Genomic DNA, 47,213 nt, shown 5'->3' with positions numbered 1-47,213 from the left:
TCGCCGTGAACTGCTGCACAGTGCCTATGCACACAGGCTCCGCGTCCACCACCGGCGCAGCCGTCGGCCCGTACACCTCCACAGGATTGGTAGCTACACCAATAGGTCCGGACGAACACCCGAACGAGTCCGTCACCGTCAACGTCACCGTGTAGCTACCGTCCGCAGGATACGTGTACACGGGGCTCGCCGCCGTCGACGTGTCTCCGTTCCCGAAACTCCACATATACGTGTACGGCACCAGCCCCAACGACGCGTTCGCCGTGAACGTCTGCACAGTACCGATGCACACAGGCTCCACGTCCACCGTCGGCGCAGCCTCCGGCCCGTACACTTCCACAGGATTGGTAGCTACCCCAACCGGCCCGAACGAACACCCGAACGAATCCGTCACCGTCACCGTTACCGTGTAGCTCCCGTCCGCAGGATACGTGTACACGGGGTTCTCAGCCGTCGACGTGTCCCCGTTCCCGAAACTCCACAGGTAATTGTAGATCGGCTCGCCCACGAGCACGTCGTCCACCATCCAGCCCAAGAAGGCATTTAAAGCTAAATCTCCCGTGTCAACGCGAAACCGGATGTTCACCGTCGCCCCGGCGTACGCGCTGAGGTCAATGTTTCCCGAGTTCACCCACGAGTTGCTCTCGTCGCACAGCTCCCACAATACGGCCCACGAAAAGCCTCCGTCATCAGAAATCTCTACATATGTGCGATCGTATGTCGCACAAAAATCCTCGGTTTGGCGCCGATACCAGAAATTCAAAACGGCTCCCGCCGGCAAAGGCCCGATGGAGGGTGACACCAGCTCCCCGCAGACCGCAAGAAACCCGGTACTGGGAGACGTACAATTTGAAGCTACGTTATAGTCACAGGCCAAGCCCGTATCCTGACCGAAATACCAGCTTGTCGTGGCGGAGTTAGAAACCGGCGAGCAGGTCGCCGGGTCACTGATTTGAGCCCACAACCCCGAAACTGTCCAACCGTTTATGCCGCTCTCCATGTCGTCCGTAAAAATGGGAATGAACCCAAAGGGACTGCCTCTCGACGCGTTAGCCACGAACGTCTGCGCCGTCCCAAGGCACACAGGCTCCGCGTCCACCACCGGCGCAGCCTCCGGCCCGTACACCTCCACAGGATTGGTAGCTACCCCAACCAGCCCGGACGAACACCCAAGCGAATCCGTCACCGTCACCGTCACCACGTAGCTTCCGTCCGCCGGATACATGTACACGGGGTTCGCAGCCGTCGACGTGTCCCCGTTTCCGAAATTCCACAAATACGTGTACGGCGCCAGTCCCAGCGCCGCGTTCGCCGTGAACGTCTGCACAGTCCCCAGGCACACCGGCTCCGGGGCCACCACCGGTGCCGCCGTCGGGTTTTCGTACACCGTCACGCTGGCCGTAGTCTCCTGCACCTGCGACCCTAAGCTGCAGGAGTCGGTAACGCGCAGCCGCACCGTGTAGCTGCCGTCCGCCGGGTAGGTGTAGCCCACAATCTGGCCAACTGCGTCGAAGGTGCTATCGTCCGTGAAGTCCCACGAATAGGTATACGGTGCCACGCCGCCGGTCGCCGCCGCGGCGGTGAACACCTGGAAAGTGCCCTGGCATACCGGGTCGGGCGCAATACTGGATATCACCGCCGGATCCAGTGGACAACATCCGGGATTGCAGACGGGCGTGGGGGTTTGCACGGAGACGTTGTCAATGGCCCACCAGCCGGGGCTCGGCTGGGAAACGTAATGCCAGCGAACTTGCACGTCCGCCGCGCCGGCCGCCTGCGTCGTGATGTCAATTATTTCGAGGCCGATGACGTTCGCCGTGAACGTCGCCACGTTGACCCACGCGCCGCCCGTATTGGCGCTCCGGACGTCCACGTTTGCGATGGCGCAGTTCGCGCCGTTATCGAAGTTGTGCTCGAAGATAATGCCGACCTTGGTCACGCCGGAGGCGTCAATGAGCGGCGTGATAAGCTCCTCGTCCATGTCGACCCAGAAACAGCTCTCATCGGCAATCATATAGGGGTCGAAGAAGAACCCACGACCGCAAGGATCGTTATTCACCCACGTGCAGTTGGGAGCGCAGAATGAATTGTCCCCGTTGTCCACGACGGTCCACGTTCCCGGAAGACCAAGGTTAAAGTTCTCCGAGAAAATCGGCACGGACGGCCCGTCCGAGCCCACCTGTGCGGGACCTGTAATGGTGTTCGAGAAGGGATTGAGCGCAACGTCCGTGTAGGTAAGGTCAAGCGTGAAATCAATCACCGTGCCGCACACGACGGCCCCGTCCACGATGAACTCGAACGGCGTAAGCGACGTGCCCGTCAAACCCACGGGGATGTCCGGGAAGGAAGCGGTCGGAACGGTTATCGTCACTCCCGGCGTCAAGGTCGAGAGCGTGCCGCTCACATTGAAGGCTCCCTCGCTCCCTGTGTTCAGAACCGTCAGGCTGACGGTCACGGTTTCCCCTGGATCAACGACGCCGTCGGAGTTCCCGCAGTCGGTAATCACTTCCGAGTCGTACTGGAGGTACGGCCCACACGCCGCGGGCGCGCACGCCGGGGGAACGGTACCTATCACCACGTCGTCGAGGTACCACCCCTCTAAGGGGTAATTACAATTGCACCAGGCGCTCGCTCCCACACGAAAGCGGATGCGGATGACGTTTCCTGCAAACGGGGTCAGGTCGAACGCTTGGGGTTCGAACACGCAGGCGCTGTCGTGCGCGTAAGCAGCAAAGCCATCCAGCGGGTTGCCGCAGAAGACCAGGGTATACGGATAACCTCCCAACGGGAAAATCTGGTTCCACGGGCCTCCCCCGACGCTCACCTCTACGAGTGCACCGTCGTACTCGTCTCCTATCACACCGCATTCTCCGAAATCGTACCAGTGGTTGAACGAGAGGACCGCGCCTCCCACTTTCGTTAAATCAATATCCGGCGTCTCGAGCGCGGAGGTGTGCCACGGGCCGTCCAGTGTGCCGCTCCACCAGCTCGTCGAGTTGCTCGAGGAGCGCATGGTGCTCTGCTCCCACCCGTCGGTTACGGGCGGGATGGCAAACGGGTCGCTGCTTATTAGATAGTGCGTCCAGCCGTTGTCGCCGCCCTCCATGTCGTCGGCAAAAACCAGCGCCCCGTTCCCCACCTGCACCACAAACGATACGGAATTGGAGTACGGCGTGAACCCGTCGTCGTAGGTCAGGTCAAGCGTAAAATTGATGAACGTTCCGCAGGGCACGCTCGGGTCCACGACGAACTGGAACGGTGCGAGCGAGGCAGAGCTGCCTGTCGGAATGTTCGGAACCCATGCCACGTTCATCGGGATTGTTACGCCGGGCGTCGTCGTCGAAAGCGTCCCGTTTACATTGAAAGCGTCGTTGTTGCCGAAGTTAAACACCGTGACATCGAGGTCAATCGTCTCACCCGGATCCACGACGCCGTTGAAGTTCCCGCAATCCATGAGTATTTGGTGGCCCTCGTATAGCAGGTGGGGCCCGCACGCGATGGGATTGCATACCGCGGGAGGCGTTCCTGCCACGAAAACGTTGTCCACGCCCCAGTATCCGGCATTGAGCGCGTTGTAGTAGTGCCAGCGGATCTGGACATCCGGCGCTCCGGCCGCCTGCGCCGTGATGTCTATAAATTCGGACACAGGACCGCCGGTGCTGTTCGTATACTGCGCCACGTTCACCCACACCCATCCCGTCTTCGCGCTCATGACGTCCACCTCCACCATCTCTCCCATAAAGGCATATAACAAGTCGTGGTCGAAGCGGAGCGTGACCGTCCCCATGCCAACTGCGTTAATGAGCGGCGTGATAAGCTCCTCATCCATAGTATACCCGCCCAACGGGCAGTTGTTATCGCAAATCATGTAAAGGGGAGGGAACGACCCCCGCCCGCATGGGTCGAAGTTGTCCCAAGTGTCGATAGAGCTCCCACCGTTTATCACCGTCCATCCGAGGGGGAGGGGGTTAAAGTCCGTTGAAAGGAGCGGCACGGACGGCGCAACAAAGCCGACCTGCACCTGGAACGTAGAGGTGGCAGTATAGGGAGTGGCGAAGCAATCGTCGAACGCAAGGTCGAGCGTGAAGTCAATCGTCGTGCCGCAGGGCACGCCCGGGGCCACGACGAACTGGAACGGCGGGGGAAACGACGTTCCGAATCCGCCCATGGCGATGTTTCCGAAGAACGCCGTGTTCACGGGAATCGTTATCCCCGGCGTGCCCGTCGAGAGCGTTCCGTTTATATTGCAGGTATCAAAGGTGCCGACGTTTTCCAGGGTAACTTCCAGGTCAATCGTCTCTCCCGGGTCCACGATGCCATCGAAGTTCCCGCAGTCGAAAAGGACATTGTGGCTGTCGTATTCCAAAGTGGGAACGTGGACCAGAACGTCGTCAATGTGCCAACCCTCGTCTCCTACTGGCGCGCAGTTGCCGCAGTCCCAGCCCACGTGGAAGCGGATGCGAATGACGCTTCCCGCAAAGGCGCTCAGGTCGTAGGTCTCCTGCACCCAAACGCCTCCAGTGGTGTGCGAATAGGCGTCGAGTCCAAGCAGGGGATTCTGCGAACCTACCCCACAAGGATCATCATTAATGTTGTAGGGATATCCACCGCTGGGGAAAATCTGGGTCCACGGCCCCAACGGCATGACGAACACTTCCACGATACCGCCGTCGGGCTCAAACGTTGGGTCAGGGGGGGGGGCACACTCATCAAACTCGTACCAATGCCAGAACTCAAGCTGCGGGGGGCCGGCAACCAACGTCAAGTCAATATCAGGTGATTCAAGTGCTGTATCGCCCCACGATGGTGCCCAGTCTCCGCTCCACCAGCTCGTGGCACCGCTGTAGGAGCGCGCCACTGACTGCTGCCAGTCGTTTGTTACGGGAGGTCCCGGATCGCCGGTTATGAGATAGTTCGTCCAGCCGCCGGGACCGCCCTCCATGTCGTCGAAGAAGATGACCTGCGCGAACGCGCTGCCCGAAAGACACCAAAGCAGCGCGCTCCCGAAAACAAGAGTCGACCATTTGTATCGTGTGTATCGTGGCATTGAATTTTTCATGATTTTCCCCTCATTGACGTTGTAAAAATGAGCCCCTTGCGCAAGTTGTGCGCCCTTCACCCGAAAACAGTCTCCTCTGGCGGCATCCCGTTGTCAAAGCATGCCGCCACCCTGCAGAGAGACTCAGATATCCTGCTCCATTAAACGCAGTCCGGCCGTCCTTTTGCAGACGCATTATAAGGAAAAACAAGCAATTGCCGTGCCAGGTTCGCCGTCACCCCAGAATAGCTCATAACTGCGCGAAAAACAAGGATTTCTTTGCTTCCAACACCTTGTTTTTCCGGCCAAATTTCACCTAGAAAGGCCCGCCAGCCAAATCTGTTACCTTATGAAACAGAAAAGCGCGTTGCAAGACAAGGAATTCACCCACGGTAATCCCCCTATATCCCCCTTCCTCGCTCCGCCGAAGCGTCCATCTTCCGGAAGAAGCCGCTTGTCGTTGCGGAACGCTTCGGCAGAGCATCATAGTGCGGAGGATAGGCTTCGCGAAGGCGAGTAGGAAAGGGGGAGATGCGGCCTTTTCAACAGAGTAAGAAAGGCCCTGAAACGACTCTCTTCTTTATCGCCGCTACGCTCCCCTTCCAGGCTACGCGCGCATGCGCTTCGCCGCGGCGACCATGTTCTTGAGCGTAGGCGTCGTCTCCTCGAAGCCGCGGGTCTTCAGGCCGCAGTCCGGATTGACCCAGAGATGCCCGGGGTCGAGCACCTTGGCCGAGGCGCGCAGGTTTTCTTCCATTTCCTCGACGCCCGGCACGCGGGGGGAGTGGATGTCGTAGACGCCCGGGCCGACGCCCTTGTCGTAGCGGAATTTTTTGAACACGTCCAGGAGCTCCTGGTCCGAGCGCGAGTTTTCTATGTAGAGGACGTCGGCGTCGAGCGCGGAGATGCTCTCCATGATGTCCCCGAACTCGCAGTAGCACATGTGGGTGTGGATCTGGGTCTCGTCGCGGACGCCCGAGGAAGAAATGAGAAACGAGCGCACGGCCCAGTCGAGGTACTCCGGCCGCTCCTCCTTCCGGAGCGGCATGCCCTCGCGCAGGGTCGGCTCGTCAATCTGCACGATGCGGATGCCTTCAGACTCGAGGTCGAGGACCTCGTCCCGAAGGGCCACGGCGATCTGCGCGCAGGTCTCGGAGCGGGGCTGGTCGTCGCGCACGAACGACCAGGTCAGGATGGTCACCGGCCCCGTGAGCATGCCCTTGAGAGGTTTCTTCGTCAGCGACTGCGCGTAGCCGATCCACTCCGTGGTCATGGGGCGGGGCCGCGCGACGTCGCCGAAGATGACGGGCGGCTTCACGCAGCGCGAGCCGTACGACTGCACCCAGCCGTACTGCGTGAACGCGAACCCGTCGAGGAGCTCTCCGAAATATTCCACCATGTCGTTGCGCTCGAACTCTCCGTGGACGAGCACGTCGAGGCCGATTTCCTCCTGAAGCTCCACGACGTCGCGGGTCTTCTCCTTGAGGAAGGCCTTGTAGTCCGTTTCGCTCATCTCCTTTTTGCGGAAGCGCAGGCGGGCCTTGCGCACCTCCTGCGTCTGGGGGAATGAGCCGATGGTCGTGGTCGGAAACGAAGGCAGCGGAAGCCGCTCGCGCTGAATTTTGAAGCGCTCCCCCGCCGGCGTCGAGCGCCCGGGGCTGGAGGCGAGGATTTTCTCGACGCGCTCGCGCACCTGCGGGTTCCGCGTGCGCTTCGAGGTGCGGCGGCTTTCGAGCGCTTTCCGATTCGCATCAAAGAAAGCCTCGTCGCGCCGGCCGTCGAGCGCTCGCGCGAGCGCGACCGCCTCACGAACCTTCTGCTTCGCAAACGCGAGCCAGGAGCGGAGCTCCGCGTCGAGCGCCGACTCCTGGTCGGCATCGACGGGCACGTGGAGAAGCGAGCACGAGGGCGCAACGGCCAGGCGCTCGCCCGCCACCCCGTGCTTGCGCGCGTCCTGAAGAAGGCCGAGTGACGCTTCGAGGTCGTTGAGCCAGACATTCCGGCCGTCCACGACGCCCGCCACGAACGTCTTCTCGCGGGGGAATCCCTTCTCGCGCAGGAAATCCAGGTTGCGCCTGCCGCGCACCAGGTCGAACGCCACGCCGTCCACCGGCAGCACCGCAAGCGCATCGTAGGCGTCGCCCACGTGGCCGAAATAGGTGGCGACGAGAATTTTCACGCCGCCCTTGGCTTCGGCCAAGGCCTGATAGGTGCGCTTCAGCGCCTCGAGTTCCTCGCTCGAGCGGTCCTGGACAAGGCAGGGCTCGTCGAACTGCACCCATTCGGCGCCGGCGGCGCTCAGGCGCCCAAGCGCCTCCTTGTAGACGTCGAGCACCTTGGGAAGGACATCCCGCAGCGGACTCACCCCCTCGTCCTTGGCCTTTCCGAGAAGGACAAAGCTCAAGGGCCCCACGAGCACGGGCCTTGCGCGCCCGCCCACGACGGCCTTGGCCTCCTCGAACTCCTCGAACGGCTTTTCCGAAGAAAGACGAAATTCCTGGTTCTGGTAGAACTCCGGCACGATGTAGTGGTAGTTCGTGTCAAACCACTTGGTCATCTCCATGGCCGTCACGTCGAGGCCCTCGCGCTGCGCGCCGCGCGCCATGGCGAAATACGTATCGAGGTCCACCGTGCCGCCTTTCCAGCCGTAGCGGGGCGGCACGGCCCCGAGAAGCGCCACGGCGTCGAGCACGTGGTCGTAGAACGAGAAATCGTTGCAGGGGATGGAGTCGAGGCCGGCGTCTTTTTGAAAAATCCAGTTCGCGCGGCGAATTTCCCGCGCCGCCTCCCGAAGCCCCTTTTCCGAAACCGCGCCCTTCCAATAGCCTTCCGTGGCTTTTTTGAGCTCGCGGCGCCGGCCGATTCGCGGAAATCCTAAATTAAACACAAACGTCACAATCGTTTACCTCGCTTTTTTTGTTTTCCTTGTTTTCGCGCGCCCGCGCTTGGGCAGTGCAGCGATGGGTCTTCCCCGCTTGTTGACGGCCACCATGGTAAAACGGCCGCGGGCGCAGAGCTTTCGCGTCCCGCGGAAAGCGTCCTCGACGAAGAGCTCGACGAGAACCTTCAAAGACGAGCGTCCTATTTCCAGGACGTTGGCCACCACCTCCACAATGCTCCCCACGCGCACCGGCACCTTGAAACTCATCCGCTCCGAGGCGGCCGTGACCACGCTTTTGCGGCAGCACCGGGTGGCGGCCACGAACGCCGCATGGTCCATCCACGCAAGCGCCGTGCCTCCAAAGAGCGTTCCATAGTGGTTCGTATCCTCCGGGAACACCACATGCACCATGCGCGCCTCGCACTTTTGCCCGAACGGAAAAGAATCCTTAGCGCGGCGTTTCGGTGCGGAGCGGGACATGAATCCGAACGGTTACGGCCGGGCCTTCTGCTCGATGAGCGCCCGGATTTTCTTCCTGTTCTCTTCGGAGAGCTCGCTAAAGGTGATGCCGTAGGCGTTCGCGCGGCGGAAGCCTTTCTTCTGGTAGCGCACCAGCAAGCCGCGCACCGCGATGGGCTCGCGCGAGGAGGTGACGTAGAACTGAAGGTCAACCTCCGTGCCGAGGTCGAACTTCTTGTCCGTCTCCACAAGCATGCCCGTCTCGCTGATGTTGACGCTCGAGCTGAAGACGAAGTCGCGCTGCTCGCTCCCGGCCTGCGACATCTTCACGAGAATCCGGTAGGGCGTCCTCGGGGCGATGTTGACGAGTCGGTCGACTTTGAGCTTGAGGAGCCCCGAGTTGATGGGTTTCGTTATAAAATCGTTGCACCCCGCTTTGAAGCACTTCTCCTTCTGCTCATCCGAGCCCTTCATCGTGACAATGATGATGGACACATGGGTGGTTTCGGGGTCCTCGCGGATGCGCTTCGTGACCTCGTCGCCGTTTACGTCAGGGAGAAAGAAATCCAGGAGGACCAGCAAAGGCTTGTGGCGCTTGACAAGATCCAGCGCCTGCTGGCCGGAGGTCGCCCTGAAGAGGTCAAATTGCTCCCGGCCCAAGATCGCCTCCTCCATCTGAAGGATGAGCTTTGAATCATCAACGAGCAGGATGGCTTTCTTTTTTTGGGGAGGGGCGGCCTTCTCCGGCATAAGGGTTCCTTGGTGCCTTGCTTGTGGGAAAACCTATTCCTTGGCGCGGATGGGAATGTAGCCGCGGAACCCGCGCCCCGTCACGTACAGCAGGACCAAATCACCCGTTTCGACATCCTTCAGGGCTTCCGTAAATTCCCGCATGTCGGAAATTTCTTCCCGGTTCACTTCGACGATGACCATACCCGAACGCAGTCCCTTTTCGGCGGCCTCGCTCATCGAATCGACGTGCACCACGACCACGCCGCGCGCGTCGTCCGAAAGGCCGAATTGCTCCCGCGTCTCGCGGGTGACCTCCTCGACGTGAAAGCCGAGAAGCTCGCTTGCGCCGCGCGGCGCCTCCGCCTCTTCTTCCACGGGCTCCTCTTTCCACAGCTCGGCGCCCCGGTCCGCAAGCGTGGCCTTCAGGGTGCGCGTGCGCCCGTCGCGGATGATTTTCAAGGCCACTTTTTGGCCCGGCCTCTTCTGAGAAATCTCGCGCACGAGGTGATAGGAATCCTTAATGGGCGTGCCGTCCACCTCGACGATGACGTCGCCGCGGCGCAGCCCCGCCTCGTCTCCGGGAAGCCCCGGCTCGACCGACTGCACGAACGCGCCCTCGGAGGACTCGAGGCCGAACGCCTCTTGAAGCTCGGGGGTAATGCTCATGATCTGGGTCCCCAGATAGCCGCGCGACGCACGCCCCACCTCCATGAGATCGTTCAGGATTTCCTTGACGAGGTTGACGGGAACGGCAAAACCGATGTTCTCGCCGTAGGGGCTCATGAGGGTATTGATGCCCACGACCTCTCCGCGCAGGTTCACCAAGGGGCCGCCGCTGTTGCCGCGGTTGATGGCGGCGTCGGTCTGGATGAAATCATCGAAGCTTCCGCTCCCCAGATTGCGTCCGAGGGCGCTCACGACGCCCACGGTGACCGTATGCTGGAGGCGCAAGGGGTTGCCGATGGCCATCACCCACTCGCCGACGTGAAGCTGACTGGAATCGCCCAGGACCGCCGTGACGAGGGACTTGTCCTCGGGGTCGAACTTGAGGAGCGCGATGTCTATTTCGCGGTCGCTTCCCGTGACCTCCGCCTCGAATTCGCTGTCGTCGGAAAGCATGACCATAACCTCCGTGGCGTCGGCGACCACATGGTAATTCGTAAGGACGTAGCCTTCGGGACTGATGATAAAGCCGGAGCCAGAGTTCACGCTGCGGTGCTGCCGAGGCATCTCCTTCTCGTTGCGGCGCGGCCTGCGGCCGAAAAACCAGTCGAACAGGTCGAAAAACTCTTGCGGGTGCTGGCGGTACATCTCGACGACTTCCGTCGAGGAGACGCTCACCACCGCCGGCTTCACCTGCTCCACGATCGGCGTGAAGTCCGGCCCCGACAGCGGCGGCAGGGGCGGCTGGTCGGCCGGGGCTTCAACGTACAGGGGGTGCTGCCGTTCCCCGCTCTGCCGGGGCAAGTCCTCCTTCGCCTTTTCCTTGCCTCCAAGCGAGGGAAGCTGTGCCACCAGGACGCCGAACAACAGCGACAGGCTCGCAAGCAAGACGATTACGAGAAGGCTGAGTCCTTTCTTCATGGCGAACCTTGTCTATCGAGCCTTGGCCGGCGCCAGGCGAGCCTTGGTAATAGGGAACACATCTTCGTGCAGGCCTCCGTTTCCGGACGCCTTTGGGGTTAACGATTCTGTCTCTTGCGAAGTTTCGGCGCCGCGCCAGAAACGCCGTCGCAGGAGCCAGTTGTTCTCGGACCATTCCTTCACCGAGTCCGCCGTGTCCTGAAGCGACTGGTAGCATTGGAAAAGCTTGGCGTCCATGTTGTCGGCGAAGTGGAGAATCATGGCTTCTCTCGTCTTCGGCACGACGGGCGCGCCCCAGTCGAGCTCGCCCTGGTGGCAGAGCACCATGTGCGAGAGACTCAGGCTGAGCGGCTCCGGGAATCCTTCGATCAAGCGCATCCGCTCGCGCACCATCTCGAACCCGATGGCCACGTGCCCGAGGAGCTCGCCCTCGGTGGAGTAGCTGAAGCCGTCGAGCTCGCTCACCTTCCCGACGTCATGGAAGATCGCGCCCGCGAAAAGAATGTCGCGGTCCACGTCCGGATAGTGCGAGGCGAGAAACTCGCAAATTTTAAGAAGCGAAACCACGTGTTCCAGCAAGCCGCCCACGTAGGGATGGTGAATGGCGCGGCTCGCGGAGCTGTACTTGAAGCGGCGAACGAACGCCTCGTCCTCGCGGAAGAAGGACTCGAGCAGGCGCTTGAGATGAGGATCCTCGACACGATCCACGAAACCCAGGAGCTCTTCATACATCGCGTCGACGTCGTGCGGCGTGCGCGGCATAAGCTCCGCCGCGTCTATCCCGTCCTCGGGGCGGGAAAGGCGGAAGCGCAGGACGCGCAATTGTAGACGCCCGTCGTAGCTCTCCGCCACGGCCTCCACCTTGAGAACCGTGCCCTCCTCCACCGCAACGCCCTCGTGGGACGCAAGCACCTCGCTCCACACCTTGGCGTGGCACTGCCCCGTGGCGTCCTGCAGTGTAAGATCCCAGTACGGCGCGCCGGATGAGGCCGTCCGCACGGCCTTCTTCTTAACCAAAAAGAAGCCTCGAAAACTCTCGCCTTCCTGAATTTCGGCCAGTTGAACGCGGGACATAACGCTACGCGTAGTGTAGGAAACTCCGCACGGCCTGTCAAGGCGCGGCATGTTAAGGTTAAGGTTCAGAAAGCCGTCGAGAAGGCGGCGTAAGCCGGCATCCAGCCTTCGATCCTTGACGCTCCGGCCCCTGGAAGCTGGCTACTGAAAAAGCGGCAAATTGGGCAAGCCCATCGCCGCCGTGCGCCGGAGCTCTATTCCAGAGAGCCTCTCGCCTGCCCTCCCGGTTTCCTCTATTTCCCCTGCGCCTTCTTGAGCGCGGCGCGGAAAGCGTCCTCGAATGTGCACTCGCCCGCGCGCTCGCGCGCGGCGCGGCAGGCGGCCTCGGCGTCCGAGGCGCGATAGCCCATGTTGACGAGCGCCGATGCCACGTCGCGCCAGACGGCGCCCGCGCCCGCCACCTCCCCCGCGCCGGCGGCCTCGGGAAGAAGGTCGTCGAGCTTGTCACGGAGTTCGAGAAGAATGCGGCTTGCGAGTTTCTTTCCGACGCGGGGCACGCGCTCAAGGAGGCTTCCGTCGCCCGATGCGAGGGCGGCGATCAGGTCCTCGGCGCGGTGCGCGGAGAGCGCCGCGAGCGCGAGCGAGGGGCCGACGCCCGAAACGCGCAGCAGGCGCTCGAAGACGCGCCGCTCGAACGCCGACGCGAACCCGAAAAGCGCCACGTCGCCGTCCGTCGCGTGGGAATAGACATGGAGCGCCACCTCGCCGCCGCCCGCCTCTCCGGGTCCGTCGGCGCGTCCCTTGAGCGAGGCGTAGAGGCCGGTCGTAATGCGCACACGGTAGCCAACGCCGTGCACATCAAGCACCGCCGTCTGGCCCGACGCCGCGCTCGTTCCGCTCTCGAGCGAGACGACCCGACCCTTCAAATAGGCGATCATGAAACAAGCCCCCGTGCGCGCGCGGCACGGTGCGCGGCGTGGCAGAGCGCGACGGCCGCGGCGTCCGAGGCGTCGGCGGACATCCGCGCGGAGGGAGCGTCATGAAGATTCAGGAGGGCCAGCACCATGCGCTGCACCTGCTCTTTCGGGGCGCGGCCGTAGCCCGCGACGGTTTTCTTTATGGACAAAGGGGAATATTCGAACACGCTCACGCCGCGCTCGCCCACGGCGGCGAGCGCCGCCCCGCGCGCCTGGCCCAAAAGAAGCGCCGCGCGCGCGTCCTTTGCGTGAAACACCGCTTCGACCGCGACTTCCGCGGGCCGATGTTTCCGGAGCAACGCCTGGATCTTTTCGAAAATGGCGCGCAGGCGAAGCGCGTGGCTCCGGCCCGGCGGGACGCGAACCGCACCACACTCGACAAGGCGCGGCTCGGCGGGGGCCGCATTAATTTCGAGAAAGGCGTACCCGGTGGCGCGGCTCCCCGGGTCGATGCCCATCAGTACGGTTTTGCCCGCCGTTTTCCCCGTTCGAGAAGAATGCCCCGTCCCCCGTTTTGTCGCCGCGACCCCGTCCTTCGGGAGGCGGCTACGCCGCCGTGGAGTCTTCTTCGACGGAGGCTTCATCGCCAAAGTCAGCATTCGTCCAGACGCTCTGAACGTCGTCATGGTCTTCGAGCGCCTCGATAAGCGTCTGCACCTTGCGCCCCTCGTTCGACGCGGGAGAAAGCGCGACGGTGTTCGTGGGCACGAAGACGAGGCGCGCGTATTCAACGGGGATCTTGGAGCGCTCGAGCGTCTCACGGAGGGGCAGGAAGTCCTCAAGCGCGGTGTAAATCTCGAAATGGTCGCCGCGGTCCTCGAAGTCCTCGGCGCCGCCCTCGACGATGGCCTCGAGAATCTTCTCCTCCGGCGCCGCGCGCTTGAGGACGACGAGGTAGCCCTTCTTCTTGAACATCCACGCCACGCACCCGGCGCTGCCCATGCTGCCGCCGCGATTTTCGAAAAGATTCCGAAGCTCCGCCACGGTGCGCGTGCGGTTGTCCGTGAGGGCTTCGATGTAGAGGGCGATGTTTCCAGGAGCGTAGGCCTCATACACCACCTCTTCGTATCGCGTGCCGCCATCCTCGCCGAGGCCGCGGCGAATCGCGGCCTCGATGCTGTCTTTGGGCATCTCCGCGGCTCGCGCCGCCTCAACGGCCGCCCGCAGGCGGGCATTGAATTGCGGATCCCCAGAGCCGCCCACGCGTACGGCGACGCTGACCTCCCGCGCCAATTTTTGGAAAATCTTGGCGCGCTTCTGGTCCTGCGCGCCCTTGTGGCGCTTGATCTTCGACCATTTCGAATGACCCGACATAGAATGCCTCTCGTCCAGAGTATCACAGAACTCTCGGGGCGCGCAACGCACCGAACCGCGTCATATAGAATCCTGCCGAAGGAAGCATCGTCTCGTCACGCACGTACGCCACCGCCCCGCCCTGGCGGAGGCGAAAGCGGAACGGGGACGTCCTCCCTCCGCAAGGCTCCCGTCCGCCGCACCAGGCGCCGCCTACGATTCCGGTGCCGCCTTCCCGACAGCGGGGGGCGGGCCGAAAAAATGTATTTTTTTATTGCGCTTTTTACTATTAGGTCATATAATACCAATCATGATGCATACGAAATCGCTTACCTGTCTACTGTGGGCCGGGCTGTTTGCCGTGTTGAGCGTGGCGTGCGGCCGTCCCGCCGAGGCCCCGCAAGCACAGCAGCCGTCCCCGGCGACCCAGGCGGAGTCTGGGCCCTCCGCCCTTGAGGACGTCCTCGGATCCGGCGTTCTCAGGGTGGGTGTCGAGGCGGAAGACTACACCCCCTATCACTTCCACAAGGAAGACGGCACTCTGGACGGCTTCGAAGTCGCCCTGGTGCAGAAATTGGCCGAGGCGTGGGGAGTCTCCGTGGAGTTCGTTCACACCCCGTGGGACAAAATCATCACGGAGCTCCTCAACGGAAAGTACCACGTGATCGTCTCGACGCTGTCGAACACCCCCGACCGCGCGAAGCTGGTGGACTTTTCCGATCCCTACCACACCGAAAAAGTGTCTCTTCTGCTGAGCAGGAGCGTCGCCGACAAGATCGAGAGCTACAAGGATCTCGACAGCAGCGAGTACGTCGTAACGTTCCGAATCAACACCCTGTACGCCACGACGGCGACGCAGTATTTTCCCAAAGCCCAAAAAAAGCCGTTCCAGCAAGAGGATGACGCCGTCCAGGAGGTGGTCGCGGGGAAAGCCGCGGCGTACGTGGGAGATACCCTGTTCGTCAAGGCGCTGACCGAGGAGTATCCGGACACCACGGCGGCCCTCGACACTCCCCTGACGGCGAGCCAAATCTGCATGGCCGCACGCAAGGGCAGCCCGGACTTTCTCGAGCGCCTGAACGCCTTCCTCAACACCATAAAGAACGACAACCCAGAGGGCACGGGGAAGTCGACCTACGACCTGCTCCTCGAACAGTACGGGCTGTAGAAAACGGCCCCGCCACCGGATCGCCGGATGCCTTCCCCTGCCGCGCCGGCGGGCTTGGACGCAGGAGAGGAGCTTCTCTCCACGACAGAATGAGGTTTTTCCGCGTCGCGCGCCTCCACCAAACGCTTTGCGTTTGGCCCGAACGGCGTGTATGATTTCACGATGGGGGCACGGGTGGAAAACACTGCGCTGCCGGAGGAAAGAAGATCAGGGAGCGGGATTCGTGAGCCCTTAGCTCAGTCGGCAGAGCACCTGCCTTTTAAGCAGGGGGTCGCTGGTTCGATTCCAGCAGGGCTCACTTTTTCATGACCGCCGCGCGCGCCCATTATCCGCCGGTGGTTCGCAGCGCCTCGGCTGCGCCCACAATCTCGACGATCTCGCTCGTGATGGCGGCCTGGCGCATCTTGTTCCGCACGAGCGTCAGGTTATGAATAATGTCGGTGGCGTTGCGCGTGGCGTTCTCCATGGCCGCCATGCGCGCCGCGTGCTCCGCGGCCTCGGAATCGGCGAGCGCGTTCTGAACCTGCACGGTGACGGCCCGCGGCACGATTTCCGAAAAAAGCACCTCGGCCGAAGGCTCGAAAATGGGCGGCTGCGTGGGCAGGGCGCGCAGGGCCGGGGGCGAGGCCGGAAGGAGGCGCTCCCGCGCCACCCTTTGCACGGCCATCGACACGAAGCGGTTGAACAAAAGGTGCACCTCGTCCACCTCCCCGTCCGTGTATTCCCGCATCAAGCGCCGGGCCAGCTCCCGCGCGATGCGCGGAATGTTTCTTCCAACGGCGTCCTCCAGGTGCTCGTCGATTCCCTTGAAGCGTTTTTTTAAAAACTCCCAGCCCTTTTTGCCGACCAGGTCGAGGCGCGCCCCCTGCCCCTCGGACGCGCGCTCTTTGAGAAAATCCTGCGCGGCGCGGACGGCGTTGTGGTTGAAAGAGCCGCAGAGGCCGCGGTCGCTCGTCACGAGCACGAGCTTGACGCGCCGAACGGAATCGCGCACGGCGAAGAGGGGATGCTCCGCCGGCGCGTACGCCGCCAGGTTTTCCGCCATCGCGCGGATGCGCTCGCCGTAGACGCGCGCCCGGGTGATGCGCTCCTCGGCGCGCCGGAGCTTCGAGGCCGCAACGAGCTTCATCGCGCGCGTGATTTTGCGCGTCTTGTCGATGCTCTCGATGCGCTTCGTCAGGGCTCGAACGGCTTGGGCCATGGCTAGTTATTCGGTCACTCGGTTTCTCAGTTACTCGGTTCGCCTGTGAAAACTGATCTCCAGAACCCTACGCCGCCTCCTCGCCGAGCTCCGCCTTGAAGGCGTCTAGCGCTTCCTGCACGGCGGCGCGGAGCGCCTTTTCCAGCTCATCGTCAATCTGTTTCTTGGTGCGCAGGGCCTCGAGCAATTCCCGGTGCGCCGTCTCGAGGTGCGTGTAGAGCGCTTTTTCGAACGCGCGCACCTTCTCGACAGGAATGCCGTCCAGGAAGCCTCGCGTGCCGGCGAAGATGGCCGCCACCTGCCTCTCGACGGGGAGCGGCTCGTACTGGTCCTGCTTGAGGATCTCGACCATGCGGGCGCCGCGGTTGAGCTGCCGCTGCGTCGTCTCGTCGAGGTCGCTTCCGAACTGGGCGAACGCTTCGAGCTCGCGGTACTGCGCCAGGTCGAGGCGCAACATGCCGGCGACTTTCTTCATGGCCTTGATCTGGGCCGCCCCGCCCACGCGCGAGACCGATATGCCCACGTCCACGGCGGGGCGCACGCCGCGGTAGAAGAGGTCGCTCTTGAGGTAAATCTGCCCGTCCGTGATGGAGATGACGTTCGTCGGAATGTAGGCCGAGACGTCGCCCAGCTTGGTCTCGATCACGGGAAGCGCCGTAAGCGACCCGCCGCCTTTCGCTTCGTTCAGCTTGGCGGCGCGCTCGAGGAGCCGCGAATGGAGGTAGAAGACGTCGCCGGGGTAGGCTTCGCGGCCGGGAGGCCGGCGCAGGAGGAGCGAAATTTCGCGGTAGGCGACGGCGTGTTTTGAAAGATCATCATAAAAACAGACGGCGTGGCGCCCGTTATCTCGAAAATACTCGCCCATCGCGCACCCCGCATAGGGCCCCAGGTACTGCAGGGGCGCCGGCTCGGAGGCCGCCGCCGCCACGACGATGGTGTGCTCCATCGCGCCCCCTTCCTCGAGAATGCGCACGACGCGCGCAATCGTGGACTGCTTCTGGCCGATGGCAACGTAGACGCAGATGGCGTCGCCGCCCTTCTGATTCAGGATGGTGTCGAGTATGATGGCCGTCTTGCCCGTCTGTTTGTCCCCGATGATGAGCTCCCGCTGCCCGCGCCCGATGGGAATCATTGCGTCGATGGCCTTGAGGCCCGTCTGCAGGGGTTCATGAACGGATTTCCGATCCACGATGCCGGGCGCGATGCGCTCAATGGGGTTGCGCTGCGCCGCCTCGACGGGACCTTTCCCGTCCAGCGGACCGCCGAGGGGGTCCACGACTCGCCCCACGAGTGACTCGCCCACGGGAACGCTCATGATCTGCCCCGTGCGCTTCACCGTATCGCCTTCCTTGAGAAAGCTCGTGTCGCCCATGACGACGATGCCGACGCTGTCCTCCTCGAGGTTGAGGGCCAGGCCGCGTATGTCACGCGGAAACGCGACGATCTCGCCGGCCATGACGTGGTCGAGGCCGTAGACGCGTCCTATGCCGTCGCCCACGGAAACAATGGTGCCCACCTCGCTCACGTCCACATCCCACTGGGACTGGGCAATCTCGTTACGCAGATATTTGCTGATTTCCTCAATGTTCAACGCCATGTTTAAAAACTCCTTTTCCATGGTCGGCTATCAATGCCGACGACCGACCTTGCTCCGCCGTAGCACGGCTGCGCGAAGGCGAGCGGCCGGTCTTCGATAAGAGGCTTCATGCCGTCATCCGCTCCGCGAGGCGCGCAATCTGCGTGCGCAGGCTCGCGTCGTACACGCGGCTGCCGATCCGCACGACCGCGCCCGCCAGAAGGTCTTCGTCCACCCGGACCTCAAGCTCCGCCCGCCCGCCCGTGACCCGGGAGAGCGCCTGCGCGAGGCGGTCCGTCTGCTCGCCGCTGAGGGGCGTGCTCGCCGAAACGCGGGCGCGGACGACGCCGTGCCGCCGGTCGAGCTCCTCTCCGTAGAGACGAACGATCTCTTCGAGATGCTCGAAGCGGCCGTGCCGGGCCACCAGCGCAAGAACGTTGCGGGTCCACGGTGAAAATTTTGCCTTTTCCGAAACGGCGTTCACCACCCGCTCCCGAAGCTCCGCCTTGGCGCGCACGTCGAGAAGGTAGGCGCGGAGCATTTTCTCGGCGCGAAAAAGCGCCGCAAATTCCTCCAGCTCGCTTCGGACGAGTTCCTGATCCTTCGATTCCGTGACGGCGTCCGCGAGGGCGCGCGCGTAGCGGCGGGCGACGGTCAGATCGCTCACGGCGCTTTTTCCTCGAAGCTCCGGAGCGCGCGCTCGAACGCCATGCCCTGCACCCTATCGTCGAGCCGGGCGCGGGCCTCGCGCGCCGCCGTCTCGGCGATGCGCTCCGCCGCGTAGCGCCGCAACTCCCGCTTAGCGGCCTCGACGCGAAGCTCCAATTCCCGCCGCGACCGGGCCAGGACGAGCCCGGCCTGGCGGTCCGCCTCGCTTCGGAGACGCTGCGCGTCGGCTTCGGCGTCCCGGCGCGCCTGCTCCGCGATGCGCTCCGTCTCCCCCTCAAGGCTCGAAAGGCGCTCCTGCACGGCCTTGAGGCGCTCTTCGGCCTCGCGCTGCTTGACCTCGGCATCGGCCAGGCGTTTTTGAACGCTTCGGCGCTGCTCGCGAAAACGCCCGGCGACATCGGCGCGGACGGCCGCCCACGTCAAAATTCCAACGAACACGACGAAATTAAAAATCCGACCGCTCCAATGCACCCATGCGGACTCGACGCCGATCCCGTAGGCGGCCAGATTCAGGAGAACCAGTGCCGCCACGGCCACGAGAACGACGAGGAGCACTTTCATGCTCAGGCGCTCCCTCCCTCGGCTTCGAGCAGCCGCGCGACCAGCCTCTTCGCCAGAACCTGGCTTTCGGGCTCCAGGGCGGCCCGGCCGCGCTCCACCTCGCTTTCGAGCTGGACGAGGTTTTCGCGCAACTCCTGCTCGGCCCGGGCGCGCGCGTCGGCCAAGAGGGCGTCGCACTCCTTCTGAGCCCGCGCGCGCGCTTCCTCCCGCACCCGCGCGGCTTCGGCACGGGCCTTGCGGATCGCCTCTTCAACCGCTCGCGCCGCCCCCTCGTGGCGGGCGAGAGCTGTTTTTTCCGACTCGGCGGCGGAGTCGAGAATCCGCGCCCGCTCCTCGATAATCTTGCCGAGCGGGTCGAAGAGGTTTTTCTTGAGGACAACGTATAGAATCGCAACGAGAACGATGACGGCGGGAATCTCAACGCGCCACTGGCTAACCGTGTCCCAATTCTCAAGAACCAGGCGCTGAAGGGCTTCCATGGCAGAAAACCGTAACACAGGGGCCGCAAAATTGTCAAGAAGTTCCCGCGGCCATCCGTAACGTAGTGGGAAACTCGCTTGCACGAGCAAGTTCATTCTTGTGCGCCCGTGGCGTATTGGGAAAAAGGTATTCTTTTCAAGATGTTAGGATGATTCGCGTCTCTCCTCCCTGCCCTGCCCTTGCTTTCTTTTAAACGACATAAAACTACAACCGTCTCCTCAAGAGCGACAGCGCGGCTTTCGAACCATAGCGCCCGTCCTCCGTAGCCCTCCTTAGCTCGAAGAGCACCGGAGGACGGGGCGTAGCGAGGTACTCAAAAAATCCTTTATTCATAAGCACATAGCGGCTTTGTTCGAGTCTCAAAAAAACCCTTTATCCACGCGACTTAGTGGCTTTGTTCCTAGGGCCAATTAAAAAACCCTTTGTTGACGCCACTTAGTGGCTTCGTTTCGTAGAATCGCCCTTTTTTCCGGGATTCACCCTATGCGCAGGATGCTGTGGAGCGGCGGGGGATCGTCGCTTTCCCGTTGCTGCCGTCGCTGCTCCAGGAGGGCGTAGCACCGCATCCACTCCCGCTCCAGCGCCGCTTCGTAGCGCAGAATTCTCTGGAGGGTTTCCTCGTCGGGCAGAAGGCGCCGCTCCGCGCGGCCCTCGGCCATCCCGGGCTTCCGGGCCTCGGAGAATCCCTCTTTCGCCACGCACAGCTCCCTGAAGGAGATTTCCCAGTCCACCTTGCTCCGCTCGAAGCGCCGCAGGCGGCGGTAGCGCCAGAGCGCGAGGGCCATTTTCTCGACGAGCATGGCGTCCAGGGCGTCGCGCGGGGCGAGCGCCTCGTTGAGGCGGTCGAGGAGGGCGCGGAATTCGTCGGCGCTTTCGTCCGCGAGGGCGCTGCGGAGGACGCCGTCGCGCGCGAGGAAGCCCTGCGTTAAAACGGGGCGCGCAAGGACGCCGTGGCGGATGGCGTTCGCCGAAGCGGTCGCCTTGCCGCGCTCGGAGCGGGGGCCGGTCGAGCGCCTAGCGTTCCGGCGGTTCGCGCTACGAATGGCTTTCGTGGGCGTGCGGCGCACCAGGCGGGGCGCCGAAGGCTCGTCTGGCGCTGGCCAAGGCTCGGCGGGCTCCGCCCGCCCGGGCGTCCCGTTTGAGGGAATCTTTTCATCCATGGCAATGAAACTCCTTTTTCACTCTACGTTCTTCGAAATGACCATATGACCGAATGACCATATGACCGAATAGGACGATGTAATTTCTTATATCTGGTCATTTGGAGATTCGGAAATTTGGTCATCGCTTCATACGTTATGCCTCCCCAGCGATTCTTCAAGGATTTTGCCGGATTTGCCGCTTTTGCCGGATTTGCCGTTTTTGCCGCTTTTGCCGGATCTGCCGGACTTGCCGCTTTTGCCGGATCTGCCGGACTTGCCGCTTTTGCCGGATCTGCCGGACTTGTCCGAGAGGGCCGTTAGCCTTTGGCCGTTGGCGAGCGGAATTCAATTCTTCTAATTTCCAGCCCGCGAGGACAAAGCCTCTGCGCCCTGCTCCGCCAAAGCGCTCCGCGGCGGCGAGCGGCGTCCCGTCGCTAACTGCGAACTGCCGACTGCTAACTGCTTGCCCCGACGGGTCGGGAGGGCGAAATGGAGACGTTTCATAATGCCATGGACTTAAAGGATTTTTCCTCAATTCAAAACTGGGGACTCGCCAGTGGCGCAGGCGGTTGCGATTTGACTCCGGGTATGCTATACAATGAGCTTGTCAAGCACACAAAGAGAGGTATGTGCCGATGTCGACATCGGAACTGATACTCTACGAAGAAGAGTTCCAAAAGATTAAGTCCATCATCGCCAAGCTGAAGGCCGATGCGAACGCCAAGCTCGTGTTCGTCGTGGACCGCAACGGCCAGCAGATTGCACAGGTCGGCGACATCACGGACATCGATACGACGTCCCTTGCCTCGCTCACGGCCGGCAACGTGGCGGCGACCGACGGCCTCGCGCGGCTGATGGGCCAGGAGGAATTCAACATCCTCTTTCATGAGGGACGGCACGACAACGTGCACATTTCCATCGTGGGCCGGCGTGTCATCCTCGTCGTGATTTTCGACGAGCGTTCCTCCCTCGGCCTGGTGCGGCTGCGCGTGAAACGCTCCACCGTGGAGCTGGAACAGGTGTTCGACACCATCATGCAGAAGGTGGAGCAGGAGCGCACTACGCTCACCCAGGCCGAGTCGCCCTTCGCGGAAATCACCGACGACGATATCGACAGCCTCTTTGGGGATTGACCGCCTTCCCAGTCTTTCATGACCTTTGTCAACTACGCGGCGCGCGAGATCAATTGTAAAATTGTCTATTACGGCCCCGGCCTCGGGGGCAAGACCACCAACATCCAGTACATTTACGAAAAAACCAACCCCGACGCCAAGGGGAAGCTCATCACACTCGCGACCGAGACCGAGCGCACGCTCTTCTTCGACTTTCTCCCCCTAGAGCTCGGAAAGATTCGCGGCTTCTCTACGCGCTTCCACCTCTACACCGTGCCGGGACAGGTCTTCTACGAGGCGAGCCGCAAGCTCATCCTCAAGGGAGCCGACGGCGTGGTGTTCGTGGCGGACTCGCAGACGGAGCGCATGGACGCCAACGTGGAGAGCCTGCGCGACCTGGTCAAACACCTGCGGGAATACGGCTACGACCTCAAGACCATGCCCTACGTCCTGCAGTTCAACAAGCGCGACCTGCCGAACATTTCCTCCGAGGAGGAAATGCTCCAGAAGCTCCACTACAAGGGCGAGCCCTACTTCTCCGCCTCGGCCGTAAAGGGCCCCGGCGTGTTCGAAACCCTGAAGGCCGTGGTCAAGCAGGTGCTTCTGAAGCTCAAGGGCGGTTAGCCAGTAGCCAGTTTCCAGTCACCAGGGACCAGAAAGAACTATTCCTTGATTCGCCGGCTACACGCCGCGCAAGCGCTTGGCGCCCTGCTCCGCTAAAGCGTCCATCCTCCGAAGCCGTGCGGAGGACGGGCTTTCGGCGGACATCGAGATTGGAGGGGATGACGGTCTTTTCCTTTGCATCACGCCCGGTGCGCCGCGCGGTCTCCACCTATTATACTCCGACCGCGACGCCCTCTCCACGCGCGAGCCGCGAGGGCCCCGATCCTTGTCGCTCCGCAGAGGCCAGCCATTCCTGCCGTCTTTACCTCAAAAAGCGGAACGCGGATGACCCCAGCGGCATGGGCTCTCTTGCGATTGTCTCCTTGCGGCCCGCATGCTACACTGCGCGCGTGAAACTCTTCCTATCCGCCGTCGGGCTTTTGCTCATCCTGGAAGGGGCTCCGTATTTTGCCGCGCCGGACCGCATGAAGGCCCTCATGGGGCAGGTATCCGAAGCGTCGCCGAACGTGCTTCGCATGATAGGGCTGCTCGCCATGGCGGCGGGCGCGGCGGTTCTCTACCTTGCGCGCCGCATTCTCGCGGCCTGAAGCGGCTCCGTCGCGGCGGCAAAACATGCGGAAAAGAATCCTCTGGCTCACCCTCTTCGGCGTCACGATGGGCTATTTCGAGGCGGCCGTCGTCGTCTATCTGCGCGCCCTATATTATCCGGACGGTTTTCAATTTCCGCTCGTCCTGATTTCCGGCACCGTGGCGCTCGTGGAGCTCGGGCGCGAGTTCGTTTCGCTCCTCATGCTTTTATCGGTGGCGTGGATTGCGGGAAGAAGCGCATGGGAACGTTTCGCGCACTTCTGCTTCCTCTTCGGCGTGTGGGACATCTTCTACTACGTCTTCCTCAAGGCGACGCTCGACTGGCCCCCGTCGCTCGGCACGTGGGACGTGCTCTTTCTCCTCCCCACGGTTTGGACGGGCCCCGTTTGGGCGCCGATCGTCGTGTCCCTCTCGCTCATCGGCGGCGCCCTGTTCATGGACTGGCTCGTCGAAAAACGCTACGCCTTTTCATTTCCGAAATGGCTGTGGGCGGTCGAGATCGCGGCGGGGCTTCTCGTCATTCTGTCCTTCACGAAGGACGCACCCGAGGTGATCCGGGGCGGCGTTCCGGAAAATTTCGCCGCCGGCCTCTTCTGGGCGGGCGAGGGCCTCGGAATTTTCGGATTCCTCTACGGCGCCCGCACGATCGTCCGCCGCCACCGGGCTCGGTTCGCCGAGTCTTGGAGATAGGAAAACGGCAAAGGCGGGGACGAGAGCAAAAAAGCCCGGATAAATTTACACACTCCCACCTTGGGTGGACAAGCTCGCTTGCGCTATCGACGGGATCGCACTTCCCGGAGGCGTCGCCCGGCTCCGGGCGCGTGCCGGCTCAGTTAGTCGTTTCGTCTTCTCGCGAAGGACGCAAAAGGTTGATGTGGCTCTCGAGGGCGCGCGTCTCGTTGCGCACGAAATCGAGCAGGCGCCCGGTCTTCTCTTCCAGGCCGTCCATTTCGAGGTATGACTGCTTCGAGGCCAGGTCGCCGACAAAGTGATAGACGATGAAGTTGGCGAGGCTGTCCAGATCGTGGAGCGCGTTCAGGTAGTGGATGACGCGGTCTGCGTCGCGAAAGCCCAGGAAAACCCAGCGCGCAAAGGCCTTCTTGAGCTCGCGCAAGCGCCTCGCGTAGGGCGCCTGCGGCATCCCGACCATAGGCAGCGGCTCGCACCGCGCCACGCGATAGGGCACCTCCTGAACGTATTCGATTAGGCGCACCCGCGTCCGGCCCGAAACGAGAATGTCCTTGCGCCCGCCTTCGTATTCGCGGAGAATCTGCACGCTTCCCGCGCAGGCCACCTCGCAGGGTTCAAGCACCCCTTCCTCCACGCGCGCCCACGCGACGGCCAAGTGCTTCCCCCGCGCCTGGACCGCCTCGACCATCTTCTTGTAGCGCGGCTCGAAGACGTGCAGGGGAAGCATCACGCCCGGAAGCAATAGGGCGCTCGGCAGCGGAAATACGGGAATTTCCTTGCGCATCAGGGTGTCAAGATAGCATGGATGAGTGGCGTTTGCCAGCCGCTAACGTTTGACGCGGCGCTTGCTGCGCGGACGTGTCGGCTCCGTCATCTTCCTTAACTCGAGCGCCTTGTCGAGCTCGCGGTCGGAGAGGAGCCCCCTTTCCTTCACAATCTCGCGGACGGTGCGTCCCGTGCGGCCCGATTCGAGGCCGATCTGCGCGGCGAGGTCGTATCCAAGGTGCGGCACGAGCGCCGTCACAAGCGCGCCCGAGCGCTCCGCGAGCGCGCGGCAGCGGGCGGGCCTTACCTTGATGCCGTCCACGCAGCGCTCGGCGAAGATTTTGGAAACATTTCCCGAGATGCGTATGGACTCGAGAAGGTTGTGGGCCATGACGGGGATCATTACGTTCAGCTCGAAGTTGCCCGTCGCGCCGCCCACCGTAACCGCCGTGTCCGCCCCCACGACCTGAGCCGCGACCTGGGTCACGGCCTCGCACATGACGGGATTCACCTTGCCGGGCATGATGGAGGAGCCCGGCTGCAGGTCGGGAAGCGTAATCTCGCCCAGGCCGCCGTGCGGGCCGCTCGCCATCCAGCGTATGTCGTTCGCCACCTTCATGAGCGCGCAGGCGAGCACCTTGAGCGCCCCGCTCAGCTCCACCGCCCCGTCGCGCGCCGCCTGCGCCTCGAAGTGGTTGCGCGCCTCGTGGAGCTTCAACTTGGTCGCCTTCGAGAGCCGCGCGCAGACGCCCTTGGCAAACGCGGGATGGGTGTTCACGCCGGTGCCTACGGCCGTGCCCCCGATGGGAAGCCCCCGCAGGCGGTCGCTCGCCTTGCGCACGCCCTCTTCCGCGAGCTCAATCTGAGCCGCGTAGCCCGAAAACTCCTGCCCCAGCCGAACGGGCACCGCGTCCTGAAGGTGCGTGCGCCCGAGCTTGACGACGGAATCAAATTTCTTCGCCTTGCGCTCGAGAGATTTTCTTAAGATCTTCAAAGAGGGGTAGAGGAATTTTTCCAGGTCCACGAGTGCCGCGAGGTGGAGCGCCGTGGGGATCACGTCGTTCGAGCTTTGTCCCTTGTTGACGTGGTCGTTCGGGTGGACGGGTTTCTTCGAGCCGCGCTTTCCGCCAAGGCGCTCAATGGCGCGGTTGGCTATGACCTCGTTGGCGTTCATGTTCGTCGAGGTGCCCGAGCCCGTTTGGAACACGTCCACCACGAACTCGTCGTCGAAGCGCCCCTCGGCCACTTCCCGCGCCGATGCGATGATGGCGGCCGCGCGCCTCCGGTCAAGAAGGCCGAGCGAGAGGTTCGTTTCGGCGGCGGCTTTCTTGATAAGGCCGAGCGCGCGGACGAAACCTCCGCTGAGCCGCCAGCCGCTGATTGGAAAATTCTCCGCGGCGCGCTGGGTCTGCGCTCCGTGGTAGGCATGCGCCGGAACCTTGACCGGCCCCAGCGCGTCCTTTTCGATGCGGGTCTTTGGGGAGGAAATTTTACGCCGTTTCATGTGGGAGTTCTCCTGGGAGTGATTCGGCAGATGTTTTACTCAGATAGGCCGTATTATAGCACGGGCGCGCCGCGGCGGGAAATTTTCATGCTTACTTCCGAATCCGGCCTTCGGACACGGCGGATTTTCAGAAAAAGCGCCATAAAAGAAAGGCCTCAGAGGAGGAGGCCTTTACTATGCAGGTGCGGAAACATCTCTTCGATCTAGAAGCGCCCCCTTCGTCTGAGGCAGGCTTTCCTTCCGCGGCGGCATTTATCGCACACGGACGCGGCGTCGATGAACGCTTCGTAGGCGCAGTCGTAGTCCTTTCCGTTGACGACGTAGATGGTCTCGACGTCGTTTCTCTTGGCTTTTGCGATCACAATCTCGCAGGGGCCGCAGACGATGTTTCCGTCGTCGTCAAAGTAGATTTTAAGGAACGGATTGGCCTCGTCCGGATAAGTCTTGTCCCAGGTCGCGGACGCCGCTTCGTACATGCAGGTATAGGTCTCATCGCCCGCGACGTAGACGACTTCGTCGCCTTTCTTCTGGACCCGTGCGTAGATGTCGCCAGTCTCGTTGTATACAAGATTGCCCGCCTCGTCCTTATTGAAGCTTTTCTTGATGTGTTTGGCGGTGTTCGAAACGTAGCAACCTTTCCCTCTAGCCTTCATGCCCATCATGGGGCAGCCGCGCACATTTCCTGAAGCCGCCTGCACGGCTATCCTTCCGCAGGCCTCCGCCGACGGCGCGAACACCACGGCGACGAGCACCAAAACGCCACAAAGAGCCGGGATTTTTTTCATGCTCAAACCTCCGTCAAGTTTCTTAGTGTTTCGTAATTACGCATCCCGTTCCTCTCGGCGGAAAGAACGAGTATAACGTGCCATGGTACTTAAACGTCTGGCATGCGGAATATATCCCACCCAAAGCAAGTTTCGCTAAAACCCCGCTCCAATTTTATTCTGAACGGATTCGACCTTCGGACACGGCGGATTTTCAGAAAAAGCGCCGTAAAAGAAAGGCCTCCGCGAGGGAGGCCTTTCACCGTGGAGGTGCGGAATTAGCGTTTCTTCAATCTATGAGCTCGCGCCTTCGTCGGAGGCGGTTTCCTTTTTGTGGTAGAGTTTCTTGCACTTGGGCGCTATGGCGAAGAGCGCTTCGTAGGCGCAGTCGTAGTCATTTCCGTCGGCGACGTAGACGGTCTCGGTCTCGTTTCTCTTGGCTTTTACGATCACCGTCTCGCAGGAGGGGCCGCAGACGATGTTCCCGTCGTCGTCAAAGCAAATTTTGTGGAACGGATTGGCCTCGTCCGGATAGGTCTTGTCCCAGGTCGCGGAAGCCGCATCGTACTTGCAGGAATAGGTTTTTTCGCTATCGCCTGCGGCGTAGACGACTTCGTCTCCGTCCTTCACGGTCCGTGCGTAGGTCGCGCCGGTCTCCGTGCAGGTGAGGCTTCCATCGTCGGCCTTATCGAAGCATTTCTTGATATATTTGGCGGTCTTCGCGACGCAGCAGCCTTTCTTCCTCGCCGACTTCTTGGCCGCCAAGGGGCAGCTGGCTGCCCTTTCGGAAGCCTTCTGTGCGGAAGCCGCCTGCACGGCTTTCCTTCCACAGGCCTCAGCCGACGGCGCGAACACCACGGCGACGAGTGCCAAAACACTACACAGAGCCAGGATTTTTTTCATGTCTCAAACCTCCGTCAGGTTTCTTAGTGTTTCGTATTTACGCATACCGTTCCTTCCCGCGGGAAGGAAGAACGGGGATAGCGTGCCATGATACGTAAACGTCTGTCAAGCGGAATGTATCCCCCAAAAAGGTAAAATTCGTTAAAACCCCGCCCCGATGTTGAACTCGAACGTCCGCGTGCGCTGCCAGGGCTCCGGGTTGAGGGCGCGGCTCCAGATGAGGCGGACCGGGAACGGAAACGTCGGCATGAAGAAACGCACCTCGAGCCCCGCTGAGGACTGCAGGGAGAGGTCGAAGTCTTTCTTGAGCGTTTCGATGTTTCCGTCGATGAGGGTTCGGATGGGCCGGAGCGTATACGCGTCGCCCGCGTCGGCAAACAGTGCAAGCTGGAACGTGCCTCCCACCGGGATGACGTACTCGGCGTTCGCCTGAAGGTAGGTGTCGCCTCCGTAGATGAGCCCCTGGAAGGCCGGGCCCACGGAGCGGACTTCGTAGCCGCGAATCGAGCTGGCTCCGCCCAGGAAGAAGCGCTCGTTGGTGGGGATGCGGTGATTGGTAAAGGGGCGGGTGAAACCAAACTCGATGTTCGCGGCAAAGTACGTGCGTCGGAACGCCGGGAAATAGTGGGTGTACTGCGTGACAAATTTGTAGTAGGAAACGTCGCTTCCAAACCGCCAGTGAGAAACGGGAAATGACATCGTGAACCGTGTTCCCTTGCTCGGAGCGTAGAAATGGTTGCGCGAGTCGTAGATGAACGAGGGTGACACCTGCACAATCCGCGTTTTGTCCAAGTCGGAAAGGAGCGGGACTATGGACCCTTCGCGGATCTTGAGGGTCGTTTCTTGGTAGGAGTAACGGATATAGGCCCGCGAAAAGTACGTGACGGGCACGCCGAACACCAAGCTGCCGCCCGTGGAGCGCTGGTCAAACTGGATGTACCGCTGATCGAGGCGAAAGAGGGAGATGCCACCCGTGTAGGGGCGGTCGAAAAGCCAGGGCTCCGTGAAGGAAATGGAATAGCTGTCCGTGCGACCGCCCATGCGGACCATGAACTCAAGCACCTCGCCGCGCCCCAGGAAATTGCGCGTCGAGTAGGAACTTTGAACGAAGCCCCCCTCGAGGCCGCTGTAGCCCCCGCCGAACTCGAACATGTTACGCTTATCCTCCTCGCCCGCCACGAGCGTGTTCACCTGGCCCTCGGTGTCCTCCACGCGCGTGATGGCGGGCGGCTCGGTAATCTTAAAAAAGCCCAACTGGCTGACCTTGCGCATGCTCCGGTCGAAGGAGCGCATGTTGAACAGATCGCCCTCACTCAGCAGAAACTCGCGGCGAAGCACCCTGTCGTGGGTGCTTATATTGCCACGGAATTCCAAACGGCGGAGATAGTACGGCTTTCCTTCCTCGATATCGAACACCAAGTCCACGATCCGGGTTTCATCGTTCGTTTTCGGGATGACGCCGGACTGCGAAAAGATGTAGCCCTTCTCGCCGTACCTGCTGTCCACCTCTTTGCGCGCGCTTTGAACCTCCTTGTGGCGGTAAAGAGCGCCCCTCTTGAGGTTCACGAGCGGCCGCAACTCCCCGGTCGAGAACACGGTGTTGCCCTTGAAAGAAATCTCGCCGACCCGGTAGCGCAAGCCCTCCTTGACAACGATGGTCACGAAGGCGCGCTGCTTGGGCTTTTTCCCCTCCGGGGCGAGGTTGCGCACGTCGACCACGGGCTCGTCGAGCGTCATGGTGACGTAGCCGCGGTCCTTGTAGAAGTCAACGATGCCTTGGAGGTTCTCGTAAAATTTGGCTTCCGAGAAAATGTGGCGCCGCCGGAGAGAGTTGTACAGCCCCGCCTCCTTGAACTTTTTCATCTGGCGCTTGAGCCTCCGATTGGAGTACGCCTTGTTGCCCTTAAACGCGATGCGTTTGACCTTGACGCGCGCCCCCTGGTCCATGTGGAACGTCAGCGTAACCTCGGCGTCTCCGACGTCGTCGATTTCGGACGTGACCTCCGCGTATTTGTAGCCGCGGGACTCGAGGAGTGCCGTCAGGATGACCTCGGCCCTGCGCACCGCTGCCCGGTCAAGCGGCTCGCCTTCCTTGAACTCGACGCCGTTCTGCTTGAGGCCTTCCTTGATTCGGGTTTCGCTGAGCCGCTTGGCGCCTTTGTAGGTCACGCTGCGCAGAACGGGTTTTTCCTGCACGGCGATGACCAGCTCGACGCCGTCCTCGACTTCATGCACCTCCATCGAGAGGCTACGGAAGAGGCCGCTTTGCCAAAGGCGCCGGTATTCTTTGCGCGCCTGCTCTTCGTCGAAGCGCTCGCCCTCCCTGAGGTCGGTGTAGAAGAGCACCGATTCGGGCGTCATGGTGATGGTGCCCGTGACGGTGATTTTCCGGATGACCGCGCCTTCCTGAGCTAGGAGAACCGACGGGAAGGCGAACAGAAGAAGGGCGGCGAGGAGGATGTTAAACGCCAAACGCCGAATGCTTAACGCCTTGAGCGATTTAGGCGACTTGAGCGGTTTCGGCGATTCAGGCGGGGGCATCGGGAAGCTCTTCCGCATGGAGCGTGCCTCGGTGCAGGCGCATGCATCGCCCGCAGCGGCGCGCGAGGGCGGCGTTGTGCGTCACCAAAACGAGGCTGGCCGCATGCTCCGAGGCCAGTGTCAACAATTGCGAAAACACCTCATGGGCGGTTTCTTCGTCAAGGTTCCCGGTGGGCTCGTCCGCGAGAAGGAGAGTGGGGCGTGCGACGAGCGCCCGCGCGATGGCCGCGCGCTGCGCCTCGCCAGCCGAAAGCTCCGCCGGGTGATGGTGCAGGCGCTGCTCCAAGGAAAGTTCCTCGAGCCGCGCCCGCGCCGCCTCCGCCGCTGCGGAAAAATCCTCGCCTTGAATGAGAAGCGGCATCGCGGCGTTCTCAAGCGCCGTAAATTCGGGAAGGAGATGGTGGTGCTGAAAGACGAACCCCACGTGCTTCGCCCGAAACGCCGTCCGCTCCTCCGGGGACATGCGGGCCACGTCGCGTCCACCCTCCGCAGTGCTACGGAGAACGGGTCCACCCTCCGCGGGGCCACCGGGGGCCGGCTCATGGAAGAGAATCTCTCCCTCGTCGGGCGTGTCGAGAGCGCCCAACTGGTAAAGGAGCGTGCTTTTGCCCACACCGGAGACGCCGACCACGGCGAGGCTCTCGCCTTCCCGAAGATCGAAGGACAGGCCGCGCAACACCTCGATTCGCCCTTTCGCTTCCGCCTGATGAGAGTCGGCCCGCTCGACGGCGGCGTAGCTTTTTGAAAGGCCGCGCACCGAAAGACGAAGCCTGCTTGAATCGCCCTCCGTGGAGGACAAGAGGGTCTCATTCATGCTTTAAGGCTTCGGTGACTTCGAGGCGGGCGGCCTGATGCGCGGGATACACGGTCGCAAGAAGCGAGACGCCAAGCGCCGCGAGCGCCACGACGACCACGTCGAGCGCCTTCACATGAAACGGTACGTAGGGAATGAAGTAGACTTCGGGAGAAAGGGGAATGAGTTTGTACGCATGTAGAACGTAGCAGAGGCCGACGCCGAGCGCCACGCCCAGGGCCGTCCCCAACGCCCCGACGGAGAAGCCCTGCGACGTGAAGATGCGCGAAATGCTCTGCGGTCGTGCCCCCATGGCCTTGAGGATGCCAATATCACGGTGTTTCTCCATGACCATCAAAACGAGAGTAGTAATGATATTAAATGACGCCACCACGACAATCAACCCGATGGCGAAGAACATCAAGAGTTTTTCTACTTTAAACGCCGAGAACAGCGGGCGGTTCATTTCCTTCCAGTTCGTGAGGGTGTGGAAGGGCTCGAGCGCCCCCGCGAGGCGCTCCTGCACCTCCTCGACCCGCTCGGGCCGCACCACGCGCGCCTCGATCATCTGCGCGGCGTCGCCCTGCCCCCACAGCGCCTGCCCCGTTTCAAAATGGACGTACGCCCACGAGGTGTCGTAGATGTAGAAGCCCGAGCGGAACGTTCCCACGACCTCGAAGCTGTGCGTGCGCGGCACGACGCCCATCGGGGAGAGCGTCACGTTGGGAGAGACTAGGCGCACGCGGTCGCCCGCGACGACGCCCAGCGAGAGGGCAAGCTCGTGGCCGAGCACGATGCCGGGGGAGGATCCCCCGCCTTCCAGGGCCTTCAAAGAAAAACCCTCTTCCATCGATTCCGAAAGACTCGTCACGCGCGCCTCGCGCTCCGGGAGGACGGCCTTGAGGATCACGGCCTCGCCCTTCGAGCTGGCGGCGGAGAGAAGAAGGCCCTTGTCGAGGATCACGGGCGAGGCGGCGACCACGCCCTCCGCCGCTTCCAGGGAGGCGAGTGTTTCGCGGTAGTCTTCCAAGACGCCGCCGCTCGCGAAGGGCTGGACGACGAGGTGGGCGCTCGTGGAAAGAATCCTCTGCTGGATGTCTTCGCGGAAGCCGGTCATGAGGGCGAGGGCGATGATGAGGGCGGCCACGCCGACCATGAACCCGAGCGTCGATACGAGCGAGATGACGGAGACGAGCGCCTGCTTGCGGCGTGCCCGCAGGTAGCGCAGGGCGATGAAGGTTTCGTAGCGCATGGGCAGCCGTTCGCCGTTCGTCAGTTACTCGGTTTCCCGGTTCGCCGTCTGCGCTGCGCGCTGGTCATGGCTTCTCCTGGGGCCGAAGGAGCGGGAAGAGAATCACCTCGCGGATGTTCGGGGCGCCCGTGGCCAGCATGGTGAGGCGGTCGATCCCCACGCCCAGGCCCCCAGTGGGGGGCATGCCGTGCGAGAGCGCGAGAAGGTAATCCTCGTCCACCTTGCACTCGGGATTGGCCGCTTGAATTTCCTCGAAGCGCGCGCGCTGCTCGTCGGGATCGTTCTGCTCGCTGTAGCCGTTTGCGAGCTCAATGCCGCCCGCGAAAAGCTCGAAGCGCCCCGCCCAGGGAGAGTTTTCCTCCTCGGCCTTCGCAAGCGGCGAGAGCGCGCGCGGCAGGTGCGTGACGAACGTGGGCTGCACGAGGCCGGGTTCCACGAGGTGCTCGAATAACTCGCTCACGATGTCCCACGGCGTCTCCGCCGTGGCGAGATTTACCTGATGCTCGGCGGCGACGGCTCGCAGGCGTTCCTCGTTTTCCAGATCCCCCGGCGAGAATCCCTTGATGTGCTCGCAGAGCGCCTCGTCGTAGCGCATGCGCTTCCAGGGGCGGGCGAGGGAAATTCTCTTTTCCCGGAACTCCACGTCGAGGCTTCCCGTCGCGCGCTCGACGCAGTGCGCGAGCATTTCCTCGGTGAGCAACATGACCTCCTCGAAGCTGGCGTAAGCCTCGTAGGTCTCCACCATCGTGAACTCGGGGTTGTGGACGTTCGAGATGCCCTCGTTCCGAAAGTCCGTGCAAATCTCATAGACTTTTTCCATGCCTCCCACGACGAGGCGCTTCAGGTAGAGCTCGTCGGCGATGCGGAGGTAGAGGGGCATGTCGAGCGCATGGTGGTGCGTCTTGAAGGGCGTGGCGAGCGCCCCGCCGTAGAGGGGCTGAAGCACGGGTGTCTCGACTTCGAGAAACCCCTTGGCGTCGAGAAACCCGCGCATGGCGGTCACGAGGCGCGTGCGGGTCTCGAAAATTTTTCGCACCTCCGGGTTCGCGATGAGGTCGAGGTAGCGCCGGCGGTAGCGCAGCTCGACGTCGGCGAGGCCGTGCCACTTTTCGGGAAGCGGCCGCAGGGCCTTGGATAGAAACGTCAACTCCTCCACGCGCACGGTGAGCTCGCCCGCGCGCGTTCGAAAAAGCGGCCCCCGCGCGCCCGCGAAATCGCCCAGGTCGCAGTTTGAAAAAATCTCGAAACCGCGCTCACCCGCAACGTCCTTTTTGACGTAGATTTGAAGACGCTCCCGCCCGTCGCTCAGGTCGGCGAATCCGGCCTTGCCGTGCCGCCGGAGCGCCACGATGCGGCCCGCCACGGCGACCTCGACGCGCTTGTCTTCGAGCGCGTCCGCGCCCAGCTCCCGATAGCCCTCCACGGCCCGCGACACGGTGTGCGTGGCCAGGTAGCGCGCCGGATAGGGATGAACGCCGAGGGCGCGCAGGCGCTCGAGGTGGCGGCGGCGGTCTTCCGCGGGCTTGGATGAGTCGGCCATGCGTGCCATCCTACCCCAACGCCTCGGAAGCGGTCAATTGAGGAAAGTCGTTACAGCGGAATCGTTGAAGATTAGCACCAATTGTGATATTTTCATTAAGGAGGAAAAAGAGGAAGAGAACGAATTCATGTCCGAACCCTACGTGGTGCAGTGCTGGACGTGCCTTGGGGAGTTCGACGCCGCCGACTCCGTGTGGTGCAGCTGTGACCCGCGCAACCCTACGCGCCTGTGCCAGTTCTGCCTTCAGTGCTTCTGCCGCGCCTCCGACGACTACAAAGCCGAGTTCTGGAAAGGCGCGACCGATGTCCTCAAAAAAGAACTCCGCCTTCTCGCCGAGGCCAAGGGGAAGCTGGGCGAATCGCTCATCCGCTCGAACCTCCTCACGACCGACCAGTTGCTGAAAGCGCTCGAATACCAGAAGATGCGCGGCTGCAAGCTGGGCGAGGCACTCGTCGAGCTCGGCTTCGTCGCGCAGAAGGACATCGACTATTTCGTCGAGCGCCAGGAGCGCGTCTCCACGGCCTCGCTCGACAACTACACTTTCGATCCGGCGCAATTTAAAAAATTGTCGCCGCCGTTTTGCTACGAAAAGCTTATCCTCCCGCTCGACGAGGAAAGCCTTACGGACGAGGCCGTCCTCACGGTCGCCATGGCCGACCCGAAGGACGTGGGTCTCATCGATCTCATCCAGACGAAGACCGACGCCAAGATCATTCCTCTTCAGGCGCCGCCCGAAAAGATACGCTCCCTGCTCGAAGCGTGCTTCAGCCGGCAGGAGCTCAAGCCCAGGGAGGAGGCCGTGGCCGACGTCAAGAAGCTCGTCCAGAACCTGCTCCTCGGCGGCGTCAAGAGCAGGGCGTCCAACCTCTACCTCGAGCCCAAGGAGGATTCCATTCAGGTCAGTTACCGCATCGACGGAATTCTTTTTCGCCACAAGCCCCTCGCGGCGGGCCTGCGGAAAGACCTCGCGGCGGAATTCCGCCGCATGGTGGGGCTTGCGCCCGAGGGCAGCGGCGAGACCGAAAACGGCCGGGCCATCATCAAGCACGGCGCCAAGGAGTACGACGTCAACGTCCGGTGCTACCCTTCGCCCTCCGGCGAGAACTTGAGCGTCAAGTTCGTAGACCGGGAGAGATTCTTCAAGAACCTCGACGAGCTGGGCTTCGCGCCGGACGACCTCCGCCGCATGCGCAAGGCGCTCGCGGGCACCCGGCGGACGATGCTCATCACGGGCCCCGTCATGAGCGGCAGGACCACCACGGCGTACTCCGTGGTCAAGTACCTGAGCGCCAGCGGGCGCAGGGTCGCCACTATCGAGTCCCACGCGCTCACGCCGATCAAAGGCGTCGAGCAGGTGCATGTTACGGACGAAAAGTTCGCGAAGGCGCTGCAGTCGCTTCTTAAAGCCGATCCGCAGGCCATCGTGCTTTCCGACCTGCCCGACAACAAGACGGCGTCGCTTGCGTTCAAGGCGGGGACAAAGGTGCTCGTGGCGGCGGTTCTGGAGACCTCGAGCACAGCCGAGGCGCTGGACGAAATTCTGCGGTTGGGCGTTTCGCTCCGCGATATTTCGAGCTCGCTTTCGCTCATCCTGAACCAGCGCCTCGTGCGTCGCATCTGCCCGGCATGCCGAAAGCCGACCCGGGTGCTTCCCGCGAGACTCCAGCGCGCCGGATTCGCACCGGAAGAGATGGAAAAGATTAAAACGTTCGCCGGCGAGGGCTGCGAGAAATGCCATAACACGGGCTACGCGGGGCGCGTCCCCGTTTCCGAGGCGCTCGAGTGGAACGACGAGCTGACGCAGTTCGTCGAGCAGGGCGCAAGCGGCGTGGAGCTCGCGCGCGTGGCCGTCGGGAAGGGCATGACGCCCCTTCGGCGGCGCTGCCTCGAGCTCGTCCACGAGGGCACCACAACGGTGGAGGAATTCGAGAAAGGAAAATTCTAATCAGGCCGCTTCTTGTGACGAGACGGCGAAGCAGGGGGCCGGGAGCGCAGGCAAAGCGCTGGATACGCTTTTCCCAATGCGGAAAGCTTCTATAAAATCCGAACTGGCTTGACATGAGCGGGCCGTGCGGCTAAATTCGTATTGCTTGCGGCGTGCCTCGTGCCCGGCACGGGCACTCCCACAGCCGCAGGGGGGTTGCGGTTATCACGGAAAACTCGGAAAAAAACAGAAAGGAAAATAAGCTATGCCGTCACGAAGCATTCTTGACCGGCTCAAGGCCGGTGAAATTCTACTCCTGGACGGGGCCACGGGCACCGAGCTGCACAGGCGCGGAGTCACCATAAGCAAGGGCGCGGTCAGCAAACAACGGACCACGGCGCGCTCGCCCATCCAGCCTGCCATCGCCGGAAGCCTCGGCGTGTGGTCGGCCGCAGCGAACCTCGAGGCCCCGGACGTCGTCAAGCAAATCCACGAGGATTACCTCAAGCTCGGATCCGACATCATCATCAGCAACAACTTCTACACGAGCAAGTCCATGATGGCGACGATAGGCAAGCAGGACCAATGGGAGGAGTACACGCGGCGGGGCGGGGAGCTGGCCGTCGAGGTGCGGAACGCCCTCAACCCCGAGGCGTACGTGGCCGGGGGCTTCGCCCCGACCGAATACGACGGCGACCACCGCGAGGAGCTCGAAGACACGGCCCGCATCCTCGCCGCGACCGGCGTGGACTTCCTGATCGCCGAATACTTCGGAGGGGATACCACACACGATACTCCCATCAAGGACTGCGTGACGGCGGTGGACGCCCTCGCGAAGGAGAACCTGCCGGTGTTTCTCGGGGTGTGCTGTCTGAACGAGGACGGGTCGATGTATCGCGGCGAGTCCCTCACCGAGCTCGTCGCGGCGCTCAAGGGACACCCGGTGGACGGCATTTTCCTGATGTGCAGCCGTCCCGACGCGATCTCGGCCGGCCTGCCCGAGCTCCGCAAGGCCTTCGGCGGATTCGTCGGCGCATACGCGGAAATCGGGTACGAGGAGAACCCCAAGTTCGGCAGCTCGCCCGAGGAAGAATTTTTCACGATAGACACGAAGTTCTGCCCTCCGGAAAAGTACGCCGAATACGCCCGGGAATGGAAGAAGATAGGCGCGCAGATAATCGGCGCGTGCTGCGCGTCCACGCCCGAGCACATCAAGGCCATCGCGCCCATCGTAAAGGGAAAATAGCCATGCCTTCACGAAACATTCTCGACCGGCTCAAGGCCGGTGAAGTTCTGCTCATGGACGGGGGAACGGGCACCGAGCTGCACAGGCGCGGAGTTACCATAAGCAAAGGCGCGTACGCCGGACAAATCGGCGTGTGGTCGGCCGCCGCGAACCTCGAGGCCCCGGACGTCGTTCGAGCCATCCACGAGGATTACCTCAAGCTCGGGGCCGAGATCATCATCAGCAACAACTTCTATACGAGTAAGTCCATGATGGCGATGATAGGCAAGGAGGACCGATGGGAGGAGTACACGCGGCGGGGCGGTGAGCTGGCCGTCGAGGTGCGGAACGCCCTCAACCCCGAGGCGTACGTTGCGGGCGGCTTTGCCCCGAGCGAATGCGACTGCGACCTTCGCGAGGAGCTCGAAGACACGTCCCGCATCCTCGCCGGGGCCGGCGTGGACTTCCTGATCGCCGAATACTTCGGAGGGGATATCGTTCACGAGAGTCCTATAGCGGACTGCGTGACGGCGGTGGACGCCTGCGCCAAGGCGGGCCTGCCGTTGTTCCTCGGGGTGTGCTGTCTGAGAGAAGACGGAACGATGTTTAACGGCGAGTCCCTCACCGACCTCGTCGCGGCGCTCAAGGGACACAAGGTGGACGGCATTTTTCTGATGTGCAGCCCTCCCGAAGCGGTCTCGGCCGGCCTGCCCGTGCTTCGCAAGGCCTTCGGCGGATTCGTCGGCGCCTACGCTGAGATCGGGTACGATGAGAACCCCAAGTTCGGCAGCTCTCCCAAGGAAGAGTTCTTCACGATCGATGCGGAGGATTGCCCTCCTGAGAAATACGCCGAATTCGCCCGCGAGTGGAAGAAGATGGGCGCACAGGTCATCGGCGGGTGCTGCGCGTCCACGCCCGACCATATCAAGGCCATCGCTCCCGTCGTAAAGGGATAGGTTCCAGAACAAAACGCCGCCCTGCCGCGTTCTCTTCCGGAGGTGCGGGTGATTTCCGGCACATGCTATACTTGGGGCCGAGGCGTAAACGAAATGACGAACCATGTCACACGAGGCGGTCGATGGCCGGCGGCGTTCCTGACGGCGGCGGCTGTGCTGCTTGCCGCGCCGCGGGGAGCGCAGGCTGACGCGCCCGCGCCCGTCGAGACGGCCGCTTCCGCCGTCATGCAAGTCGAGGCCCGCGACGCCGAAGGCAAAGCCTTCCTTACCGGCGCGGGCTTTCTCGCGGGCGGCGACGGCCTTCTCGTGACGAGCTACCACGTCGTCCACAACGCCTCCGCCGCGACCGCCAAGGCCGCGGACGGAGGCAGCTTCGAAGTGGCGGGCGTGGCGGCGGCGGACAAGGCGGCGGACCTGGCGGTCCTCAAGCTCGGGGGCAGGGACTCGCCCTCGCTCGCCCTGGGCGATTCGAGGAAACTCGAGGCCGGCGCGCGCGTCTTCACCGTTGGAATTTCTTTTGAAAGCCCGGTTTCCGAGGGCGCGGTGAGCGCCGTTCATGAGGCGGAGTCGGGCGAGCGTTTCCTCGATATAACCGCCGCCATTCAGGAAGACTCGAGCGGAGGCCCGGTCGTCGACGACCGGGGCAACGTCGTCGGGGTGGCCACCGCCCTTCCGGTGGAGGGCGGAACCCTGACGTTCGCCGTCCCCGTCGAGAAAGTGCGCGAGCTTCTTGAGGGGAAAAGCGAGGCGCGGGCGCTCGCGGACCCTTGGCTGCTGCAAGGCAAGCTCCGGTCCGGCGAGGCGGAAGAATACCTCGACACGGCGGAGGGGAACCGGTTCGTCGCGGAATATCTCATAGGAAGCAAGCGATACGACGAGGCGAACCCCTACGTCGAAAAGGCGTTCGAGCTGGCTCCGGAGGCCGAGAACTATTTCAACCGCGGCGTCTGTCACGTCCATGTGCGCAACAGCTCCTGGGATTCCATTAGAGCCTTCAAGGAGGCGGTACGGCTGAAGCCGGATTTCGTCAGGGCGCATTACTACATGGGCATCGTCTTCTCCCAGCTGCGCCGTCCGGAGAATGCAATCAATGCCTACAAGGAGGCGCTTCGGCTGGACCCGGATTTCGCCGAAGCGCACGTCAAGCTGGGCGCTAGCTACCTCAATACGGCCCGCCCCGAGGAAGCCGTCGAAGCCTGCAAGCGGGCGGCACGGCTGAAGCCGGGTTACGCCAGGGCGCATTACCTGCTGGGGACGGCGTACCTCGCGCTCGACCGGCCCGACGACGCCTCGAAGGAGCACAAGACTTTGAAGGGGCTGGACGAAGTACTGGCCGGGAAGCTGCTTCGCGCGATCAAGAGGGCCAAAGAAAAAGAAGAAGAGAAAAAAGAGGAATAAAGCCGGCAATCGCCCGGTCTTGAAGGTGAGGCAGGTGGTATAATTCCACTGTTTTGAAACTTGACTTTTTCGTATTCTTTTGTTATGCTGAGACCCTGGAGGTAAAACAATGCGGTTTACGGCACAGGAAGAATACGGTCTCCGATGCATGCTACAGATGGCCCGCCACGAGGGCGACAAGCCGCTCACGATCACGAGCATCGCCGAGCTCGAAGGGCTGACGGCGCCGTACGTGGGAAAGCTGATGCACGCCCTGCGGCAGGGCGGCCTGGTGAAGAGCATCCGCGGGCAGAAGGGCGGCTACCATCTCGCGCGGCCGGCGAAGGACATTTCTCTCGACGAGATTTTCTCCGCCCTGGACGGGCACTTCTTCGAGCCGGACTACTGCGAGCGCTATCACGGCCAGGAGAACCTCTGCGTTCACACGACCGAGTGCTCCATCCGCTCGCTCTGGGCCCGGCTGGACGCGGTGATCAGGGAAATTCTAAGAAAGACCTCATTGGCCGACATGTCCCGGACCGAGCGCTTGATGGGCTACCTGCTTCAGAGCCGCTCGGACGCGGCGTCCGAAGCCGCGGGGGGCAAGCCGTGATTCCCCGGCCCCGGAGCCCGTCATGATGTGGAGAGAATTCCTCCGCAATGACGCCATTTAGGGATTTTTCGGTAGGAGCAGCTCCCTCGAATTTTTTCAGTAAATTTTAATGTTGACTTTTTTGTATAGATTACGTATAATGGCTTAATGAGAGGCAACAAAACATGGCAAGGCAAGACAAGGTGAGACGAAGCGATACCCTCTTCTCGTGCCTGGACGTCCACGTTGAGGCCGGGGGCAGAGAGGTCGTCAGGGGCGTGCGGTTCGAGATTCGCCCGGGGGAGAAACACGCCCTCATGGGCCCGAACGGCTCCGGAAAGAGCAGCCTGGCGAACGCCCTCGCGGGGCATCCCGGCTACCGCGTCACGAGGGGAAGGGTTCTTTTTCGCGGCGAGGACATTACCGAGATGCCGCCCGACGAGCGCGCCCGCAAGGGGCTCTTCCTGGGCTTCCAGTATCCCGTGGCCGTCCCCGGCGTGACGGTCGCCAATTTCCTGCGCTCCGCCGTCAAGGCGCGCCTGCCCAAAGGCGACGCGGGCAACGGAGGCGGCGGCGCTTCCCTCAAGACGTTCCGCAAGACCCTCAGGGAAAATTTGAAGCTCCTCGCCATGGACGAGACGTTCGCGACCCGCTACGTGAACGACGGGTTCTCCGGCGGCGAGAAGAAGCGCCTCGAAATCCTCCAGATGGCGGTGCTCCGCCCGAGCGTGGCCCTGCTCGACGAGACGGACTCGGGGCTCGACATCGACGCCCTGAAAGTGGTCGCAAACGGCATCAACAAGCTCTGCGGCCCCGACGCTGGCGTTCTCCTCGTGACGCACTACCAGCGGATCCTCAACCACGTCAAGCCCGACCGCGTCCACGTGCTGATCGAGGGCCGCATCGCCGAATCGGGCGGCCCGGAGCTCGCCCTGAAGCTGGAGGAGAAGGGCTACGACTGGGTCCAGAAGCGGACGGACGGCAACGCGGAGGCGACTGCATCATGAGCCGGCCCGCCGCAGCATTAAACAGGGAAAAAACCCGGCTGGAGCTCGGAAGGGACTACGCCGAGCGGTACGGGTTCCGCGATCCGGAGGAATATTTCCACAAGGGCCGCAAGGGGATCGACCACGAGGTGGTCGAGATGATGAGTCGCATGAAGCGCGAGCCGGAGTGGATGAAAAAATTCCGGCACGACGCGCTGGACATCTTCCTCGCGAAGCCCATGCCCCGGTGGGGCAACACCGGACTCCTCGACTCCATCGACTTCGACGACATCTACTACTACATCAAGCCCATCGAGAACCAGGAAAAATCATGGGACGAGGTGCCGGAGAACATCAAGAAAACATTCGAGCGGCTGGGGATTCCCGAGGCGGAGCGGAAATTCCTGGCGGGCGTCTCGGCCCAGTACGAGTCCGAGGTCGTCTACCACTCCATGAAGGAAGAGCTTTCCAGGAAGGGCGTCGTCTTCCTCGATATGGACAGCGGCCTGCGGGAGCACCCGGACATCGTGAAGAAATATTTCGCGACCGTCATTCCACCCGCGGACAACAAGTTCGCGGCGCTGAACAGCGCCGTCTGGTCGGGCGGCTCCTTCATCTACGTGCCCCCCGGCGTGGACGTGGGCATCCCGCTCCAGGCGTACTTCCGCATCAACGCCGAGAACATGGGGCAATTCGAGCGCACGCTCATCATCGCCGACAAGGGCTCGCGCGTCCACTACATCGAGGGCTGCACGGCGCCGCAGTACAGCACGAACTCGCTCCACTCGGCGGTCGTCGAGCTCGTCGCCCTCGAGGGCGCCTACATCCGCTACACCACCATCCAGAACTGGGCGAACAATATTTTCAACCTCGTCACGAAGCGCGCCGTCGCGCACCGGAACTCGACCGTCGAGTGGGTGGACGGCAACCTCGGCTCGAAGCTCACCATGAAGTATCCGTGCGTCTACCTTATGGGCGAGGGCGCCAAGGCGGAGATCCTCTCCGTCGCCTTCGCCGGCGAGGGGCAGCACCAGGACGCGGGCGCGAAGATTTTTCACGCGGCGCCCAACACGAGCTCGCGCATCACGTCGAAATCGGTCTCGAACAGGGGCGGCCGCGCCTCCTACAGGGGGCTGGTGAGGGTGGAGCCGGACGCGAAAAACTGCAAGGTGAGCGTCGTGTGCGACGCGCTCCTTCTCACGAGGGACTCGCGCTCCGACACCTACCCGACGATGGAGATAAAGGAGCGGGACACGCACGTCGAGCACGAGGCGCGCGTGAGCAAGGTGTCGGAGGAGCAGATTTTCTACCTCCAGAGCCGCGGGCTCAGCGAGGACGAGGCGCGGCTTCTCATCGTCAACGGCTTCATCGAGCCGTTCACGAAGGAGCTTCCCATGGAATACGCCGTTGAGCTCAACCGCCTCATCGAGCTCGAGATGGAAGGCTCCGTGGGGTGAGTGCATGTTAACGTCGATTTCTATGAAGCGGGAAAGTAAATGATTCAAACAGGCGCGGCGCAAACGGACTCTTCGCGGCGGCTGCCCTTCCGCCCGGTCTACGACGAGCCGGCGTGGCTCGTCAAGGCACGGCGGAAGGCGTGGGACGCTTACCAGGGGGCGCCTCTCCCCGCGCGGGCGGGGCACCTCTGGCGCTACACCCCCGCCGGGCGCTTCGCGCTCCCGGACGAGGAGGCGCTCGCCTCCCCGGTGCCGTCCCCGAAAAGCACCGATTGGCCCGGCGTGATTCGAAAATCCCTCGACGCGGGGCAGCTGAGCGGGGCGGCGCTCTCGCGGGAAGGCCAGTTCGTCCGCTCCGAGCTGGCGCCGGCGCTCGCGAAGTCCGAAATTATTCTGGGCGACCTTCGTGAGGCCGCGTTCAGGCACGGGGACATCGTGCAGGCGCATCTCGAAAAACTGGTCGGGGCCGGGCATGGAAAGTTCGAGGCGCTCAACGGGGCCGTCTGGGGCGGCGGCGTCTTTCTGTACGTGCCGGGCGGCACGGCGCTCGAGATGCCCGTCCGCCTCCTGCACGCGGCGGGGAAGCGAAAGAAATTTTTCGCCTCGCGGCTTCTGGTGGTCGCGGGCGAAGGCTCCGACGTCACGCTGGTGGACGAGTACGCCGCGGGACGCAAGGAAGGTTATGTTAACGCGGGCGTCGAGATTTTCGCCGGCGCGTCCTCGAGGGTGCGCTACGTCGCGGTGCAGCGCCTTGGGCGCGAGGCGCGCTTCTACGTGACGCAGCGCGTCCGGGCGGCGCGCGACGCCAGCGTGCTCACGGTCACGGCGTCGCTGGGAGCCGCCGCGATGAAGGCCGACATCGGCACGGTCTTGTCGGGTCCGGGCGCGGAGAGCGAGATGGTCGGCGTGCTTCTGGGCGAGGGGCGCCAGCACTTCGACCACCACACGCTCCATGACCACCGGGAGCACAACACGCGCAGCAACATCGATTTCAAAACCGTTCTGACGGACCGCGCCCGCTCGGCCTACACGGGGCTCATCCGGATCGCGGACGAGGCGCGGGGGAGCGAGGCCTACCAGGAAAACCGCAACCTGCTCTTGAGCGAGGGGGCGCGGGCCGAGTCGATACCCGAGCTCGAGATTCTCACGGAGGACGTTCGATGCAAGCACGGCGCCACGGTGAGCTCCCTCGACCCGGAACAAATTTTCTACTGCCTGAGCCGCGGGATCCCCCGGCCCGAGGCCGCGCGCATAATCGTCGAAGGCTTCGTCGAGCCGGCCCTGCGCCGTGTGCCGGAAAACATTCGTGAAGAGCTTCGCGGCTGCGTCCGCGAGCGCCTGGGGTAATTCGATGCCGGAGAAATGGATTGCGCTGACTCCCCTGAGCGGGCTCGAAGAGGGCAAGGTTCGCGTCTTCAAAGCCGGCGACGTCGAGATCGCCCTCTGTAATGTCGATGGTGAAGTTTACGCCGTCGAAAACGTCTGCAGCCACGACGACAGGCCGCTCGGAGAAGGGACGCTCGACGGCACGGAGATAGAGTGCCCCTGGCACGGCGCGCGCTTCGACGTGCGGGACGGCCGGGTGCGAAGGATGCCGGCCTCGGCTCCCATCCGCACATTCCCCGTCCGCGTCGAGGACGGCCAGGTGTGCGTCGCCTTGAGCGAGGAAACGCAATAGCCATGAAAGAAGCGGCGTTGAGGCGAGCGGAGGCCGCGAGGCCCGAGATAGGCATGAACGCTCCGGCGGGCCCTGCCTGCGGGCGGGCCATCCGGAAAGACTTCCCAATTTTGAAGCGCCGCGTCCACGGCAGGCGCCTCGTCTACCTGGACAACGCGGCCACGACCCAGAAGCCGAAGGCGGTGCTGGACGCGCTCACCCGGTACTACGAAACGACGAACGCCCACGTCCACCGCGGCCTCTTCGCCCTCTCCGAGGAGGCGACGGAGCGCTACGAGGGCGTCCGCCGCCGGGTCGCGGAATTCGTGGGCGGCGTCGACCCGCGGGGCGTCGTCTTCACGCGCAACGCCACCGAGGGGCTCAACCTCGTCGCGAGCGCATGGGGGCGAAAAAACCTCAAGCCGGGCGACGAGGTGCTTCTCACCGAGATGGAGCACCACAGCAACCTCGTGCCGTGGATCGTGGCGGCGCGCGAGACCGGCGCCGCGCTGAAATACGTTCCCGTCCTGGACGACGGAACGCTCGACATGGCCGCGCTCCCGCGCCTTCTCACGAACCGCACGCGCGTCGCGGCGGTGACGCTCGCATCGAACGTGCTCGGCACCGTCAACCCCGTCGCGGAAATTACGGAGGAAGCCCACAAGCGCGGCGCCGTGGTGGTCGTGGACGGCGTGCAGGCCGTCCCGCACTTCCCCGTGGACGTGAAAGCGCTCGGGTGCGACTTCTTCGCGTTCTCGGCCCACAAGATGCTCGGGCCGACGGGCGTGGGCGTGCTGTGCGCGAAGCCCGACCTGCTGGAGCGCATGGAGCCCTACCAGACCGGGGGCGGCATGATACGGGAAGTGCACCCCGACCACGCCACGTGGGCGGAGATTCCCTGGCGGTTCGAGGCGGGCACGCCGAACATCGCCGACGTGGCGGCCTTCGAGGCGGCGCTCGACTACCTCGACGCGCTCGGGATGGCGAATGTACTTGCGCGCGAGCGGGAGCTGACGCGGTACGCGCTGGAGCGTTTGAGAGAGCTCGGCTTCCTGAAATTGTTCGGCCCCGAGGGCGTGGAAAACCGCCTGGGCGTTCTCTCGATGCATGACGAGAAAATTCATCCGCACGACCTCGGCACCGTGCTCGACCGGTACGGCGTGGCGATCCGCGCGGGCCACCACTGCGCCCAGCCGCTGATGCGGCGCCTGGGCGTCGTGGCCACGGCGCGCGCGAGCCTTTACGTCTACAACGACCGCGACGACGTGGACATGCTCGTCGAAGCGCTCAAAGGAGCGAGGAAATACTTTGGACACCCGGTTTCCTGAGCTGAGCGAGCTGTACCGCGACATCGTCCTCGACCATTACCGGAGTCCGCGCGGAAACAAGGAGCTGCACGACTGCGACGTCCGGAACGAGGGGTTCAACCCCCTCTGCGGCGACTCCGCGTCGCTGGCCTTGAAATTGCAGAACGGCAACGTGGCCGACGTCGCGGTGCAATGCCGCGGCTGCTCCATCAGCGTGGCCTCGGGCTCCATGCTCGCGGAGCTTTTGAAGGACAGGAGCGTCGAGGAGGTGGAGAAACTCATGGCGGCGTTCAAGGGAATGATGCACGGCGAGGCGATTCCGGAGGGGCTGGACATCGGCGACCTGGACGCATTGGAGGGCGTGCGGAAATTCCCGGTGCGCGTCAAGTGCGCGCTCCTTGCGTGGATTACGCTGGCCGACGCCCTGAAGGCGTGGAAAGCCGGAGGCTCGCGGCCCGAGGCCGCCTCCACGACGGAGGAGGAGTAAAAAAAAGAAAAAAATGCCCCTCACCAAGGAATCGGTTCTCGAAGCGCTCAAGGTGGTCAAGGACCCGGAAATCCGGCTCGGGATCGTGGATCTGGGACTTATCTACGACGTGGATATTTCCGAGGACGGCAAAGAAGTCACCATCAAGATGACTCTCACCTCGCCCATGTGCCCCTACGGGCAGGTGCTCATAAACCAGGTGCGGGAGATCGCGCAGGGCATGGAGGGCGTCGAGACGGCGACGGTGTACGTCGTGTGGGAGCCCCTGTGGGACCCCAAGACCATGGCCTCGGACGAGGTGAAGGACCTCCTCGGGCTCTGGTGAGGGCCGGGACTGAAGGTCAGGAGTCGCCCCGCCGGCCCTCCGACGAGAGAACGCGCCAGAAGCAGTACGCCGTCGCGCCCGCGATGGCGGCCCAGGCGCCCAGCATGAAGAGCCAGCCCAGCACGGTCACGGCGCTTCCTCCCCGCGCGCACGCCTGCGCTTCCACGAAAGCCAGACCAGGAGCATCGAGGCGCCTACGGTGCCCAGGATGAAGGCGCGCGCAAGCCACAGGTAAGGCACGTTCTCGGAAGATTGGCCTTCCATCAGGAGGGTGGGAATGCCTTTCTGCCAGCCCCAGGCGGCGAAGATGACAACGAGATAGAGCGGGGTGACGTACTTGATGATGTAGTAGTAGACGCGGGGGAGGCGAATCTGCGCGCCGCGGTGCATCTCCTCCCAGGCGTTGTCCATCCCGAAGAACAGGATGAAGATCACCACCTCGATGAGCGCGAAGGCCACCAGCCCGAACGTTCCTATCCAGAAGTCTATCTCGTCCAGGTAGCCGTGCCCGAGGAAGAGGATGATGGGCTGGCTCGCGAGCAGGATGATGAACCCGAGGAGAAACGCCGCCTTCCTGCGCGAGAGGCCGAACTCCTCCTGGAGGAACGCCATGGTGGGCTGCGAGAGCGCCACGGACGAGGTGATGCCCGCGAAAAACAGGAGCGCGAACCACATGAAGCCGAAGAAATCTCCGAGCGGAAGCTTCTGGAAGATGATGGGCATCGCCATGAAGCCCAGGTTGAACGAGCCGCCCTCGGCGATGGCCTGCGTCCCCGGAAGGCCGAAGTACGCAACGGCGACGGGAATGGCGATGGAGCCGCCCAGAATTACTTCCGAAAATTCGTTCGTCATCGAGGTCGTGAGCCCCGTGAGAAGCACGTCGTTCTTGGAGCGGAGGTAGGAGGCGTAGGTCTCGATGCAGCCGGTGCCGATGCTCAGCGTGAAGAAGACCTGTCCCGCGGCGGCGAGCCACACCGCGCCGGGCCCCAGCTTGGCGAAGTCGGGGTTCCAGAGGTAGTTGAGCCCCACGAGCACGCTGCTCTCGGGGGCGTTCACCGGGTCGGGGGTT

The 47,213-nt window shown here is 62.8% G+C and carries 42 protein-coding genes and 1 tRNA gene; 18 read left to right on the top strand and 25 right to left on the bottom strand.

Annotated elements, in window-relative coordinates:
- The 9 genes from JSV08_02000 to JSV08_01960 all read right to left on the bottom strand — a co-directional run.
- The coding region (locus tag JSV08_02000; protein ID UCF81217.1) for a PKD domain-containing protein at positions 1-4,645 on the bottom strand (4,645 nt) is incomplete at its 3' end.
- Between the two features lie 1,000 nt (positions 4,646-5,645).
- Entirely contained in the window at positions 5,646-7,934 is a 2,289-nt protein-coding gene (gene metE / locus JSV08_01995) for a 5-methyltetrahydropteroyltriglutamate--homocysteine S-methyltransferase (GenBank protein UCF81216.1), read from the bottom strand.
- Positions 7,935-7,940: 6 nt separating this feature from the next.
- Entirely contained in the window at positions 7,941-8,399 is a 459-nt protein-coding gene (locus JSV08_01990) for an acyl-CoA thioesterase (GenBank protein ID UCF81215.1), read from the bottom strand.
- Positions 8,400-8,411: 12 nt separating this feature from the next.
- Positions 8,412-9,128 (bottom strand): response regulator, encoded by a 717-nt coding sequence (locus JSV08_01985; GenBank protein UCF81214.1) that lies wholly within the window; start codon positions 9,126-9,128, stop codon positions 8,412-8,414.
- A 33-nt stretch (positions 9,129-9,161) separates the two neighbouring features.
- A complete protein-coding gene (locus tag JSV08_01980) occupies positions 9,162-10,694 on the bottom strand; it encodes a Do family serine endopeptidase (GenBank protein UCF81213.1) in 1,533 nt (510 codons plus the stop codon).
- 12 nt (positions 10,695-10,706) lie between these two features.
- Positions 10,707-11,768, bottom strand: coding sequence for an HD domain-containing protein (locus tag JSV08_01975; protein UCF81212.1), 1,062 nt, complete (start codon positions 11,766-11,768; stop codon positions 10,707-10,709).
- A 233-nt stretch (positions 11,769-12,001) separates the two neighbouring features.
- A complete protein-coding gene (locus tag JSV08_01970) occupies positions 12,002-12,646 on the bottom strand; it encodes a Holliday junction branch migration protein RuvA (protein UCF81211.1) in 645 nt (214 codons plus the stop codon).
- Positions 12,643-13,143, bottom strand: a complete 501-nt coding sequence (gene ruvC / locus JSV08_01965; protein ID UCF81210.1) for a crossover junction endodeoxyribonuclease RuvC — start codon at positions 13,141-13,143, stop codon at positions 12,643-12,645. Before ruvC ends, JSV08_01970 begins: the two co-directional genes overlap by 4 nt.
- Before the next feature lie 88 nt (positions 13,144-13,231).
- On the bottom strand, positions 13,232-13,999 hold the full coding sequence (locus JSV08_01960; GenBank protein UCF81209.1) for a YebC/PmpR family DNA-binding transcriptional regulator: 768 nt from the start codon (positions 13,997-13,999) through the stop codon (positions 13,232-13,234).
- A gap of 289 nt (positions 14,000-14,288) precedes the next feature.
- On the opposite strand from JSV08_01960, the gene JSV08_01955 reads away from it, so the two are divergent.
- Together JSV08_01955 and JSV08_01950 are read left to right on the top strand one after the other, a co-directional pair.
- The gene (locus tag JSV08_01955; protein ID UCF81208.1) at positions 14,289-15,146 is read left to right on the top strand and encodes a transporter substrate-binding domain-containing protein; all 858 of its coding nucleotides are present in this window, start codon (positions 14,289-14,291) and stop codon (positions 15,144-15,146) included.
- A gap of 225 nt (positions 15,147-15,371) precedes the next feature.
- A tRNA-Lys gene (locus JSV08_01950) sits at positions 15,372-15,444 on the top strand.
- Between the two features lie 27 nt (positions 15,445-15,471).
- Here the strand turns inward: JSV08_01950 and atpG are convergent.
- From atpG to JSV08_01915, 7 genes are all read right to left on the bottom strand, one after another.
- The gene (gene atpG, locus JSV08_01945) at positions 15,472-16,347 is read right to left on the bottom strand and encodes an ATP synthase F1 subunit gamma (protein ID UCF81207.1); all 876 of its coding nucleotides are present in this window, start codon (positions 16,345-16,347) and stop codon (positions 15,472-15,474) included.
- Between the two features lie 67 nt (positions 16,348-16,414).
- Positions 16,415-17,944, bottom strand: coding sequence for a F0F1 ATP synthase subunit alpha (locus JSV08_01940; GenBank protein ID UCF81206.1), 1,530 nt, complete (start codon positions 17,942-17,944; stop codon positions 16,415-16,417).
- A gap of 106 nt (positions 17,945-18,050) precedes the next feature.
- Positions 18,051-18,590, bottom strand: coding sequence for an ATP synthase F1 subunit delta (atpH, locus tag JSV08_01935; GenBank protein UCF81205.1), 540 nt, complete (start codon positions 18,588-18,590; stop codon positions 18,051-18,053).
- Positions 18,587-19,153 carry an ATP synthase F0 subunit B gene (locus JSV08_01930; protein ID UCF81204.1) on the bottom strand — a complete coding sequence of 189 codons (567 nt, stop codon included), beginning with the start codon at positions 19,151-19,153 and terminating at the stop codon, positions 18,587-18,589. Before JSV08_01930 ends, atpH begins: the two co-directional genes overlap by 4 nt.
- 2 nt (positions 19,154-19,155) lie before the next feature.
- Positions 19,156-19,632 (bottom strand): hypothetical protein, encoded by a 477-nt coding sequence (locus tag JSV08_01925; protein ID UCF81203.1) that lies wholly within the window; start codon positions 19,630-19,632, stop codon positions 19,156-19,158.
- A 477-nt stretch (positions 19,633-20,109) separates the two neighbouring features.
- Positions 20,110-20,793, bottom strand: a complete 684-nt coding sequence (locus tag JSV08_01920; protein ID UCF81202.1) for a hypothetical protein — start codon at positions 20,791-20,793, stop codon at positions 20,110-20,112.
- Positions 20,794-20,922: 129 nt separating this feature from the next.
- On the bottom strand, positions 20,923-21,120 hold the full coding sequence (locus JSV08_01915; protein ID UCF81814.1) for a hypothetical protein: 198 nt from the start codon (positions 21,118-21,120) through the stop codon (positions 20,923-20,925).
- A 290-nt stretch (positions 21,121-21,410) separates the two neighbouring features.
- On the opposite strand from JSV08_01915, the gene JSV08_01910 reads away from it, so the two are divergent.
- The 4 genes from JSV08_01910 (at position 21,411) to JSV08_01895 (ending at position 23,789) form a co-directional block, all read left to right on the top strand.
- Positions 21,411-21,908: a roadblock/LC7 domain-containing protein gene (locus tag JSV08_01910; protein ID UCF81201.1), complete on the top strand. Its 498-nt coding sequence runs from the start codon at positions 21,411-21,413 to the stop codon at positions 21,906-21,908.
- Between the two features lie 18 nt (positions 21,909-21,926).
- Positions 21,927-22,511 carry a GTPase domain-containing protein gene (locus JSV08_01905; GenBank protein UCF81200.1) on the top strand — a complete coding sequence of 195 codons (585 nt, stop codon included), beginning with the start codon at positions 21,927-21,929 and terminating at the stop codon, positions 22,509-22,511.
- 338 nt (positions 22,512-22,849) lie between these two features.
- Positions 22,850-23,098: a DUF2065 domain-containing protein gene (locus tag JSV08_01900; protein UCF81199.1), complete on the top strand. Its 249-nt coding sequence runs from the start codon at positions 22,850-22,852 to the stop codon at positions 23,096-23,098.
- Between the two features lie 25 nt (positions 23,099-23,123).
- Complete coding sequence (locus tag JSV08_01895) at positions 23,124-23,789, top strand: hypothetical protein (GenBank protein ID UCF81198.1); 666 nt, start codon at positions 23,124-23,126, stop codon at positions 23,787-23,789.
- 139 nt (positions 23,790-23,928) lie between these two features.
- Here JSV08_01895 and JSV08_01890 read toward each other — a convergent pair whose 3' ends face one another.
- The 8 genes from JSV08_01890 to lysS all read right to left on the bottom strand — a co-directional run bounded on the left by JSV08_01890 (position 23,929) and on the right by lysS (position 33,851).
- Positions 23,929-24,573 carry an LON peptidase substrate-binding domain-containing protein gene (locus JSV08_01890; GenBank protein ID UCF81197.1) on the bottom strand — a complete coding sequence of 215 codons (645 nt, stop codon included), beginning with the start codon at positions 24,571-24,573 and terminating at the stop codon, positions 23,929-23,931.
- A 42-nt stretch (positions 24,574-24,615) separates the two neighbouring features.
- Complete coding sequence (locus tag JSV08_01885) at positions 24,616-26,058, bottom strand: class II fumarate hydratase (GenBank protein ID UCF81196.1); 1,443 nt, start codon at positions 26,056-26,058, stop codon at positions 24,616-24,618.
- 203 nt (positions 26,059-26,261) lie between these two features.
- Positions 26,262-26,843, bottom strand: coding sequence for a hypothetical protein (locus JSV08_01880; protein ID UCF81195.1), 582 nt, complete (start codon positions 26,841-26,843; stop codon positions 26,262-26,264).
- A gap of 273 nt (positions 26,844-27,116) precedes the next feature.
- Positions 27,117-27,725, bottom strand: a complete 609-nt coding sequence (locus tag JSV08_01875) for a hypothetical protein (protein ID UCF81194.1) — start codon at positions 27,723-27,725, stop codon at positions 27,117-27,119.
- 141 nt (positions 27,726-27,866) lie between these two features.
- Positions 27,867-30,266 carry an outer membrane protein assembly factor BamA gene (bamA, locus tag JSV08_01870; protein UCF81193.1) on the bottom strand — a complete coding sequence of 800 codons (2,400 nt, stop codon included), beginning with the start codon at positions 30,264-30,266 and terminating at the stop codon, positions 27,867-27,869.
- On the bottom strand, positions 30,253-31,080 hold the full coding sequence (locus JSV08_01865) for an ABC transporter ATP-binding protein (protein UCF81192.1): 828 nt from the start codon (positions 31,078-31,080) through the stop codon (positions 30,253-30,255). Before JSV08_01865 ends, bamA begins: the two co-directional genes overlap by 14 nt.
- Complete coding sequence (locus tag JSV08_01860; GenBank protein ID UCF81191.1) at positions 31,073-32,311, bottom strand: ABC transporter permease; 1,239 nt, start codon at positions 32,309-32,311, stop codon at positions 31,073-31,075. The genes JSV08_01865 and JSV08_01860 overlap by 8 nt, the downstream gene beginning before the upstream one ends.
- Positions 32,312-32,375: 64 nt before the next feature.
- Positions 32,376-33,851 (bottom strand): lysine--tRNA ligase, encoded by a 1,476-nt coding sequence (gene lysS / locus JSV08_01855; protein ID UCF81190.1) that lies wholly within the window; start codon positions 33,849-33,851, stop codon positions 32,376-32,378.
- Positions 33,852-33,978: 127 nt separating this feature from the next.
- Between lysS and tadA the strand changes: the two genes are divergently transcribed.
- The 12 genes from tadA to JSV08_01795 all read left to right on the top strand — a co-directional run bounded on the left by tadA (position 33,979) and on the right by JSV08_01795 (position 46,144).
- Entirely contained in the window at positions 33,979-35,796 is a 1,818-nt protein-coding gene (tadA, locus tag JSV08_01850; GenBank protein UCF81189.1) for a Flp pilus assembly complex ATPase component TadA, read from the top strand.
- Positions 35,797-36,040: 244 nt separating this feature from the next.
- Complete coding sequence (locus JSV08_01845; GenBank protein UCF81188.1) at positions 36,041-37,021, top strand: homocysteine S-methyltransferase family protein; 981 nt, start codon at positions 36,041-36,043, stop codon at positions 37,019-37,021.
- A gap of 2 nt (positions 37,022-37,023) precedes the next feature.
- Entirely contained in the window at positions 37,024-37,956 is a 933-nt protein-coding gene (locus tag JSV08_01840; protein UCF81187.1) for a homocysteine S-methyltransferase family protein, read from the top strand.
- A 93-nt stretch (positions 37,957-38,049) separates the two neighbouring features.
- Positions 38,050-39,354 (top strand): serine protease, encoded by a 1,305-nt coding sequence (locus JSV08_01835; GenBank protein ID UCF81186.1) that lies wholly within the window; start codon positions 38,050-38,052, stop codon positions 39,352-39,354.
- 109 nt (positions 39,355-39,463) lie between these two features.
- Positions 39,464-39,946 carry an Rrf2 family transcriptional regulator gene (locus tag JSV08_01830; GenBank protein UCF81185.1) on the top strand — a complete coding sequence of 161 codons (483 nt, stop codon included), beginning with the start codon at positions 39,464-39,466 and terminating at the stop codon, positions 39,944-39,946.
- Between the two features lie 164 nt (positions 39,947-40,110).
- On the top strand, positions 40,111-40,932 hold the full coding sequence (gene sufC / locus JSV08_01825) for a Fe-S cluster assembly ATPase SufC (GenBank protein ID UCF81184.1): 822 nt from the start codon (positions 40,111-40,113) through the stop codon (positions 40,930-40,932).
- Positions 40,929-42,368: a Fe-S cluster assembly protein SufB gene (gene sufB, locus JSV08_01820; GenBank protein ID UCF81183.1), complete on the top strand. Its 1,440-nt coding sequence runs from the start codon at positions 40,929-40,931 to the stop codon at positions 42,366-42,368. The genes sufC and sufB overlap by 4 nt, the downstream gene beginning before the upstream one ends.
- A gap of 39 nt (positions 42,369-42,407) precedes the next feature.
- Positions 42,408-43,715 (top strand): Fe-S cluster assembly protein SufD, encoded by a 1,308-nt coding sequence (gene sufD, locus JSV08_01815; GenBank protein ID UCF81182.1) that lies wholly within the window; start codon positions 42,408-42,410, stop codon positions 43,713-43,715.
- Between the two features lie 4 nt (positions 43,716-43,719).
- Complete coding sequence (locus JSV08_01810) at positions 43,720-44,046, top strand: non-heme iron oxygenase ferredoxin subunit (protein ID UCF81181.1); 327 nt, start codon at positions 43,720-43,722, stop codon at positions 44,044-44,046.
- A gap of 53 nt (positions 44,047-44,099) precedes the next feature.
- The gene (locus tag JSV08_01805; GenBank protein UCF81813.1) at positions 44,100-45,353 is read left to right on the top strand and encodes a cysteine desulfurase; all 1,254 of its coding nucleotides are present in this window, start codon (positions 44,100-44,102) and stop codon (positions 45,351-45,353) included.
- On the top strand, positions 45,334-45,819 hold the full coding sequence (locus tag JSV08_01800; GenBank protein ID UCF81180.1) for an SUF system NifU family Fe-S cluster assembly protein: 486 nt from the start codon (positions 45,334-45,336) through the stop codon (positions 45,817-45,819). Before JSV08_01805 ends, JSV08_01800 begins: the two co-directional genes overlap by 20 nt.
- A 13-nt stretch (positions 45,820-45,832) precedes the next feature.
- Entirely contained in the window at positions 45,833-46,144 is a 312-nt protein-coding gene (locus JSV08_01795; GenBank protein ID UCF81179.1) for a DUF59 domain-containing protein, read from the top strand.
- A gap of 126 nt (positions 46,145-46,270) precedes the next feature.
- Here JSV08_01795 and JSV08_01790 read toward each other — a convergent pair.
- Positions 46,271-47,213, bottom strand: a 943-nt coding sequence (locus tag JSV08_01790; GenBank protein ID UCF81178.1) for a sodium:calcium symporter, incomplete at its 5' end; no start/stop codon positions are given.

The sequence above is a fragment of the Acidobacteriota bacterium genome (genome assembly GCA_020349885.1).
In the GTDB taxonomy this organism is placed as follows: Bacteria; Acidobacteriota.
Note: the sequence above shows the minus strand (reverse complement) of the source record. Positions and strands in the feature narration are given on the sequence as shown.

Coding starts and splice junctions, on each gene's coding strand:
- JSV08_01975 (UCF81212.1), bottom strand. CDS start 11,768: ATGTCCCGCGTTCAACTGGCCGAAATTCAGGAAGGCGAGAGTTTTCGA.
- JSV08_01845 (UCF81188.1), top strand. CDS start 36,041: ATGCCGTCACGAAGCATTCTTGACCGGCTCAAGGCCGGTGAAATTCTA.
- JSV08_01980 (UCF81213.1), bottom strand. CDS start 10,694: ATGAAGAAAGGACTCAGCCTTCTCGTAATCGTCTTGCTTGCGAGCCTG.
- JSV08_01925 (UCF81203.1), bottom strand. CDS start 19,632: ATGGAAGCCCTTCAGCGCCTGGTTCTTGAGAATTGGGACACGGTTAGC.
- JSV08_01910 (UCF81201.1), top strand. CDS start 21,411: ATGTCGACATCGGAACTGATACTCTACGAAGAAGAGTTCCAAAAGATT.
- JSV08_01875 (UCF81194.1), bottom strand. CDS start 27,725: ATGAAAAAAATCCTGGCTCTGTGTAGTGTTTTGGCACTCGTCGCCGTG.
- JSV08_01805 (UCF81813.1), top strand. CDS start 44,100: ATGAACGCTCCGGCGGGCCCTGCCTGCGGGCGGGCCATCCGGAAAGAC.
- JSV08_01865 (UCF81192.1), bottom strand. CDS start 31,080: ATGAATGAGACCCTCTTGTCCTCCACGGAGGGCGATTCAAGCAGGCTT.
- JSV08_01880 (UCF81195.1), bottom strand. CDS start 26,843: ATGAAAAAAATCCCGGCTCTTTGTGGCGTTTTGGTGCTCGTCGCCGTG.
- JSV08_01990 (UCF81215.1), bottom strand. CDS start 8,399: ATGTCCCGCTCCGCACCGAAACGCCGCGCTAAGGATTCTTTTCCGTTC.
- atpG (UCF81207.1), bottom strand. CDS start 16,347: ATGGCCCAAGCCGTTCGAGCCCTGACGAAGCGCATCGAGAGCATCGAC.
- JSV08_01905 (UCF81200.1), top strand. CDS start 21,927: ATGACCTTTGTCAACTACGCGGCGCGCGAGATCAATTGTAAAATTGTC.
- JSV08_01900 (UCF81199.1), top strand. CDS start 22,850: ATGGGCTCTCTTGCGATTGTCTCCTTGCGGCCCGCATGCTACACTGCG.
- JSV08_01885 (UCF81196.1), bottom strand. CDS start 26,058: ATGAAACGGCGTAAAATTTCCTCCCCAAAGACCCGCATCGAAAAGGAC.
- ruvC (UCF81210.1), bottom strand. CDS start 13,143: ATGGGCATCGACCCGGGGAGCCGCGCCACCGGGTACGCCTTTCTCGAA.
- JSV08_01940 (UCF81206.1), bottom strand. CDS start 17,944: ATGGCGTTGAACATTGAGGAAATCAGCAAATATCTGCGTAACGAGATT.
- JSV08_01810 (UCF81181.1), top strand. CDS start 43,720: ATGCCGGAGAAATGGATTGCGCTGACTCCCCTGAGCGGGCTCGAAGAG.
- JSV08_01895 (UCF81198.1), top strand. CDS start 23,124: ATGCGGAAAAGAATCCTCTGGCTCACCCTCTTCGGCGTCACGATGGGC.
- JSV08_01955 (UCF81208.1), top strand. CDS start 14,289: ATGATGCATACGAAATCGCTTACCTGTCTACTGTGGGCCGGGCTGTTT.
- lysS (UCF81190.1), bottom strand. CDS start 33,851: ATGGCCGACTCATCCAAGCCCGCGGAAGACCGCCGCCGCCACCTCGAG.
- JSV08_01830 (UCF81185.1), top strand. CDS start 39,464: ATGCGGTTTACGGCACAGGAAGAATACGGTCTCCGATGCATGCTACAG.
- JSV08_01920 (UCF81202.1), bottom strand. CDS start 20,793: ATGGATGAAAAGATTCCCTCAAACGGGACGCCCGGGCGGGCGGAGCCC.
- sufC (UCF81184.1), top strand. CDS start 40,111: ATGGCAAGGCAAGACAAGGTGAGACGAAGCGATACCCTCTTCTCGTGC.
- sufB (UCF81183.1), top strand. CDS start 40,929: ATGAGCCGGCCCGCCGCAGCATTAAACAGGGAAAAAACCCGGCTGGAG.
- JSV08_01835 (UCF81186.1), top strand. CDS start 38,050: ATGACGAACCATGTCACACGAGGCGGTCGATGGCCGGCGGCGTTCCTG.
- JSV08_01960 (UCF81209.1), bottom strand. CDS start 13,999: ATGTCGGGTCATTCGAAATGGTCGAAGATCAAGCGCCACAAGGGCGCG.
- JSV08_01840 (UCF81187.1), top strand. CDS start 37,024: ATGCCTTCACGAAACATTCTCGACCGGCTCAAGGCCGGTGAAGTTCTG.
- bamA (UCF81193.1), bottom strand. CDS start 30,266: ATGCCCCCGCCTGAATCGCCGAAACCGCTCAAGTCGCCTAAATCGCTC.
- JSV08_01970 (UCF81211.1), bottom strand. CDS start 12,646: ATGATCGCCTATTTGAAGGGTCGGGTCGTCTCGCTCGAGAGCGGAACG.
- JSV08_01930 (UCF81204.1), bottom strand. CDS start 19,153: ATGAAAGTGCTCCTCGTCGTTCTCGTGGCCGTGGCGGCACTGGTTCTC.
- JSV08_01890 (UCF81197.1), bottom strand. CDS start 24,573: ATGCGCAAGGAAATTCCCGTATTTCCGCTGCCGAGCGCCCTATTGCTT.
- tadA (UCF81189.1), top strand. CDS start 33,979: ATGTCCGAACCCTACGTGGTGCAGTGCTGGACGTGCCTTGGGGAGTTC.
- JSV08_01795 (UCF81179.1), top strand. CDS start 45,833: ATGCCCCTCACCAAGGAATCGGTTCTCGAAGCGCTCAAGGTGGTCAAG.
- sufD (UCF81182.1), top strand. CDS start 42,408: ATGATTCAAACAGGCGCGGCGCAAACGGACTCTTCGCGGCGGCTGCCC.
- JSV08_01985 (UCF81214.1), bottom strand. CDS start 9,128: ATGCCGGAGAAGGCCGCCCCTCCCCAAAAAAAGAAAGCCATCCTGCTC.
- JSV08_01860 (UCF81191.1), bottom strand. CDS start 32,311: ATGCGCTACGAAACCTTCATCGCCCTGCGCTACCTGCGGGCACGCCGC.